52 protein-coding genes and 1 other RNA gene (2 of these 53 cut by a window edge) are annotated in these 57461 nt (G+C 70.1%); 19 read left to right on the top strand and 34 right to left on the bottom strand.

The genetic code is table 11. From position 1 onward, the window contains the following. Positions 1–1614, bottom strand: partial view of a DUF6777 domain-containing protein gene (locus U5K29_09270; GenBank protein MDZ7678731.1) — the 5' portion only. It extends 705 nt beyond the left edge of the window; the window shows 1614 of its 2319 coding nt (coding positions 1–1614); its start codon is at positions 1612–1614; its stop codon lies beyond the left edge, outside the window. 96 nt (positions 1615–1710) lie between these two features. Next, a complete protein-coding gene (locus U5K29_09265; protein MDZ7678730.1) occupies positions 1711–2124 on the bottom strand; it encodes a M67 family metallopeptidase in 414 nt (137 codons plus the stop codon). 33 nt (positions 2125–2157) lie between these two features. Between U5K29_09265 and smpB the strand changes: the two genes are divergently transcribed. Next, positions 2158–2664 carry an SsrA-binding protein SmpB gene (smpB, locus tag U5K29_09260; GenBank protein MDZ7678729.1) on the top strand — a complete coding sequence of 169 codons (507 nt, stop codon included), beginning with the start codon at positions 2158–2160 and terminating at the stop codon, positions 2662–2664. A 157-nt stretch (positions 2665–2821) separates the two neighbouring features. Here smpB and U5K29_09255 read toward each other — a convergent pair whose 3' ends face one another. After that, the gene (locus U5K29_09255) at positions 2822–4078 is read right to left on the bottom strand and encodes a DUF222 domain-containing protein (GenBank protein MDZ7678728.1); all 1257 of its coding nucleotides are present in this window, start codon (positions 4076–4078) and stop codon (positions 2822–2824) included. Positions 4079–4260: 182 nt separating this feature from the next. On the opposite strand from U5K29_09255, the gene U5K29_09250 reads away from it, so the two are divergent. After that, a complete protein-coding gene (locus tag U5K29_09250) occupies positions 4261–5331 on the top strand; it encodes a class I SAM-dependent methyltransferase (GenBank protein MDZ7678727.1) in 1071 nt (356 codons plus the stop codon). Positions 5332–5369: 38 nt separating this feature from the next. On the opposite strand, the gene U5K29_09245 is transcribed toward U5K29_09250, so the two are convergent. Beyond that, the gene (locus U5K29_09245; protein MDZ7678726.1) at positions 5370–8396 is read right to left on the bottom strand and encodes a BTAD domain-containing putative transcriptional regulator; all 3027 of its coding nucleotides are present in this window, start codon (positions 8394–8396) and stop codon (positions 5370–5372) included. A gap of 196 nt (positions 8397–8592) precedes the next feature. Between U5K29_09245 and ssrA the strand changes: the two genes are divergently transcribed. Then, positions 8593–8982: a transfer-messenger RNA gene (gene ssrA, locus U5K29_09240) on the top strand. A gap of 123 nt (positions 8983–9105) precedes the next feature. Here the strand turns inward: ssrA and U5K29_09235 are convergent. Beyond that, positions 9106–9549: a hypothetical protein gene (locus U5K29_09235; protein ID MDZ7678725.1), complete on the bottom strand. Its 444-nt coding sequence runs from the start codon at positions 9547–9549 to the stop codon at positions 9106–9108. A 70-nt stretch (positions 9550–9619) separates the two neighbouring features. Continuing rightward, complete coding sequence (locus U5K29_09230) at positions 9620–10978, bottom strand: FAD-linked oxidase C-terminal domain-containing protein (protein ID MDZ7678724.1); 1359 nt, start codon at positions 10976–10978, stop codon at positions 9620–9622. Positions 10979–11119: 141 nt separating this feature from the next. Between U5K29_09230 and U5K29_09225 the strand changes: the two genes are divergently transcribed. Together U5K29_09225 and U5K29_09220 are read left to right on the top strand one after the other, a co-directional pair. Beyond that, the gene (locus U5K29_09225; protein MDZ7678723.1) at positions 11120–11428 is read left to right on the top strand and encodes a hypothetical protein; all 309 of its coding nucleotides are present in this window, start codon (positions 11120–11122) and stop codon (positions 11426–11428) included. Positions 11429–11508: 80 nt separating this feature from the next. Further along, on the top strand, positions 11509–12351 hold the full coding sequence (locus U5K29_09220; GenBank protein MDZ7678722.1) for a hypothetical protein: 843 nt from the start codon (positions 11509–11511) through the stop codon (positions 12349–12351). Positions 12352–12370: 19 nt separating this feature from the next. On the opposite strand, the gene U5K29_09215 is transcribed toward U5K29_09220, so the two are convergent. The 3 genes from U5K29_09215 to U5K29_09205 all read right to left on the bottom strand — a co-directional run bounded on the left by U5K29_09215 (position 12371) and on the right by U5K29_09205 (position 14989). After that, on the bottom strand, positions 12371–13411 hold the full coding sequence (locus U5K29_09215) for an LLM class F420-dependent oxidoreductase (protein MDZ7678721.1): 1041 nt from the start codon (positions 13409–13411) through the stop codon (positions 12371–12373). A gap of 49 nt (positions 13412–13460) precedes the next feature. Next, entirely contained in the window at positions 13461–13982 is a 522-nt protein-coding gene (locus tag U5K29_09210; protein MDZ7678720.1) for a DoxX family protein, read from the bottom strand. A gap of 107 nt (positions 13983–14089) precedes the next feature. Then, positions 14090–14989 carry an LLM class F420-dependent oxidoreductase gene (locus tag U5K29_09205; GenBank protein MDZ7678719.1) on the bottom strand — a complete coding sequence of 300 codons (900 nt, stop codon included), beginning with the start codon at positions 14987–14989 and terminating at the stop codon, positions 14090–14092. Positions 14990–15101: 112 nt separating this feature from the next. On the opposite strand from U5K29_09205, the gene U5K29_09200 reads away from it, so the two are divergent. Continuing rightward, positions 15102–16247 carry an acyl-CoA dehydrogenase family protein gene (locus tag U5K29_09200; GenBank protein ID MDZ7678718.1) on the top strand — a complete coding sequence of 382 codons (1146 nt, stop codon included), beginning with the start codon at positions 15102–15104 and terminating at the stop codon, positions 16245–16247. A 15-nt stretch (positions 16248–16262) separates the two neighbouring features. On the opposite strand, the gene U5K29_09195 is transcribed toward U5K29_09200, so the two are convergent. After that, the gene (locus tag U5K29_09195; protein MDZ7678717.1) at positions 16263–18416 is read right to left on the bottom strand and encodes an acyl-CoA dehydrogenase; all 2154 of its coding nucleotides are present in this window, start codon (positions 18414–18416) and stop codon (positions 16263–16265) included. Between the two features lie 118 nt (positions 18417–18534). Here U5K29_09195 and U5K29_09190 point away from each other — a divergent pair, with 118 nt between their 5' ends. Next, positions 18535–21102, top strand: a complete 2568-nt coding sequence (locus tag U5K29_09190) for a winged helix-turn-helix domain-containing protein (protein MDZ7678716.1) — start codon at positions 18535–18537, stop codon at positions 21100–21102. On the opposite strand, the gene U5K29_09185 is transcribed toward U5K29_09190, so the two are convergent. Further along, positions 21072–21854 (bottom strand): methyltransferase domain-containing protein, encoded by a 783-nt coding sequence (locus U5K29_09185; protein MDZ7678715.1) that lies wholly within the window; start codon positions 21852–21854, stop codon positions 21072–21074. The genes U5K29_09190 and U5K29_09185 overlap by 31 nt on opposite strands. A gap of 172 nt (positions 21855–22026) precedes the next feature. Further along, a complete protein-coding gene (locus U5K29_09180) occupies positions 22027–22395 on the bottom strand; it encodes a hypothetical protein (GenBank protein MDZ7678714.1) in 369 nt (122 codons plus the stop codon). Between the two features lie 111 nt (positions 22396–22506). On the opposite strand from U5K29_09180, the gene U5K29_09175 reads away from it, so the two are divergent. After that, entirely contained in the window at positions 22507–22998 is a 492-nt protein-coding gene (locus tag U5K29_09175) for a DUF2505 domain-containing protein (protein MDZ7678713.1), read from the top strand. 301 nt (positions 22999–23299) lie between these two features. Here the strand turns inward: U5K29_09175 and U5K29_09170 are convergent, their stop codons facing one another. Beyond that, positions 23300–23485 carry a galactokinase family protein gene (locus tag U5K29_09170; GenBank protein ID MDZ7678712.1) on the bottom strand — a complete coding sequence of 62 codons (186 nt, stop codon included), beginning with the start codon at positions 23483–23485 and terminating at the stop codon, positions 23300–23302. A gap of 28 nt (positions 23486–23513) precedes the next feature. On the opposite strand from U5K29_09170, the gene U5K29_09165 reads away from it, so the two are divergent. Continuing rightward, entirely contained in the window at positions 23514–24512 is a 999-nt protein-coding gene (locus U5K29_09165; GenBank protein ID MDZ7678711.1) for an SDR family NAD(P)-dependent oxidoreductase, read from the top strand. Positions 24513–24524: 12 nt separating this feature from the next. Then, positions 24525–25091 carry a thioredoxin family protein gene (locus U5K29_09160; protein MDZ7678710.1) on the top strand — a complete coding sequence of 189 codons (567 nt, stop codon included), beginning with the start codon at positions 24525–24527 and terminating at the stop codon, positions 25089–25091. Positions 25092–25095: 4 nt separating this feature from the next. Here the strand turns inward: U5K29_09160 and U5K29_09155 are convergent, their stop codons facing one another. From U5K29_09155 to U5K29_09120, 8 genes are all read right to left on the bottom strand, one after another. After that, positions 25096–25971 (bottom strand): crotonase/enoyl-CoA hydratase family protein, encoded by an 876-nt coding sequence (locus U5K29_09155; protein MDZ7678709.1) that lies wholly within the window; start codon positions 25969–25971, stop codon positions 25096–25098. Positions 25972–26014: 43 nt separating this feature from the next. Continuing rightward, positions 26015–26908 carry a permease-like cell division protein FtsX gene (locus U5K29_09150; GenBank protein ID MDZ7678708.1) on the bottom strand — a complete coding sequence of 298 codons (894 nt, stop codon included), beginning with the start codon at positions 26906–26908 and terminating at the stop codon, positions 26015–26017. A gap of 7 nt (positions 26909–26915) precedes the next feature. After that, complete coding sequence (gene ftsE, locus U5K29_09145; protein MDZ7678707.1) at positions 26916–27593, bottom strand: cell division ATP-binding protein FtsE; 678 nt, start codon at positions 27591–27593, stop codon at positions 26916–26918. Between the two features lie 83 nt (positions 27594–27676). Continuing rightward, positions 27677–28786 carry a CapA family protein gene (locus tag U5K29_09140; GenBank protein ID MDZ7678706.1) on the bottom strand — a complete coding sequence of 370 codons (1110 nt, stop codon included), beginning with the start codon at positions 28784–28786 and terminating at the stop codon, positions 27677–27679. A 41-nt stretch (positions 28787–28827) separates the two neighbouring features. Then, positions 28828–29940, bottom strand: a complete 1113-nt coding sequence (gene prfB, locus U5K29_09135; protein ID MDZ7678705.1) for a peptide chain release factor 2 — start codon at positions 29938–29940, stop codon at positions 28828–28830. A gap of 3 nt (positions 29941–29943) precedes the next feature. Further along, complete coding sequence (secA, locus tag U5K29_09130) at positions 29944–32637, bottom strand: preprotein translocase subunit SecA (GenBank protein ID MDZ7678704.1); 2694 nt, start codon at positions 32635–32637, stop codon at positions 29944–29946. Positions 32638–32676: 39 nt separating this feature from the next. Next, complete coding sequence (locus U5K29_09125; protein MDZ7678703.1) at positions 32677–33348, bottom strand: response regulator transcription factor; 672 nt, start codon at positions 33346–33348, stop codon at positions 32677–32679. Beyond that, complete coding sequence (locus U5K29_09120) at positions 33338–33964, bottom strand: phosphoribosyltransferase family protein (protein MDZ7678702.1); 627 nt, start codon at positions 33962–33964, stop codon at positions 33338–33340. The genes U5K29_09125 and U5K29_09120 overlap by 11 nt, the downstream gene beginning before the upstream one ends. 70 nt (positions 33965–34034) lie before the next feature. On the opposite strand from U5K29_09120, the gene U5K29_09115 reads away from it, so the two are divergent. The 3 genes from U5K29_09115 (at position 34035) to U5K29_09105 (ending at position 35402) form a co-directional block, all read left to right on the top strand. Beyond that, the gene (locus U5K29_09115) at positions 34035–34655 is read left to right on the top strand and encodes a hypothetical protein (protein ID MDZ7678701.1); all 621 of its coding nucleotides are present in this window, start codon (positions 34035–34037) and stop codon (positions 34653–34655) included. A 97-nt stretch (positions 34656–34752) separates the two neighbouring features. After that, complete coding sequence (locus U5K29_09110; GenBank protein MDZ7678700.1) at positions 34753–34998, top strand: AbrB/MazE/SpoVT family DNA-binding domain-containing protein; 246 nt, start codon at positions 34753–34755, stop codon at positions 34996–34998. Then, positions 34995–35402 carry a type II toxin-antitoxin system VapC family toxin gene (locus U5K29_09105; protein ID MDZ7678699.1) on the top strand — a complete coding sequence of 136 codons (408 nt, stop codon included), beginning with the start codon at positions 34995–34997 and terminating at the stop codon, positions 35400–35402. The genes U5K29_09110 and U5K29_09105 overlap by 4 nt, the downstream gene beginning before the upstream one ends. A 5-nt stretch (positions 35403–35407) precedes the next feature. Here U5K29_09105 and U5K29_09100 read toward each other — a convergent pair whose 3' ends face one another. The 10 genes from U5K29_09100 to U5K29_09055 form a co-directional block, all read right to left on the bottom strand. Further along, positions 35408–36268, bottom strand: coding sequence for an SDR family NAD(P)-dependent oxidoreductase (locus U5K29_09100; GenBank protein MDZ7678698.1), 861 nt, complete (start codon positions 36266–36268; stop codon positions 35408–35410). A gap of 128 nt (positions 36269–36396) precedes the next feature. Further along, the gene (gene ahcY, locus U5K29_09095) at positions 36397–37866 is read right to left on the bottom strand and encodes an adenosylhomocysteinase (GenBank protein MDZ7678697.1); all 1470 of its coding nucleotides are present in this window, start codon (positions 37864–37866) and stop codon (positions 36397–36399) included. Between the two features lie 132 nt (positions 37867–37998). After that, the gene (locus U5K29_09090; GenBank protein ID MDZ7678696.1) at positions 37999–39030 is read right to left on the bottom strand and encodes an SIS domain-containing protein; all 1032 of its coding nucleotides are present in this window, start codon (positions 39028–39030) and stop codon (positions 37999–38001) included. Between the two features lie 7 nt (positions 39031–39037). Beyond that, positions 39038–39289, bottom strand: coding sequence for a Trm112 family protein (locus tag U5K29_09085; protein MDZ7678695.1), 252 nt, complete (start codon positions 39287–39289; stop codon positions 39038–39040). Positions 39290–39308: 19 nt separating this feature from the next. Further along, complete coding sequence (manB, locus tag U5K29_09080) at positions 39309–40676, bottom strand: phosphomannomutase/phosphoglucomutase (protein MDZ7678694.1); 1368 nt, start codon at positions 40674–40676, stop codon at positions 39309–39311. A 16-nt stretch (positions 40677–40692) separates the two neighbouring features. Continuing rightward, on the bottom strand, positions 40693–41481 hold the full coding sequence (locus U5K29_09075) for a glycosyltransferase (protein ID MDZ7678693.1): 789 nt from the start codon (positions 41479–41481) through the stop codon (positions 40693–40695). 29 nt (positions 41482–41510) lie between these two features. After that, entirely contained in the window at positions 41511–44006 is a 2496-nt protein-coding gene (locus U5K29_09070; protein ID MDZ7678692.1) for a 6-pyruvoyl-tetrahydropterin synthase-related protein, read from the bottom strand. 56 nt (positions 44007–44062) lie between these two features. Then, positions 44063–44263 carry a hypothetical protein gene (locus tag U5K29_09065; GenBank protein MDZ7678691.1) on the bottom strand — a complete coding sequence of 67 codons (201 nt, stop codon included), beginning with the start codon at positions 44261–44263 and terminating at the stop codon, positions 44063–44065. A 97-nt stretch (positions 44264–44360) separates the two neighbouring features. Beyond that, positions 44361–45257, bottom strand: coding sequence for a CPBP family intramembrane glutamic endopeptidase (locus U5K29_09060; GenBank protein MDZ7678690.1), 897 nt, complete (start codon positions 45255–45257; stop codon positions 44361–44363). A 41-nt stretch (positions 45258–45298) separates the two neighbouring features. Continuing rightward, complete coding sequence (locus U5K29_09055; protein ID MDZ7678689.1) at positions 45299–45532, bottom strand: DUF3499 family protein; 234 nt, start codon at positions 45530–45532, stop codon at positions 45299–45301. A 101-nt stretch (positions 45533–45633) separates the two neighbouring features. On the opposite strand from U5K29_09055, the gene ftsH reads away from it, so the two are divergent. Further along, entirely contained in the window at positions 45634–47745 is a 2112-nt protein-coding gene (gene ftsH, locus U5K29_09050) for an ATP-dependent zinc metalloprotease FtsH (GenBank protein ID MDZ7678688.1), read from the top strand. On the opposite strand, the gene U5K29_09045 is transcribed toward ftsH, so the two are convergent. Genes U5K29_09045 through U5K29_09035 form a run of 3 tightly spaced genes read right to left on the bottom strand, consistent with a single transcriptional unit; the run spans position 47724 to position 53025 of the window. Continuing rightward, complete coding sequence (locus tag U5K29_09045; protein ID MDZ7678687.1) at positions 47724–48230, bottom strand: thioredoxin domain-containing protein; 507 nt, start codon at positions 48228–48230, stop codon at positions 47724–47726. The genes ftsH and U5K29_09045 overlap by 22 nt on opposite strands. A gap of 50 nt (positions 48231–48280) precedes the next feature. Next, positions 48281–49801, bottom strand: a complete 1521-nt coding sequence (locus U5K29_09040; GenBank protein MDZ7678686.1) for a DUF5719 family protein — start codon at positions 49799–49801, stop codon at positions 48281–48283. Then, positions 49798–53025 carry a glycosyltransferase family 2 protein gene (locus tag U5K29_09035; GenBank protein MDZ7678685.1) on the bottom strand — a complete coding sequence of 1076 codons (3228 nt, stop codon included), beginning with the start codon at positions 53023–53025 and terminating at the stop codon, positions 49798–49800. Before U5K29_09035 ends, U5K29_09040 begins: the two co-directional genes overlap by 4 nt. A 97-nt stretch (positions 53026–53122) precedes the next feature. On the opposite strand from U5K29_09035, the gene U5K29_09030 reads away from it, so the two are divergent. From U5K29_09030 to cofD, 5 genes are all read left to right on the top strand, one after another. After that, on the top strand, positions 53123–53323 hold the full coding sequence (locus tag U5K29_09030) for a hypothetical protein (GenBank protein ID MDZ7678684.1): 201 nt from the start codon (positions 53123–53125) through the stop codon (positions 53321–53323). Positions 53324–53337: 14 nt separating this feature from the next. After that, a complete protein-coding gene (locus U5K29_09025; protein ID MDZ7678683.1) occupies positions 53338–54441 on the top strand; it encodes a glycosyltransferase family 1 protein in 1104 nt (367 codons plus the stop codon). Positions 54442–54508: 67 nt separating this feature from the next. Beyond that, positions 54509–55417, top strand: coding sequence for a GDP-mannose 4,6-dehydratase (locus U5K29_09020; GenBank protein MDZ7678682.1), 909 nt, complete (start codon positions 54509–54511; stop codon positions 55415–55417). 79 nt (positions 55418–55496) lie between these two features. Then, positions 55497–56477 carry a GDP-mannose 4,6-dehydratase gene (gene gmd, locus U5K29_09015; protein MDZ7678681.1) on the top strand — a complete coding sequence of 327 codons (981 nt, stop codon included), beginning with the start codon at positions 55497–55499 and terminating at the stop codon, positions 56475–56477. Between the two features lie 14 nt (positions 56478–56491). Further along, positions 56492–57461: the 5' portion of a 2-phospho-L-lactate transferase gene (gene cofD / locus U5K29_09010; GenBank protein ID MDZ7678680.1), read on the top strand. The gene runs 677 nt beyond the window's last position; 970 of the gene's 1647 nt are visible here — the first part of the coding sequence; its start codon is at positions 56492–56494; its stop codon lies off the right edge, out of view.

Below are 57461 nucleotides of genomic sequence, written 5' to 3'. Positions count from 1 at the left end.
ACCCTGACCGGCGTCGTCCTGCACCTCCATCTCGATCTCGAAGGTGTAGGCGGCGGGACCCTCGGTGAAGACGAGCTCGAAGGTGGTGCCGCCGTCGTGGTCGAGGACGATGCGCTCCTCGCCGCTGTCACCGGGGTTGGTGCGGAAGCTGGCGAACTCGGAGCCGTCGGCGGAGAGCTGGGTGCGGACACGGCGGACGCTGTCATCGTTGTTGGCGACCCGCAGGAACATCACCGCTCCGTCGGGGGCGTCGAAGGTGTAGCGGGCCTCGGTGCGGTCGTCCTCGATGCTGTCCTCGTACTCGCGGTTGAGCTCGATTTCGCCGTCGACCTGGCGCTCCTCGGTGGCAGGCCGGTCGACCGGCTCGCCGTCGGACTCGCCGCTGCTGCCGGCGGGCCGGTTGAACAGCTCACCGGTCTCGACATCGCGAAGGTCGAAGCTGTCGAGCTCGGAGGGAGCGTCGTCGACCACGGCGACCTCGGGCGGCTCGAAGGCGGGCCACTCGTCTCCCTCGTACTCCTCCTCGCCCTCGATCGCTTCGGGCTGACGCAGCGGCGCACCGCTGTAGCAGTTGACCCGGGGCACGCCGTGGCGGTCGACGAGCACCGCGGTGCCCCGCTGCAGGATCGACTGGCGGGGTGTGGCGTCGCCGTCGCGGAACCCGTGGTTGACCACGCGGGTGTCCGATCCCAGGTTCACCGGAGTGAGATCGTCGATGTAGGGGGCGATATCCGCCGGATCGATCTCGAGGACATCGGCCCAGGCCTGGGCCTTGTCCTCCTCGGCCGCGAGCAGACCGGCCAGCTGGCCGGCGTCACAGGAGCCCTCGTTGAGCGTGCCTCCGTAGAGGCCGGGCACCGATCCGTCGACCGAGCGGTATCCGACCTCGGTCGTCTCGTCATCGGTCTCGTCGTCGGTCTCGGGGGCACCCTCGTCGGTCTCGTCGTCGGCTCCCTCGTCCTCGTCGACGGCATCGGGCTCCTCGCCGCTGTCGTCGGCTCCGCGCTCGGCGAAGTCGAGGAGGCTGCCGCTGGGTTCTGGTGCGATGGAGGCGAAGAAGGGGTTCGAGCCCGTGGAGCCGATCGACTCGAGCGTCACCGTGCTCGCCGACGCCTCGTCGTCACTGAGCTGGGTGACGACCACGAAGGCCGCGGCGACCAGGGCGAGAACCACGACGATGCCGACGATGATCTTGGTGCTGTTTCCACCACCGCCTCCGCCGGCGGCAGGTTGTCCGCCGGTCGGTGCGGGTGGCGGTCCGGGAGGTGGGGCCGCCGGGGGTGGAGCTGCCGGTGGCGGCGCGGCCGCGGGTGGTGGTGCGGCCGGGGCAGGCGGCACCTGGGGAGCGGGGGGCACCGACGGCGCCGGTGGCGGGGCGGCTTCGGGTGCCGGCTGGTCCGGTGCCGGCTGGTCCGGTGCCGGCTGCTCGGGTGCCGGCTGCTCGGGTGCCGCCGGCTCCTGGGGAGGTGTTGCCTCCGCGGCCGGCTGGTCCTGCGCCGGCTGGTTCGGCTGGTCCTGTGCCGCCGAGCCCTGGTAGTCGGGGTGCTGCTCGGGGGCATACCACTTGTCGTCCGAGGCTTTCCACCATCCTGGCCCCTGGGGGGTGTCGCTCACTGCTGGTTCCTTCCTCCGATGGTCTACCCACGTTCGGGCATCCAAGACGGTTTGATCACCCGATGGTTACACACCGAGTCGAGCGGTTGAACCTGGTCAGCGCCGAACGGGGACGATCGCCTCCTCGGTGATCTCCTCGCCGACGATCCGGTAGCTGCGGGTGCTCGGCGCCTCGTCGCGAAGCGACACGATCACGAAGTGCCACGCCGGGTCGAGCCACTCGGCTTGGGCGACGTCGGTCGGTGACGGGTAGGCGGTGGTGTGGGTGTGGGAGTGCATCACCCCGATGAGCGCCAGGCCCTCGGCTTCGGCTGCTCGCTCGGCCTTCATCTGCTCGAGGCCGTCGATCGTGTACAGCTTGCTCGATTCGGCCGCGTTGCGCGTCGGGACGAAGCGCAGCACCTCGTCGCGCTCGGCCCGGCCCACCAACAGACCACACGCCTCGTCGGGGAGTCCGTCATAGGCATGGCCGACCATCTGGTTGATCACTGCGACCGGGACGTGGAGCATGGCGGCGAGGCTAGCGGTGAGTACCCTCGTCCCGTGCCTGCACCCGAACAGTCCACCAGGGACAAGAGCTCCGGCAAGAAGGTGGTGGCGACCAATCGCCGCGCCCGCCACGAGTACGACGTCCTCGACACCATCGAGGCTGGTCTCGTGCTGCGGGGCAGCGAGGTGAAGTCGCTGCGCGACGCAAAGGTGCAGCTGGCCGACGGGTTCGCTCGCGTCGCCAAGGGAGAGGCGTGGCTGCACCAGGTGCACATCAGCCCGTGGCTCAGCGCCGGGCTCTACGGCCGACCCGACCCCGATCGGGTACGAAAGCTGCTCCTGCACAAGTCCGAGATCGAGCGCCTGGGTTCGCGGTTGGACCAGGAGCCGAGCCTCACCCTCGTCCCGCTGTCGATCTACTTCAGCGACGGCAACGCCAAGGTCGAGCTGGGCATCGCCCGGGGCCGAAAGCAGTACGACAAGCGGCAGGTGCTCGCCAAGCGCGACGCCGACCTCGAGGCGAAGCGAGCGATGAGAGCCGGTCGCGCCCGCCGCTCCTGACCCCGTTCAGCGACGGCGGAGGATCCTCCACAGCACCACCAGCACCGCGGAGGCCCAGCATCTGGCCGCCGAAGCCGACGTCGGCAGGGGCACCGGACCCCTTGCTGGTGCCATCGATCTGGTAGACCTCGCCGAGGACGCGACTCACCGCCCACTCTCACCCAGGCGGGTCGGCTTCGCCGTCTCCATCGTCGTCTCCATCGGCGCTGCTGTCTGTCTTGCTGCCGCGGCCACTTCGTCGTCGTTTCTGGCGGGCTTTGTCGGTGCGGCGGCGGCCGGGGTGGTGTGCGGGGCAGCGGGGTTCGCCGTTGGCTTGGGTGGTGGGCCCGGCGGGCCAGGCCTCGATGTGGTGGACGTCGCAGCGTTCGGCGGGCACCTCGCAGGTGTTGTGCACGCATTGGGGTTGGCAGATCTGTACGGCTCGGCGGGTGCCACCGACAAAGAACCGTGCCTGTTCGCCGAGGTCGACCAGCCGCGACGGGGTGTCGAACACGGCCCGTTCGATGTCGGCTTCGCTCAACAGGGGCAGGACCTCACCGGGGGTGAGGACCTGGCCGGTGGAGAGCTCACACACCCGACCCGCCAGGGTGTCGTGGTCGATGTGCACGGTGATCAACGGCACCGGTTTGCGGGCACCGGCGGGGGTCGCGGCGGAACGCCGGGCCATCTCGACCAGGGCGTCGTGGCGACGTTGGGCATCGCTGCGGGCCAGATCGGCCTTGGTGGCGTCGGCCCCGAGACGGTCGCGGGCCTCGGCCCAATCGGTCTCCCACAGTTCTTGTTCGATCCGCGCCAACGCTTCGGCGAAGACGGCGTGGGCGACCGGGTCGAGATCGACCTCGAGATGGCCCATCCCGTCCAACCCAGTGGTGAGTCGGGCCCGGCGGGCCTCGTAACGGGCCCGGGCCTGGTCCTCGACCTCATCAGGCGCCGCGCACTGACACCAATAGTCGACCACCTTGGCGAAATCGTCGAAACCCAACACCTGGGCCTGGGCCACCAGCCACGCCTCGTCATCACCGGCAAACACCTCGGGGTTGATCCGCTGGGCCCGAGCCAACAACCGCACATGACGCGCCGACAACTCCCCCGCCTCGTGGGCAGCCGCGGTCCCGGGCATGTCCCGCAACGCCCGAGCCCGCCCGAACACGCCCTTGGTCTCGGCCCGATCACGACCCGCGGCCCGACCCAACCACGCCGACGCGGACTTGGACCCGTCCTCGGCCCAGACCCGCGACGCCTCCACCCGGCCCGCCACCGCCGCGGTGACCGCATCGAGCTTGGAACCCGCCCCCATCAACCCCACCAACACCTCCGCCGCCGACCCCGGATCGACCAGAGCCCAGTCGACCCCAGCCAACCCGTCGAGCACCTCCCCCAGTTGTCGCACCAGCACCGCCGGATGTTCGCTCATGCACCCCACAATACCGGCTCGAACACCTGTTCGCAACCACAACCACCGAAAAATGCTGGAAGCTATCGACATGCCTGGGTGATGAAGACCGGTGACGGGCTCGACAGCGTCGTGAGAGTGAGGTGAAAGCGCGAGGGCTGATGATCCCCGGGCACCGCAACGACGACGAGAAGGAGTCAGGCATGCACATCGATGAGGAGAAGGTCGAGCAGTTCGTGGGACAGGTCGTCGGCGACCTGGGCGCGACGGTCTCGAGCGCGCTCACCTACCTCGGACATCAGCTCGGTCTGTACCGGGCGATGGCCGAGGCCGGACCCCTGACTCCAGCAGAGCTGGCCCAGCGGACCGGCACCCACGAGCGGTACGTGCGCGAGTGGCTCGACAACCAGGCGGCTGGGGGCTACGTCGCCTACGACCCGGCCAGTGGAACCTACGAGCTGCCGCCCGAGCACGCGATGGTGCTGGCGGAGGAGAGCAGCCCGGTCCACATGGCGCCGGCGTGGAAGCAGATGGCCGCGATCTGGGCGGTGGAACCCAAGCTCGAGGCCGCGTTCCAGTCCGGCGACGGTGTGGGGTGGCACGAACACGACCCGAGGCTGTTCGGCGCCACCGAGGCGTTCTTCAAGCCCGCCTACCGGGCCAATCTCGTCGACGAGTGGATCCCGGCGCTGGACGGGATGCAGGACAAGCTGACCGCGGGCGCGCAGGTGGCCGACATCGGCTGCGGGCACGGCGCCTCCTCGATCCTGCTCGCCGAGGCCTTCCCCAACACCACCGTGGCCGGGTTCGACTACCACGATGCCTCGATCGAGGCCGCCCGCAGACGCGCCACCGAGGCCGGGCTCGATGACGATCGGGTGAGCTTCGAGGTCGCCGCGGCCGACGAGTACCCGTTGCCCGACCGCGGTGGATACGACCTCATCTGCTTCTTCGACGCGCTTCACGACTTCGGCGATCCGGTCGGGGCGGCGACCCACGCCCGCAAGACCCTCGCCGACGACGGCACGGTCATGCTCGTCGAGATCCGCTCCGAGGACCGCACCGAGGACAACCTCGGGCCCTTCGGCCGCCTCGCCTACGGCATGTCCACCTTCGTGTGCACGCCGAACTCGCTGGCCCAGGACGTCGGATACGCGCTGGGTGGCCAGGCCGGTCCCTCCGCCATCCGCGAGGTCTTCGAACGGGCCGGCTTCACGCGGTTCCGCAAGGTCGCGGAGGCACCGGTCCACCAGGTGCTCGAGGTTCGCCCGTAGGAACCTGCCGTTTGCGTGCGTCATCGGCCCCGGGGCGGTCAGGACCCGTCGACGACTCCCTCGGCCACGAGTCGGTCGATCTCGTCCAGCGCGTAGGCGACCGCCTCGTCGTCGCTCATGTTCCGACCGCGGTTCGCGGCGGCCGCGAACGCCTCTCGGCCCAGGGACTCGCGAAGTGAGCTCGCGGTCGTCTCGAGGCGCTGCGCGTCGGTGCCGAAGGCCAAGGCGCCGGTGCCAGCGGTCTCGACCGCGCCGAGGAGGACGGCAGCGGGCTCGTTCGCCGCGACGCGTTCGAGCAGGACCAGCAGGTTGCGCAGCGTGGTCCACATGTGGGCCCAGTCACCGGAGCTTCGCCAGTGGGCGATGATCTCGCTGAAGGCCGCGAGCGCCTCGCCCGGCTCACCGTGCCTCGCCTCGAGGGAGGCGATCGAGACCCGCGCCACGCCCTCGATGAAGCGGTTTCCGACCGACGCGGCGACCTCGCTCGCCTGCTCGAACGCCGCCAGGGCGGCACCGGGGTCGGCGTCGAGTCGGATCTCGCCCTCCAGGTAGCAGTAGCCGGCCCGCAGGCTCGGGGTGCGGGCTCGCTCGACGACCTGCCATCCCTCCCGCAGCTGGGCCGCGGCGTCGTCGGCCCGTCCCGTGTAGGTGGCGGCGAACACCCGGTAGAGCTGGCCGAGCGACTCGTAGTAGGCGCTGTCGACCGACCGCGCCGCTTCGACGAGTTGCGTGCCTCGCCGGTCGGTCTCGTCGAGGTGGCCTCGGTACAGGGAGATCTCGGCCAGCAGCTGCACGGCCCGCAGCACCACCCACTCGTCCGACGCCGCCGCCAGGGCCCGCTCGCCGTGTTCATGGGCCTTCCCCAGCTGGCCGCGCTGCATGCAGCCGACCCCGGCGGCCACCAGGGCGGCCCCCCACGCCGGCGACTGCGATGCGCCGGGAAGCTCGAGAGCGCGTAGCACCCATCCGTAGACCTCGTCGCGAAGTTGGTAGTAGGCGTAGTCGCACAGGAGCGCGGGCAGCCGCAGTGCCAGGTCCACCTGCCCATGGGTCCCGGCCCACGCCTGGGCGGCACGGAGATTGGCGAGCTCGACGTCGATGGCACGCATCCACTCGCCCTCTTCGGCGCCCTGCAACCCGACCATGGCGTCCTCGGCCAGCGAGGCGAAGTGCTCGGCGTGACGCCGTTGCCAGGTCGCCAGCTCCCCGCGTGCGTCGAGTCGGGCCACTCCATGGTCCCGCAGGGTCTCCAGCAACCGGTAGCGCACCCGGTGGCGCGAGCGTTCGATCGCCACCAGCGAACTGTCGACCAACTCGGCCACCCGCCCGGCGATCTCCCACTCTGCGAGCCCGTCGCCAGCACAGACCCGTTCGGCGGCATACAGCTCAAAGCCTCCGGCGAAGACCGCGAGTCGATCGAACAGTTGCTGGGCCGCCTCCGGAAGCAGTGCGTAGGACCAATCGACGACCGTCTGCAGGCTGCGGTGCCGCGGTGCGACCTCCGGGGGCTCGGCGGTGAGCAGATCGAAGCGCTGGTCGAGCCGGGCGGCGATGTCGGCGGGGCCCATCGACCGCACCCGCGCCGCAGCCAGCTCGAGCGCCAAGGGCAGGCCGTCGAGTCGCCGGCAGATCTCCACCACCGCGTCGCGATCGGTGCCGGCCAGCTCGAAAGAGGGATCGGCGGCGCTCGCCCGGTCGCAGAAGACGGCGACCGCGGCACTGTTCTCGTCCTCGCCGACGTCCAGGGGTGCGACCGGCCAGATCTGTCGACCGGCGACGCCAAGCGGCTGACGACTGGTCACCAGCACGTCCACCGCAGGGCAGGTCCGCCCGACCCGGTCGGCGAGCGCGGAGGCCCCGGCCGCGACGTGCTCACAGTTGTCGAGGACCAGCAGCAGGTGTTTCGCGCGGAGGAGCTCCACGAGGCCTTCCGCCGGACCGGCACCTTCGGTGGGTAACACGCCGAGGGCGGTGGCGACGATCTCCGCCACCGCCTCTGACCGGTCGGCTCCCGACAGGTCGCACACCCGAACCCCGTCGGCGTAGTCGTCGGCCACCTCGCGGGCGACGCGCATCGCCAGCCGGCTCTTGCCGACCCCGCCGACCCCGGTCAGCACCACGATGCGCCCGCCCCGCAGCGCGGCGGAGACGCCGCGGATGTCCTCCTCCCTACCGACGAAGCTCGTCAAGGGCTCCGGCAGCATCGCCGTGGCGGCGCTCGACGAGTGGCGGGTCGCACCGGCTCGCTCATCGGACGCGTCGGGCACGACCGGTGGCGCCGGCCATGGGAGCTCCTCGGCCTGCTGGAGGATGGCCAACTCGAGCTGGCGGAGGGGCGCCGACGGCTCCAGCCCCAGCTCGCCGACCAGTTGGTCGCGCAGGTCCCGGTAGGCGGCGAGCGCGTCCACCTGGCGCCCGTTCCGGTAGAGCGCCACCATCAGCAGGCCACGTAGATGCTCGCGCAGCGGGTTGCGGGCCACCGGCACCTCCAGCTCGGCAACCACCTCGCCGTGGCGGGCCAACCGCAGCATCGCATCGGCGCGCAGCTCCAGCGCGGCCAGGCGCAGCTCCTGTAGCCGTGTGGCCTCCGCATCGGCCTGCTCGTGGTCGAGTTCGACGAAGGGTCGTCCCCGCCACAGCGCCAGCGCGGCTCCGAGCAGCTCGACCGTCGCCTCGGGTGTGGCGGCGCCGCGGGCCTCCTCCACCAGCCGTTCGAACCGGCGGGCGTCGACCTGGTCGGGATGCACGGCCAGCGCATAGCCCGTTGGCCGGGTCACGAGGAGCTCCCGGGCCGACTCGCCGCACCACTCCTCGAGCAGGCCGCGCAGGCGGGAGACGTGGGTCTGGATCGTGCTGGACGGGTCCACCGGCTGGTCCTCGCCCCACACGATCTCCGCCAGGCGATCGGTCGCCACCGCTGAGCCCGCCTCGACCAGCAGCGCGACCAGGAGGCTCCGCTGCTTCGGGCTGTCGAGGGCGACCTCATGACCGTCGACGACGATGCTCAGGGGCCCGAGGATCCCGAACTGCACTCCAGTCTCGCTGGGGCGTGGCGGCGTGTCCATGCCCTGCCGACGCTACCCGCAGGCCCTGTGCCGCTGTCCCACCTGGCCGGTACACTGATCACGTGCCGGTTCGCCGGCAGCCCGGTTCTTCCGGGTGCCCGGTTCTTCCGGGTGCCCGCTCCTTCCGGGTGCCCGGTCTTTCCGGGTGCTACTTGACACCCGCCGCCCAGCACCGCTGGGAAGACGGGCCCGATACGGGGCTGATCGGTTTCGACGTGAAGCTCGGGACTCGGACGTGCGACCGGAGTTGCTCAGACTCCTAAAACGGGGCACCCAAACAACTGCCGAAGACGAGCAGTACGCACTCGTTGCCTGATCTGATCAGGTAGCGAAGGCGTCATAGCGACCAGAGATGGCACGCGGGGCCTGTCCATCGCAGCCTGGCAACAGAAGCGATGGAGGACAGCAGGGAGAGACCGCTGACGGCGTGAAAGAACGCTGACATCGGGGAAAGACCCGGCGGCAGGGCCCTCGTGGCCCACCTGACCCGGCAGGGTGGCAGCCGAAAAGCCACATCTCGGGAACGGTCGTAGCGCGGTCGGGAACCACTTGACGGACGAGGGTTCGATTCCCTCCAGCTCCACAAACAAATCGAAGGGGTCCTGGCGAAGTTCCAGGCCCCTTCTGGCGAAATTCGAGCCGCCCTCCGGGGTAGCTCACTCCATGAGGAGGGCGACCATTCGGTCCCGGTCGAGCGGGGCTGCGTCTGTCACGCCGCGTCTCGCCACAGAGAACCTGCGGGCAGGATGATGTTCCGGCGACGCAACGGGTCAGGCGTGGTTCGCTCCGCTTCGACCAGCATCGGGGGTGTGGCGGGTGGACTCCACCGCTCAGGAGCTGGCGGGACCGCACGAGTCCAGCGCGGTGCCGCGATGCCGGCGTCCGCAGCGACCTTCTCTGCGATCCCTGCGAGGATCTGATCGAGGACCGAACCGGTCCGCGGCGGTGGAGTAGCAATCGCCGCTTCGGTCGCGCCCGGGTGCAGGCACAGCCAGTCGATGAACGCACGCAGCATCGTCCAGTTGATCTTGGTGCCGCGACCCGTCGGGTCGTAGGCGTCAGCGAGACGCGCCAGGACCGGACTGTCACCGACAATCTGGTGGCTCGACATCTCGAGCCGCTCACCAGCGGCGGCGAGGAGACGAGTGAGCATCGTGACGGTCGGGTCGACGGCGCGGTGGACCGCCGGGTGAGCACGTCGTGGTTGGGCTCCGGCGAGCCGTTCAGAGCCACTTGCCGGGGTTGAGGATGCCCTGGGGGTCGAGCGCGGCCTTCACCCGCCGGTTCAGGTCGAGGACCTCGGGCCCGAGCTGGCCGGCCAGGTGGCGGACCTTCAGCGATCCGACCCCGTGTTCGCCGGTGATCGTGCCGCCGAGAGCGATCGCCGCGTCCATGATCTCCCCGAACGCAACCTCGGCTCGTTGCACCGCATCGAGATCGTGGGGGTCGAAGGTGACCAGTGGATGGAAGTTGCCGTCGCCGGCATGGCCGATCACGGGGATGGTCGTGTCGTTGCGCTCGGCCACCGACGCGACCGCCGCGAGCAGCTCCGGGATGCGCGTGATCGGCACGCCGACGTCCTCGATCAGCACGCTGCCCAGCCGCTCGACGCACGGGATGGCGATGCGGCGGGCCGCCATGAGCAGCTCGCCCTCGTCGGGATCGTCGGTGACCGCGACATAGGTGGCGCCGGCCCGCTCGGCGACCTCGGCCACCCGGGCAACGGTGTCGTCACCGGCGTCGGACTGCCCGAGCAGCAGCGCACCAACCGACGTGTCGAGCCCCATCGGCTTGGCCGCCTCGACCGCGGCGACCGCGGCACGATCCATGAGCTCGAGGGCCGACGGCCGCAGCGACGCCATGACCTCGCTCACCGCGTGGCCGGCATCGACCACATCGGCGAAGGTGGCGACCACCGTGGCCGAGGGTGGCGGCTGCGGGCGCAGCCGCAACGTGGCCTCGGTGATGACGCCGAGGGTCCCCTCCGAACCGACGAACAGCCGCTTCAAGTCCAGCCCGGCGACGTCTTTGATGGTGCGGCCGCCGAGACGGACGACGGTGCCGTCGGCGAGCACGACCTCGATGCCGAGCACGTAGTCGGTGGTGACGCCGTACTTCACACAGCACAGCCCACCGGCGTTGGTGGCCAGGTTGCCGCCGATGGAGCAGATCTCGAACGACGACGGGTCGGGCGGGTACCAGAGCCCCTCGGCCGCGGCCGCCTGCTTGACCTCGACGTTGAGCGCTCCCGGCTGGACGACGGCGAGCATGGCGTCGCGGTCGACCTCGATACGACGCATCCGCTCGGTGGACAAGGTGATGGACCCGTCGACCGCGGCCGACCCGCCGGACAGGCCAGTCCCCGCTCCCCGCGTGACCACCCCGACACCGAAGCGGCTGGCCAGCCCCAGCACGGTGGCGACCTCGGCCGTCGAGCCCGCCCGCACCAGCGCGAGCGGGTGTCCGGGCACGATCGTCTTGGCCCGATCGAAGCGATAGCCGTCGACGACATCGGGGTCGACGACCACCGAATCGGCGGGTAGCGCGTCGAGGAGAGCGGCGACGACGTCGGGAGCGGTCATGCGGCTGGGCCTCCGGGGCTTCGGTCCGCGGGGAACAACAGGGGGCGTGGGTGCGTTGAACTGAGGTGCACACACGGTGCCGGAGAACGAATCACAACCTACCCTGGCACGAACCCGCCGGGGACCCCCCAAGGAGACGACATGGCTGCCGCCACCGCTGCTGTCACCACCAATCGCACCGATGCCGACCACCAGCGCATCCTCGAGATCACCCGCGAGGCGCTCGTCGAGGCGGGCTCGCGGCCGATGCTGGTTCCCGGGACCGACATCGATCGGTGGGCCGACGAGCTGGCAACAGCCGCGGGCGACGACGCCCTCATGCACCTCTCGATCGACAAGCTGCGTGACACCGGACAGGCGCTGGTCGACGACCTCGCTCCTGGTGACCGGTGCGGGTCGGCCAGCAGAGTGACCGACGCGCTCCTCGACATCTACCAGATCGTGTCCTGAGCCTCCGGGGCACAGGTGTGCATGACACGCCTGAAGCAGAAGGGCCCACGACACCTTGGCGGGCGAGGCTGAGGGTCGCGTTGCCCCTGGTTGCGCTGCTCGGCGTCGGGGCAGCTGCGATCCTGGCCAAGCGCCAGGCCCCCTGGATCCCGTGGATCTACCTCGCCGCCCTCCTCGGTGGAGCGATCGCGCTGGCCTCGGTGTACTGGTGGCGCTCGGGGCCGCGCCGGTGGCGGATCGTCGGGGCGACGGGGGCGACGGCGCTCCTGCTCGCCCTGTTGCCCGTGCCGTGGCTGACGGTGCGGGGAGCCGACCCACCGGGCACGGCCTGGCGCCTCGACGGCCGCGTCACGGTCGACGGCGACACCATCGATCCGCCCGGTGAGTGGTACTGGCTGACCGTCGGCCGCCCGCCGCTGGTGGGCGAGGTGGTCAACGCCTGGGTGACCGGCGCCGACGGCCCGATCGACCTGCGCCATGGCGATGACGCCAGCCGCCCCCAGGCGAGTGAGCCGGCGGCGGTCGCGGTCGGCCTGCGAGCGGCGGGCCAGCCGCGGCTCGCCGAGGACCTGGACGTGGCCGTCGGCGGACGTCTCGCCGCCACCCCGATCGGCGACTGGTACCGGAGCCTCGCCCTCGGCCGCTCGCACGGTCTGATGGTGTCGCTGGTGACCTATGCGCACGCGTCGGGCGAGGACCTCTCCCGTGGGCGAGCGATCGCCGGCACCGGCGCGATCGAGCCCGACGGCACCGTCTCGCGGATCGGCGGCCTGCCGTCGAAGGCCCGAGCGGCGGCGACCGCGGGCGCCGACGTGCTCCTGTTCCCCGCCGAGCAGGTCGACGAGCTCGACGGATTCGACCCCGGCACCATGGAGCTGATCCCCGTGGCGAACCTCGACGACGCCATCGATGCCCTTGGGTGAGGAGACCGTGCCGGCACGATCAGGCGTCGGCCCAGGCCTTCACCTTCTCGATGACGTCGACGGGGTCGGACCCGACCGGCTGGATGGACAGCGCGGTCACACCGGACGCCTTGTAGGCCGCGACCTGGTCGCGCACGAAGCCCTCGTCGCCGACCAACGAGACCTCGCGGAGGAACTCCTCGGGGATCGCGGCTGCGGCCTCGTCCTTCTTGCCGTCGAGGTAGAGGTCCTGGATCTGCTTGGCCTCGGCCTCGTAGCCGTAGCGGCAGAACAGGTCGTTGTAGAAGTTCTTGTCGCGAGAACCCATGCCACCGACGTAGAGGGCGAGCATGGGCCGGTTGGCATCCCGCACCTTCTCGGCCATGGCCTCGTCACCGAAACCGACCGCTCCCCCGGCCACGACCTGCAGGGGGCCCAGCTCCGGGTCGCGCGTGGCGGCCCCGGCGGCGAGATCGTCGCCCCACACCTCGTGGGCCTTGGTGGGGTTGTAGAAGATCGGCAGCCAGCCGTCGGCCTTCTCCGCGGTCATGGCCACGTTCTTGGGGCCGAGCGAGGCGACATAGATGGGGATGTGCGACCGCTGGGGATGGGTGATGAGCTTCAGCGGCTTGCCCAGGCCGGTGCCCTGGTCCTCGGGCAAGGGCAGCGTGTAGGCCTTGCCGTCGTACTGCACCCGTTCGCGCTTCCAGACCATGCGGCAGATGTCGATGATCTCGCGGGTGCGGGTCAGGGGCTTGTCATAGGGGACTCCGTGAAACCCCTCGATGACCTGGGGGCCCGACGCACCCAGTCCGAGCACGGCTCGACCTCCCGAGATCTCGTCGAGACCGGCGGCGGTCATGGCCAACAGGGTCGGCGTGCGGGAGTAGATGGGCAGGATCCCCGAGGCGATCTCGATCCGCTCGGTCTTGGCGGCGAGATAGCCCATCAGTGTGGGCGCGTCGTTGCCGTAGGCCTCGGCGACCCACACCATGTCGACGCCGGCCTTCTCGAACTGGACCACCTGCTCGACCCCTTGGTGGAACCCACCGGCGTAGGCGAGCGACATGCTGAGCTTCATGGACTGTTCTCCGATCGGGGCCCGTGGTCGGTGCCGACCCTAGCGGGCGTCAGCCCTCCGCCGGGGAGTTCGGCCGCCAGAACACCGCCAGCAGCGCCGCGGCGCCACCGAGGCCGGCGATCGCGGTGATCGCCAGCCCGCTGCCACCAACGAAGAGGTCGAGGTCGGCGGCATCATCGATCGACCACCCGCCGGCGCCGAGGCCCCCGATGGCCAGGCTGATCACCGACAGGACCATCACGTACTCCCAGCCCTCGCCGGGCTTGAAGGTGAAGAAGCCGTTGCCGCGGTGGTTGATGAGCCAGGCGACGACCATGACGCCGAGGCTGCCGGCCGCGGCGAGGGAGGTGAGCAGCCCGAGCACCAGCAGCACGCCGCACACGACCTCGGTGAGGCTGGCCAACCAGGCGTGGAACTTGCCGGGGCGCATCCCGAGCGACGCGAACCAACCGGCGGTACCCGAAATCTTGCCGCCGCCGACGATGTGGTTGATGCCGTGGGCCAGCATCACCACGCCCACGACGGCTCGCAGCAGGAACAGGCACAGGTCATAGACGTCGGCGTCACTCATCAGCGGGTCAGGCTCCAGGGGGAAGGCGTGGCTCGTTCAGTTCGGCTACCGAGGGTACCCAATCGGGGGCGGGGGGCTGTCAAGGCGACGGTCGCAACGCCGCGGCCTCAGCTCGACACCAGACCCGAGCCCAGCTCGCGCAGCTGGTTCTCGGGCAGGCTCAGCCCGCCCGAGGCGAGGATCTGCACCGCGACGTGATCGGCCCCGGCGTCGTGGTGGGCCTGCACGCGATCGACCGCGGCATCCACATCACCCCAGGCGACGATGGCGTCGACGAGGCGATCGCTGCCACCGTCGGCGAAGTCGTCCTCGCCGAACCCGAAGCGGGCGAGGTTGTTGCGGTAGTTCGGGGCTCGCAGGTACACCGCCATGGCGGTGCGGGCGGTCTCCCGCGCCGAGTCGGGATCGGTGTCGAGCACGACCATCTGCTCGGGAGCGAGGATCGGCCCCTCCCCCATGGTCTCGCGGGCGAGCGCGGTGTGCTCGACCGGAACGAAGTACGGGTGCGCACCCTGCGTCGCGGAACCGGCGAGTGCGAGCATCTTGGGGCCGAGCGCGGCGAGGACCCTGGCCGGGAGCTCGGTCGGCCCGACCGCCCGGAAGACCGCGGCATCCATCTCGGCCAGATACTCGACCATCCGCGAGTAGGGCTTGGAGTAGTCGTGCTTGCGGACCCGGTCGACCAGGTGTTCGTGGCTGACGCCGAGCCCGAGGAGGAACCGGCCGGGGAACGCCTCCTCGAGCGACCGCTGGGTGTTGGCCATCGTGACCGCATCGCGGGCGTAGATGTTGGCGATGCCGGTGGCGATCTGCAGCTTCGAGGTCCGCTCGAGCAACAACGTGGCGGTGACGAACGGGTCCCGGCCGACGGTCTCGGGGATCCACATCGTGGAGAACCCGACCTCCTCGATCAGGTGGGCGAGCTCACCGGCGGCGTGCGACGACATGGCGTCGGACGCGGCGGTCCAGATGCCGACCCGTCCGAGATCGGCCTTGGTGATGGTCATGGACACACTCCTTGGGTTCGCCAGCGCTACCGGTGCACGCTAGCGATTCCTCGCTCCCCTACCCTCACAACCATGTGCTGTCGCTTCGGCCTCCACCCTCACTGAGCTACCCATGCATCGCACCCTCTTCGAACCAGAGCACGAGCAGTTCCGCACCAGCGTGCGGTCGTTCCTCGAGCGCGAGGCGATCCCCCACCTGCACCGGTGGGAGTCCGAGGGGATCGTCGACCGCCGCCTGTTCGAGGCCGCGGGAGCTGCCGGGTTCCTCGGCATCGACCTCCCGGCCGAGCTCGGAGGTGGCGGCACCCGCGACTTCCGGTTCAACCTGGTGCTCGGCGAGGAGGTGCAGCGGGCGGGCCTGGGCGGCGCGGGTCTGGGTCTCACCCTCCACAACGACATCTGCATCCCCTACTTCCGTGACCTGGCCGACGACGCGCAGCAGGCCCGCTGGGTGCCGGGGATCTGCTCGGGCGAGCTGATCACCGCCGTCGCCATGACCGAGCCCGGTATCGGATCGGACCTGGCGTCGATGCGCACCACCGCTGCCCGTGATGGCGACCACTACGTGGTGAACGGCTCGAAGACCTTCATCACCAACGGCATCAACGCCGACCTGGTCATCACCGCGGTCAAGACCGATCCCGCCGAACGCCACCGGGGCCTGTCGCTGCTGGTGATCGAGCGGGGCATGGAGGGCTTCGACCGGGGACGCAACCTGGACAAGATCGGGCTGCACTCCCAGGACACGGCCGAGCTGAGCTTCACCGACGTTGCGGTGCCGGTCGCCAACCGGCTGGGCGAGGAGGGGCAGGGGTTCGCCCTGCTGATGACCAACCTGGCCCAGGAACGGCTCTCGATCGCGGCGGCCGGGGTGGCGGCGGCACGGGCCGCGCTCGACTGGACGGTGGCCTACTGCGGCGAGCGCGAGGCGTTCGGCCAACCCATCTCGTCGTTCCAGAACACCCGGTTCGCGCTCGCGACCCTGGCCACCGAGGTCGAGATCGGCCAAGCGTTCATCGACCGCTGTGTGGAAGCGCTCGACACCGGCGACCTCACCGCCGAGGACGCGGCCATGGCCAAGTGGTGGTGCACCGAGCTGCAGGGCAAGGCCGTCGACCTCGGCGTCCAACTGCACGGCGGATACGGCTACATGACCGAGTACCCCATCGCCCGGGCCTACACCGACGCCCGGGTCACCAGGATCTACGGCGGCACCACCGAGATCATGAAGGAGATCATCGGCCGCACGCTGTGGTGATCACGGCCGCCGCCGCTACTTGAGCAACGGGTCCCGGGGCAGGCCGAGGATCCGCTCGCCGATCTGGTTGCGCTTGATCTCCGAGGTGCCCCCGGCGATCGACATACCCCGGTGCATGAGCACCATGTTCCCGGCGATCGCACCCGCACCGTCGACAAAGACAGCCTCGGGACCGAGCAGCTCGACCTGGATGGCGACCGCCTCGTGCCCGAGCTCGGACAGCACCAGCTTGGTGATGGCGCCTTCGGGTCCGGGCTCGGCGCCGGCGACCGCACGGTTGGCACTGCGGAGGTTGAGCAAGCCCATGGCCTGCTGCTGGGCGGCGTAGCGACCGATGCGAGCGGGGCCACCGAAGAGCCGGCCGGGGTTCGCGTCGAGCTGGCTCACCAGCGTCGCCGCGGGTAGCGCCATGCCGCCCTGGCCGCCGCCGATGCTGACGCTCTCGTTGCCGAGGGTGGCCCGGGCGACCGTCCACCCGCCGTCGACCGGTCCGACCACGTCGTCGTCGGCCACGAACACGTCGCTGAAGAAGACCTCGTTGAACGACGAGTTCCCGGTCGGCATCTTGATGGGTCGGACCTCGACGCCCTCGGCGTGCATGTCGATCACCATGATCGTGATGCCGTCGTGCTTGGCGACATCGGGGTTGGTGCGCACGGTGGCGAACCCGTAGGCGGCCTCGTGGGCGCCGCTGGTCCACACCTTCTGGCCGTTCACCAGCCAACCGCCGTCGACCCGCGTCGCCTTCGTCTTCACGCCGGCGGCGTCCGATCCGGCATCGGGCTCGCTGAAGAGCTGGCACCAGATCACTTCCTGGTCCAGGGCAGGCTTCACCCAGCGCGCCACCTGGTCCTCGGTCGCGTACTGGATCAGGGTGAGGATGACCCAGCCCGTGATCCCGTACTGGGGGCGCTGGATTCCGGCCTCGGCGAACTCCTGCTCGATCACGAGCTGCTCGACGGCCCCGGCGTTGCGGCCCCATGGTTCGGGCCAGTGAGGCTGGGCATAGCCGGTCTCGACCAGCTTGGCCCTCTGTTCCTCGGCGGAGAGACCCTTGATGCTGTCGGCGAAGGTGCGCACCTCGTCACGGATCGCCTCGGCCTCGGGTGGAAGCTCGACCGTCTTGGCTCGGACGACGTCGGAGCGGGTCAGGTCGGCCAGGTCGACCGCGGCTGCCTTGTGGTCGAGGAGCGCCAGGAGCGTGGTGGCGCGACGCATGTAGAGGTGGGCGTCGTGCTCGAAGGTGATGGCGATGCCACCGTGGATCTGGGTGTTGAGGTTCGCGCACAGGTCGGCGGCGGGGCCGGCGAGTGATGCGGCGGTCGCCGCGGCGTACGACAGCTGGTCGCCACCGGTGCTCGCAGCCCTGGCGGCGTCCCACACGGCGCTGGTGGCCAGCTCGGTGGCCACGGCCATGTTGGCGCAGTGGTGCTTGACCCCCTGGAACATGGCGATCGGGCGACCGAACTGGTGGCGTTCCTTGGCATAGGCCGCGGCCAGGTCGGTGCACTCGCGTGCCACACCGACCGCCTCGGCCGAGAGGACGAGCCGAGCGAGATCGACCAGCACCTGCCTGGCGCCGGGGAGCACGGTGGCAGCAACACCGTCGAGGGTGATCCGGGCCGAACGCCGGGTGGGATCGAGGTTGGGGGCGTTGTCGACGGTGACCCCGTCGCCCACCTCGACGATGGCGACGTCGTCGCCCGCGGGCACGAGCAGGACCTTGGCCAGACCGCCGCCGAGCACGGCGCTGACCTCACCCGAGGCCTTGCCGTCGGCGACGGTGACCGCGCCTCCGAGGGCGACCGCACCGGTCAGCGAGCCGTCGGCGAGCCCGGGCACCAGCTGGGACCTGGTGACGTCGTCGGCGACGGCGTCGATGACCGCGCTGGCGATGACGGTGGGCACGAACGGGCCGGGAGCAACGGCCCTGCCGAGCTCCTCGACGACAACGACCAGCTCCTCCATGCCATAGCCGGAGCCCCCATGCTCCTCGGGAAGGTGCAGGCCGAGCCAACCCACGTTGGTGATCTCGGTCCAGAGCTTGGGCAACGGCTCCTGGTCGGATTCGAGCAGGTCGCGAGCGGCCTTGCGGGCGCCGTAGCGGATCAGCAGGTCCGACGCGGTATCGGCCAGAGCGCGGTGGTCATCGGTGATGGCGATCGACATGGGATCACACTTGTCGACCAACGCCAGGGGTGCAAGCCGCTCACGTTGCGTTCCCCGGCCCCGGAGACCACCGCCTCGTACACTCGGAAGTGACCCAGACCCCGACGACCGGGCCGCCATGCGCTACCACTTCGGCCGCTTCACGATCGACACCGACACCGTCGAGCTCCTCGACGACGGCCACCCCGTCGACATGGAGCCCCAGGCGTTCGCGGTCCTGACCCACCTGATCGAGCAGCGCCACCGCGTCGTCCCCAAGGAGGAGCTGCTCGACACCGTGTGGGGAGACCGCTTCGTCACCGCGTCGGCGCTCACCACCCAGATCAAGCAGTGCCGGCGGGTGGTCGGCGACGACGGCGAGGCCCAGCGGTTCATCCGAACGGCGCACCGGGTGGGCTACCGGTTCGCCGCCGAGGTCACCGTCGAGGACCCGGACGCGGAACCGACGGGGTCGACCCCGTCCCGAACCTCCTGGTCGCCGGCCGCCCCACTCTGGAACGGGGCGAGCGGGACGTCCCTGTTCGGCCGGGAGGGCGACCTCACTCGGCTCGTCGATCGGATCACGAACCACCGCTTGGTGACGATCACCGGCACCGGCGGAGTCGGCAAGACCTCGCTGGCGACCCTCCTCCTCGACGTCGCGCCGTCGGCGCTGGGGATCACCGACCACCACCTCTGCGCGCTCGGCGCCACGCGAACGCCTCATGCACTGGCCAACGTGGTGCTGGGCGCCCTGGGCGAGGGCCAGCAGGGCGATGCCGAGCCGGCAGAGTCGATCATGCGCATCCTCGGCGACCGAGAGGCGCTGCTCGTGCTCGACTGCTGCGAGCATGTCGTCGAGGAAGCGGCCCGCTTCGCCACCGAGCTGATCCATCGCTGCCCCGGCGTGCGGGTGGTGGCGACGAGCCGCCGACCCCTCGAGGTCCCCGGCGAGTCGCTGCTGGTCCTCGAACCGCTCTCCCACCGCGATGCCGCGGCGTGCTTCCGGGCCAGGGCGGCCGATGCCGGAATGGACCTCCCTGCCGACGACCCTGCCCTCGACGAGCTCGTCGATCGCCTCGACGGCATCCCGCTGGCGATCGAGCTGGCGGCGGCCCGGACACGCCTCCTGTCGCCGGACGAGATGCTCCGGCTGCTCGACGACCGCTTCCGCCTGCTGCGAACCACCGGGCCCGACGACACCGGGAACCTCGACGATGCCGATGCCGCCCGGCACGCCTCGCTCCACCGCACCATCGCCTGGTCGTGGGACGCGCTCGACGACCACGACCGGGAGCTGCTCGCCCAGCTGAGCGTCTTCGTCGGGACCTTCTCGCTCGACGACGTCGCCGCGGTGGCGCTTCCGGGGGCCGACCCCTTCGATGTGATCGAGTCGATGGAGCGCCTGCTCAGCAACTCGCTGGTGGTCGCGACGACCGGGAGCGACGCCCGCACGCGATTCCATCTTCTGGACTCGATCCGCGAGTTCGCCGCGGCCCAGCTGGCCGACCCGGTCGGATCCAAGCACCGCCACGTGGTTCACTTCGCCGTGCTCACCGAGCGCCTCGACGCCGCCTTCCAGACCCCGGCCATCGACGAGGCGCTGCGGTCCTCCCACGCGGCGTGGCCCAACCTTCGGGCGGCGGTCGGCTATGCCCACGAGGACGGCGACACGACATCGATCCGGCGCATCGTCGCCGCCATCGGCGACTACGCCGAGCTGTTCCAGCTCTTCGAGCTCCTCAGATGGTGCGACCAGGCCGACCTGGGCGACCGACCCACCGACGGACTGGCCGCCGACGCCCTCGCGGTGTGGGCACGGATGCTGGCCCACAGGGGCGAGTGGGACCGGGCGCGGCAGCTCGCCGAGATGGCCCGGGACGCGCACGAGTCCCACGCCACCGTGCTGGCCACCATGTGGTGCGACTACTACCAGGGACACCTCGACCGCGTCGTCGCCGACGCCGGACGCCTTGCCGATCTCAGCCGCGGCGAGATCGGGATGGAGCGGGGGTTCGCCGACGGCTTCGTCGCCATCGCCGCCGCGGTTCGCCAGGAACCCGTGCTCGAGACCACCGACGTTCGACCCGACCGAGCCCAGCACGGCGTCCTCGGCGTGTTCGACTGCCTCTTCGCCGGGCTCCAGCTCTGTGCCGCCGATCCACAGCGGGCAAGTGAGCTGCTCGAGGCGGTGGTGATCGCCTCGCTGCGCCACGACTATCGCCTCCTGCTCGGGGCCGCGGCCAGCACACTGACCCAGATCACCCTGCCCGGCCAACCTCGGGAGAAAGCTGCCCGGACGTTGTGCCGGACCCTCGAGCGGTACCGGGAGCGGGGCATGTGGATGTTGATCTCCGCCGACACGATGATGGCGGCACGTCTGCTCGCCGACCACGGCGACACCGACACCGCCAGCCGGCTGTTGGGATCACGGCGCGCCACCGGCTACCGCACCGGAATCTCCGAACTCATCCGCACCCAGCTCGAAGACGAGCTCGTTCAGCGGATCGGACAACGCCGCTACGAGCAGCTCAGCGATCAGGGAGCGGCCTGGAACCCCACCCAGGCGGCCGGGGTGGCCATCGACGGCCTCCGCCGCCACCTCGTCGCCGACGATGGCTCAGAGGGTGACGGCTCGGAGGACGCCGGTGACGGCGTGGCGGAAACCCCGCCTGCTCAGGCTGGCTTGCGGGCCCGGAAGGTGTGAGCGTTGACCTGGAACTGACGGGCGCGATCCTCGCCGTTGGTGCCGCCGAAGGTGTCGGTCGGCATTCCGACCGCCACGTCGCTGAAGCCCGCCGCGGTGATCAGATCGCACCAATCGTCGACCGAGAGCGCGCCCGCGATGCAGTCGGTCCAGAGGTCGATGTCGCACCGGGCGGCATCGGGCACCTCGGCGCCGACGGCGATGTCGGCGAACTGCAGGCAGCCGCCGGGGCGAAGGATCCTGGCTGCCTCGGCGAACACCACCGCCTTGTCGGCCACGAGGTTGATGACCCCGTTGCTGATCACCACATCGGCCCACCCGGCGTCGATGGGAACGTCCTCGAGGATCCCCTCGCGGTACTCGACGTTGGTGGCATCGACCAGCCCGGCCATGCGGGTGGCCCGCTCCAGCATCTCGGGGGTCATGTCCACGCCGACGACTCGGCCCTCCGGACCAACGATCCGGCTGGCGACCAGGCAGTCGAACCCGCCGCCTGATCCCAGATCTGCCACTCGGGAGCCTTCTGGGATGGGTCCGGCGGCGAAGGGGTTGTCGACCCCGGCGAAGCTGGCGATCGTCTCGTCGGGCAACGCCGCCAGGATGTCGGACGGGTAGCCGAGCCGTTCGGCCAGGGGTCGACCGGTCTGGAAGTGGAACTCGGCATCGGGGTTGGTGGCGACGTCGCTGTACTTGCTGCGCACCGCGGTACGCAGCTCTTCCGCGTCGACGAGCAGGTCCTGGTTGGTGGTCATGGGGCTCCTCCAAGGGTTCGTCACGACCGGCTCCTTCACCGGCCTCCCGACACCGTCTCCCGAAGCAGGCCCAGAGTCATGAGGAAACCATGAGGGTTCGGTGGTTCCGAGGCCTGCACGCGCACCGGCCGGCCCCACAGGGCCGGCCGGTCGGTGGAGATCGAGGGGAGCGCTACTCCTCGGGAGGCTCTTCCATGTCGAGGTCGAGGCAGTCGAACATGGCTTCGGTGACCGCGAGGCCCAGTTCCTGTTCGAGCTCGGGATCATCGATGGACTCGAGGTCGCCGTCGCCCTCCTCGGATGCGGCAAGCACGGTTTCGGCACCGACAGCGTCGACGACGGCCTCGGCCATGCAGTCGGCGGCTTCGCGGTCCATGCCCAAGGCCTCCATCTCGCCCTCGCCCAGGAACAGGTCGCTCAGCTCACTCTTCGCTTCGGCTTCCGCGCCGCCACCACCCCCATCGTCTCCGCAGGCGATGAGTCCAAGTGCCAGGACGGGGATCGAGATGACGGCCGTGATTCGGGTACGGACTCGGCGCATGGGGGAGCTCCTTGCAGTGGGGGTCTGGCATCGTCCAGCGAACGGGTCGCCAAACGCTATTGGCCGCCGGGTTCGCGATCAAGGACCGATGCGCCGTGGGAGACTCGCCCGATGGAGCTCGCCACCCGGCACCGGTTCGCAACGGCCCCCGACCGCGTGGCAGCCGCGATGGTCGATCCCACGTTCGTTCCCGAGTTGGTGAAGATCCTCGACGTCGGAGCGGCGGAGGTGGTCGAAGCCGGCCATGACAGCACGAGCAGCTGGTTGTCCACCCGCCTCACCTACGACGGCTCGCTCGATCCCATCGCCGCGCAGGTCCTGGGGTCGAAGCATCCGAGCTGGGTGCAGACCTACCGCATCGACGCCTCGGAAGTGACAGGACAGCTCACCATCGAACCCGACCACCACGCGTCGCTCATCTCGTGCTGGGCCGACATCGCCCTCACCGCCACCGACGGGGGAAGCGAACGCAGCATCCGGGGGGAACTGAAGGTCCGCGTACCGCTCCTGGGCGGCAAGGCCGAACGGGCGTTGGTGCCCGCCATCGCAGCCCGGATCGACGCCGAGGCCGCGCTGCTCGACGGCTGGCTCACCCGGTCCTGAGCCACGCCCCGGCCGACGGCGCGACCCGCCAGATCCGCGACCATGCGCCACCATCGGGATCGGCGATCACCTCGCCGACCGCACCCGGCTCGCACAGCGCCACCACACAGCCACCCTCGCCGGGTCAGAGCCCTCCAATGCCGTCGCGGCGTCCCGGACCCGGCGGTTCTCCGATGAGACGTGGGCGGAAGCGACGGCCTCCCCCGACACGCACCGATCCCGTACCTGCCCATAGTCGGAGTCGGACAAGGCGCGCTGCTCGCCCGAGTGCACGACCACCACCTCGGCCCCGGCAGGCACCTCAACGGGCTGGAACCACCGCGGGTGCCGGGTCGAGGTCGCTGACCAGCTCGACCCGGTCGCCCCCAGGGCGGCCCTGGACGGTCACCCCCAGGTCGATGGCCATCGGCAGGACCAGACCCCCGGTGTGGTCGGTGTGGTCGCCGATGAGGTTCACCCGGCCGGGAGCGTGCGCGGTCAGGTGCATCCGGCCATTCTCGCGGCATCCTGATCAGGTGGGAACCGACCGTCATGTGGCCGATCTCGTCGACAGCGCCCTCGACACGACCGTGGTCCTGGGCTTCTCCCGGGTCGGCATCGCCACCCGCCGCTACCTCGACGAATGGTCGGGAGAGTCGACGGTCTGGGCCGCCGAGCTGCCCTCGATGTCGGGACAGACCGCCGTGGTCACCGGTGGATCGTCCGGACTCGGAAAGGCCGCCGCCACCCGGCTCGCGTCACTCGGCGCCTCGGTCTGGTTGCTGGTTCGCGACGAGGCCAAGGGCCAGGCAGCGGTGGAGGAGATCGGCGATGCCTCGGGCAACGACGATGTCAGCTTCCTGCTCGCCGACCTCGCCGATCTGTCGACGGTGCGGGACTGGGCCAGCGAGCTGTCGGCCAGCGTCGACTCGATCGACGTCCTGGTCCACAACGCCGGGCTCCTCGCCGAGGACCGGACGGTCACCGTCGACGGCATCGAGCTCACCCTGCAGGTCCACGTCGTCGCACCGTTTCTCATCACCGGCTTGCTGTTGCCCCAGCTCGCCGCGGCCGCGGGGCGCATCATCACCGTCGCCTCTGGGGGCCTCTACACCCAGCCGCTCGTCATCGACGACCTCCAGAGCGAGCACGACTACCGCGGCAGCACCGCCTACGCCCGGGCCAAGCGCGCCCAGGTCCTGATGACCGAGGAGTGGGCGACGCGGCTGGCTCCGCTGGGCATCACCGCCCACGCCATGCACCCCGGCTGGGCCGACACGCCCGGTGTCGAACGTTCGCTCCCGCGCTTTCATCAGCTCACCGCGCCGCTGTTGCGGTCACCCGACCAAGGTGCCGACACCGTGGTGTGGCTGGCGGCGACACCGACCGACCAGCTCGACAGCGGCCGGTTCTGGATGGATCGCAAGCCCCGACCCACCCACAAGGTGCCGTGGACCCGCAGCGGCGACGCCCACCGCGACCAACTGTGGGATCGCCTCATCCACCTGGCCGGCATCGACGACCCGACCCCGTAGGAGGAATCACCCATGGCTGCCACCTCGCACATGCTCGATCTCGGAACCGTCGCCCCCGACTTCGACCTGGCCGACCCCGACGACAACCGGGTCACCCGCGACGACGCCGCCGGTGAACACGGCCTGCTGGTCGCCTTCGTGTGCAACCACTGCCCGTATGTGAAGCACGTCGGGCGCGAGCTCGGACTGCTCACCCAGCGATGGATGAGCCGGGGCATCGGTGTGGTCGGCATCAACAGCAACGATCCCGAGGCCTACCCCGACGACGCCCCGGAGATGATGGCCGCGGCCGCCAGGGGCTGGGGCTGGGACTTCCCCTATCTGGTCGACGAGACCCAGCAGGTCGCCAAGGACTATCGGGCCGCGTGCACCCCCGACTTCTTCCTGTTCGACCGCGACCTGCGCCTGGTCTACCGGGGCCAGATGGACGAGAGCCGCCCCGGATCGGACGTGGCGGTGACCGGCGCCGACCTCGACGCCGCGGTCAAGGCGGTCATCGCCGGTGAGCCGGTGCCGGTCGACCAGGCACCGTCGATGGGCTGCTCCATCAAGTGGAAGCCCGGCAACGAACCGACCTAGCGCATCACTCGAAGGGTCGCTCGTCCCACCAGGGGTAGAGGTCGGGCAGGTCGGTGGCGGCCGACATCGTGAACCGGGGCGGGCGCTTCTCCAGAAACGACTCGACACCCTCACGGGCATCGGGAGAGGCACCCATGCGTTGCATGGCCCGCGAGTCGATCTTGTGGGCCTCCATGGGATGGTCGGCACCCAGCATCCTCCACATCATCTGGCGGTTGAGCGCGACCGATGCCGCCGACGTCTCGGTGGCGATCTCGACGGCGAGGTCTCGGGCTGCGCCCAGCAGCTCTTCCTCGGGATGGATCTGGTTCACCAACCCACCGCGCCGCGCCTCGTCGGCATCGAACACCCGCCCGGTGTGCACCCACTCCGACGCCTGGCCCATGCCGACCAGTCGAGGCAGGAACCAGCTCGAGCACGCCTCCATGACGACACCCCTCCGGGCGAACACGAACCCGAAGCGGGCGCTGTCGGCCGCCAGCCGGATGTCCATCGGCAGCGTCATGGTGACGCCGACCCCCACCGCCGGGCCGTTGACCGCGGCGATCACCGGCTTGGGGCTGTCGTAGATCCGCAGAGCCACGCGACCGCCACCGTCGCGCTCGGTGACCATCGGCTCGTCCGCCTCGGCACCACTCGGGCGCCGAGCGTCGGCGTCGAAGGTGTCGCCGCCGGCCCCGAGGTCGGCGCCCGCGCAGAACCCCCTGCCCCGCCCGGTCACGATCACCGCCCGCACATCGTCGTCGGCATCGATGCGGTCGAACACGTCGAGCAGCTCGTGCACCATCCGGCCGGTGAAGGCATTGAGCCGGTCGGGCCGGTCGAGGATGACCGTTGCCACCCGGTCCTCGACGTCGTAGGCGATCTGCTGGTACTCCATGGTCGCTCCCCTCCTGTGCCCGGAGCCGCTGCCTGTCGGGAGATCAGACGTCGAGGAAGCGACTCACCGCGATGCCAGAGCCGATGGCACCGACGAGCATGCCCACCACGAAGATGAACACGCTGGTGCCGACCAGCTCGCTGGTGCTGACGACGAACCCCTGCAGGACCTGGAAGCTCTCGGTGTTCTGCAGCCAGCTCTCGAAGAAGTTGTTGAGCACCACGACCGACCCCACGGCGATCGACGCGCCCACCACTCCCTGTATGAGGCCCTCGAGCATGAACGGGATGCGGATGAACCAGTTCGTGGCGCCCACCAGCTTCATGACCTCGATCTCGCGACGTCGGGCGAACATGGCCATGCGGATGGTGTTGAGGATGAGCAGCCCGGCGGCGAAGAGCAGCACCGCGGCCACGATGAGGATGGCGAACGACATCAGCCGCGACAGCTGCTGGAGGGTCTGCACCGCCTCGAAGGCGAACACCACGCGATACACACCAGGCCGGTTCTCGAACTGCTGACCGAGGGCGCGGATGGCATCGGCGTCGGGGTTGTCGGGCACCACCCGGAACGACGGCGGCAGGATCTCCGGCGACACCGCGTCGATCATCTCGGGGGTGTTCCTGAACAGCTCGACGAACTCCTCGTAGGCTTCGTCCTTGGTGACGTAGTGCCACTCGTCGACGGCGGGGCTCGATTCGAGCGCCTCACGGACCGCCTGCTCCTGGACCGGTTCGGCCTCGGGGTTGATGAAGACGATGAACTCGATGCCGCCCTCCCACCGGGCGGTGGCGTTCTGCACCCCCTGGCGGAGCAACAGCGCCGAACCGACCAGCGACAGCGACACCGCGACGGTGACCATCGATGCCAGCGTGAGGCTGATGTTGCGGAGGAGGTTGTGCCCGGTCTCGCGGGCGATGTAGTCGACCTTGGCCACGTTGTTCCTAGTCGTAGACGCCGCGCGACTGGTCGCGGACGATGCTGCCGTGTTCGAGCTCGATGACCCGGCGACGCATGGTGTCGACGATGCCGCGGTCGTGGGTGGCCATGACCACCGTGGTGCCGGTGCGGTTGATGCGGTCCAGCAGTCGCATGATGCCCACCGAAGTGGTGGGGTCGAGGTTTCCGGTGGGCTCGTCGGCCAACAGGATGAGCGGGCGGTTGACGAAGGCCCGGGCCACCGACACCCGCTGCTGCTCCCCACCGGAGAGCTCGTGGGGATAGCGGTGGGCCTTGCCCTCGAGGCCCACCAGCTCGAGGATGGCGGGCACCTGGGTCTTGATGACGTGCTTGGGCTGGCCGATGACCTCGAGGGCGAAGGCGACGTTCTCGCCGACGTTCTTGGTCATGAGCAGCTTGAAGTCCTGGAAGACGCAGCCGATGTTGCGACGCAGGTACGGGATCTTCCACGACGACAGCTGTCCGATGTCCTTGCCCGCGACGTAGATCTCGCCCTCTTCGGGGGTCTCCTCGCGGTTGAGCAGGCGGATGAAGGTGGACTTGCCCGAACCGGAGGCTCCCACCAAGAACACGAACTCACCCTTTTGGATGTCGACGCTGGCACTGCGCAGCGCGACCACGTCGTCACCGTAGGACTTGGTGACGTTCTCCAGCTTGATCACAGGGGCAGATCTCCCGGCGGGTCGGGGCTCGACGATGTTACGATCACGTTACCGCAGCGCGGACCCCTCACTGTGTCATCCCGTCAGTCGCGGTGCACAACGGCCATCGGCGCTCCCTCACGCTGGAGGCGCGAGGCCGTGCGCTCCCACGAATCGGGAGGAGCGGGCACGATCCGGTGGCCGGGAATCTCCACCTGGGTGGGCAGGAACCCGACCTCGACCACCTCGAACGGTTCCTGCGGGCCGGCCTCGAAGGCCACCTCGACCAGCACCCCGTCGCGGCGGGCAGGTTGGCCCATGTTCGACAACAGGTTCCCGACCCCGTAGGCCACCCAGGTGCCATCGACCACCTCGACCGGCTGGATGACGTGCGCGTGGTGTCCGATGATGAGATCGACATCGCCGGTACCGGCCACCGCGGCCGCCACGTCGCGCTGGTACTGGTTGGGCGCATGCACGTACTCGGCACCCCAGTGCAGGCTGACCAACACCAGGTCGGCGCCCTCGGCGCGGGCGCGAGCCGCGGCCTCGCCGATGCGCGCCGGGTCGATGAGGTTGGCCCGCCACTCCTCGCCTGCCGGGCGCCGCAACCCGTTGAAGCCGTAGGTGTAGGAGAGGTGGGCGATGCGGTGACCTCGAACCTCATAGGTGCGGATCGTGGCTGCCTCCTCGGCAGTACGGGCAGCCCCGGCATGACCGACACCCACCCGGTCGAGGTGGTCGAGCGTGGCGTCGATGCCGTCGACGCCCTGGTCGAGGGTGTGGTTGGAGGCGAAGGAGCAGCCGTCGAACCCCGCGGCGGCGATGGCGTCGGCCAGTTGGTGTGGCGCGTTGAACCGGGGGTAGCTCGCCAGCCCGGTGTTGTCGGCCGACAGAGGAACCTCCAGATGGCAGATCCCCAGGTCGGCACCACCGATGACATCGGCCACCGGCTCGAACATCGGACCGAAGTCGAACCCGTCGTCGTCGGCATAGCTGCGGGCCGACTCCCACACCGATTCGTGGATCAGGAGGTCGCCCCCGACGACCACGCTCATCCGTCGGGTCCGTTGCGACGGGTCGAGCCTGACCAGCGCCTTGGCCGGGGTGGAGGTCGCCGCGCTGATCGCGACCGATCGCTGGTGTCCGGCCAGCTGGGGGCCGGCAGCCCGGTCGGCCTCGGCGGCCGAGCACGCCGCGAGCACCGCTGCCATCACGCCCACCACGAGGGCGGGCGAGCGACAGCGGCCGGTGATCACTCGGTGTTCGCTGCGGCGCGCCGCCACCGCAGGTAGGACTCCATGAACCCGTCGAGGTCGCCGTCGAGCACGCCGTCGACGTTACCGACCTCGTGGTCGGTGCGCAGGTCTTTCACCATCTGGTAGGGGTGCAGCACATATGAGCGAATCTGGCTCCCCCAGCCCACCTCGTGCTGCTCCCCCGCGATCGCTGCCAGCTCGGCCTCGCGCTGCTCGCGCTCGCGATCGGCCAGCTTGGCGACCAGGATCTGCATCGCCCGGTCCTTGTTCTGGCGCTGGCTCCGCTCGTTCTGGCACGAGGTGACGATGCCGGTGGGGAGGTGGGTGATCCGCACCGCCGAATCGGTGACGTTCACGTGCTGGCCGCCGGCACCCGAGGACCGGAAGGTGTCGATGCGCAGGTCCTTGTCGTCGATGTCGATCTCGACCTCGCCCATCTCGATGAAGGGAACCACCGAGAACGACGCGAATGCGGTGTGGCGCCGGGCGTTGGAGTCGAACGGTGAGATCCGCACCAGACGGTGGACGCCCCGTTCGGCCTGCAACAGACCGTAGGCGTAGCGACCTTTGACGATGAAGGTTGCCACGGTGATGCCCGCCTCCTGACCCGCCTGCACCTCGTCGAGCTCGACGTCGAAGCCTCGGCGCTCGGCCCAGCGGATGTACATGCGCAGCATCATGTTGGCCCAGTCCTGGGAGTCGGTGCCGCCGGCACCGGAGTGGATCTCACAGACCGCATCCCGCTCGTCGTGCTCGCCCGAGAAGAGCGAGCGCAGCTCGAGCGCGTCGAAGCGGACCCCGAGTGCGCCCAGTGCGTCGTCGATCTCGGGCTCGAGGCTGTCGTCACCCTCCTCGCGAGCCATCTCGTAGAGGGTCTCGACCTCTTCGATCGCCTCGAGGAGCGAGTCGACCAGGCCCAGGTCGTCGTTGACGGCGGTGAGCTCGGTGGTGACCTGTCGTGCCTTGTCGGGATCGTCCCAGAGATCGGGGCGCGAGGCCTCGGTCTCGAGCTGGGGCTGGCGGGCCCGCAGCTCGGGCACCTTGAGGTACCCCTCGGCCTCGTCGAGACGGCGGCGGAGGACCACGAGCTCGTCGGTCAGGTCACGCACCGTTCACCGACCGTGGCACAGCTTGTACTTCTTGCCGCTCCCACAGGGGCAGGGTTCGTTGCGACCGGTCTTGTCCCAGTCGGATTTCACCACCGGGGTGTTGGTCTGCGGTTCGGAGGGCTTGCCGGGCTGGGCGGGCGCACCCGAACCGAGCACGCCGGTGGAGGTGCCATCGGGTGCGGAGTACTGGACGTCGCGGACCCGCGTCTCGTCCTGGGGTGCCGGGGGCTGCACCGCCACCTCGACGTGCATCACGTACTTGACGAAGTCCTGGGCGATGGCGGTCATCATCGCCCCGAACATCTCATAGCCCTCGCGCTGCCACTCCATGAGGGGGTCCTTCTGACCCATGGCCCGCAGGTTGATGCCGCTCTGCAGGTAGTCCATCTCCTGGAGGTGCTCGCGCCACTTCTGGTCGATGATGCGCAGCATGACCTGACGCTCGACCTGGCGCATGACCTCGGATCCGAGGGTCTCCTCGCGCTGTTCGTAGTAGGCGGTCGCCGCCGCCATGACGCGGTCGTAGAGCTCGTCGGTGGAGGTGGCATCGGCGAGATGATCAACGGTGAGCTCCGACGGCCAGTAGGTGGCCAGGTCGGTGACGAGCCCGTCGAGGTCCCACTCCTCGGTGAAGTCGGTGACGCAGTAGGTGCCGATCACACCGTCGATTGCTTGCGCCAGCGCTTCGAGCGTCTCGTCGCGGAGGTCTTCGCCCTCGAGAATCTGGTTGCGGCGCTGGTAGATCACCTTGCGCTGCGCGTTCATGACCTCGTCGTACTTGAGGACGTTCTTGCGGATCTCGGCGTTGCGCTGCTCGACGGTGTTCTGGGCCCGCTCGATGGCCTTGGTGACCATCTTCGCCTCGATGGGGGCGTCGTCGGGAAGCGCCCTGCCCATGACCCAGTTCATGGCCCCGGTGGCGAACAGGCGCATGAGGTCGTCTTCGAGAGACAGGTAGAACCGGCTCTCGCCGGGGTCGCCCTGGCGGCCGGCGCGACCCCGAAGCTGGTTGTCGATGCGGCGGCTCTCGTGGCGTTCGGTGCCGCACACGTAGAGCCCGCCGAGCTCGCGCACCTTCTCGCCCTCGCGCTGGGTCTCGCCCTCGAACCGGGGGAGCAGCTCGGCGATGCGGGCCTGGCCCTCGTCGATGTCGGGGTCGAGGCCTTCGGCCTGGGCTTCGCGCTTGGCCAGCAGTTCGGGGTTGCCGCCGAGCAGGATGTCGACGCCCCGACCGGCCATGTTGGTGGCGACGGTGACCCCACCGAGACGGCCGGCCTGGGCGACGATCTCGGCTTCGCGGAAGTGCTGCTTGGCGTTGAGCACCTCGTGGCGGATGCCTTGGCGGTCGAGCAGCCCGGACAGGGTCTCGGAGTGCTCGACCGACGCCGTGCCGACCAGCACCGGTTGCCCGACCCGGTAGCGCTCGGCGAGGTCGTCGACCACGGCGTTGAACTTGGCTTCCTGGGTCTTGTAGATGAGGTCGCCGAGGTCCTGGCGGATCATGGGCTTGTGGGTGGGGATGGGCACCACGTCGAGGCCGTAGGTGCCCATGAGCTCGGCCGCCTCGGTCTCGGCCGTGCCGGTCATGCCCGCGAGCTTGTCGTAGAGCCGGAAGTAGTTCTGGAAGGTGATCGTGGCGAAGGTCTGGTTCTCCTCCTTGATCTTCACGCCTTCCTTGGCCTCGACCGCCTGGTGGAGGCCCTCGGACCACCGACGTCCCTCGAGGATGCGGCCGGTGAACTCGTCGACGATCTTCACCTGGGAGTCCTGGACGATGTAGTCCTTGTCTCGCTTGTACAGCTCCTTGGCCTTGAGGGCGGCGCTGAGCTGGTGCACGAGGTTGGTGTCGACCTGGTCGTAGAGGTTGTCGATCCCGAGGGCGGCTTCGACCTTCTCGATGCCCGACTCGAGCGGCGAGACGGTGCGCTTCTCCTCGTCGACCTCGTAGTCCTCGTCGCGGGTGAGACCCCGGACGATGCTGGCGAACTGGTAGTACATCTGGGCCGCGTCGGCCAGGCGTCCCGAGATGATCAGTGGGGTACGGGCCTCGTCGATGAGGATCGAGTCGACCTCGTCGATGATGGCGTAGTTGTGGCCCCGCTGGGTCTTGCGCTCGAGCGACATCACCATGTTGTCGCGCAGGTAGTCGAAGCCGAACTCGTTGTTGGTTCCGTAGGTGATGTCGGCCGCGTACTGGGCTCGCTTGTAGGCCGGATCGTTGTGGCCGGGGACCACCAGCCCCACGTCGAGTCCCAGCCAGCGGTAGACGCGGCCCATCCACTCGCTGTGGAAGGTCGCCAGGTAGTCGTTGACGGTGACGACGTGTGCGCCCTTGCCGCTGAGCGCGTTGAGGTAGACGGGCATGGTGGAGACGAGGGTCTTGCCCTCGCCGGTCTTCATCTCGGCCACCCACCCGAAGTGCAGGGCGGCGCCTCCCATGAGCTGCACGTCGAAGTGACGCTGGCCGATGACCCTGTTGGCGCCCTCGCGAACCACCGCGAACGCCTCGATGAGCAGGTCGTCGACGGTCTCACCGTTGTCGATCCGCTGCTTGAACTCGACGGTCTTGGCCTGCAGCTCGGCGTCGGAGAGCGCCGCGGTCTCGGGTTCGAGTGCGTTGATCTCGGGCACCAGTCCCGCCAGGGCCTTGAGCTTCTTGCCCTCGCCGGCGCGGAGGATCTTGTTCAGCATTCCCATGAGGTCTCCGAGTCTACCGATGCGCCCTTGCGGTGGCGTTCAGCCCGCGTCTCCGGTGTCCTCGTCGGCGCCGGCATCGCTCCTGGCACGTCGGTGCAGGCCCTCGAGCGCTGCCCTCAGCTCGGTGCGGGCCATGGACGCGTCGACGCCAAGGGCTGTCGCGGCCGCGGGAATGTCAGCGCCCTCGGCCAGCCGGTCGAGCAGCTCGCGCTGACGATCGGACGGCGCCCACGCACCTGCGTCGTCGGGATCGGGCGGGGCGTCGCGCTGCGAGCGGCGAATGCGATCGAGCTCGAGGCGGACAGCTCGCGCCAGCGCCGGCCCGAGCACGACACCGCCCATGTGGACCGACCGGACCGCGTCGGGAAGGACCCCCATCGACTCCTCCTTGCGGAGATGGCCGACCGCTCCTGCCCGGATGGCCGCCAACAGCTCGTCGAGATCGTCGCTGACCGTCAACACCAGCACCCGCGACCACGGCCGGGCGCGACGGATGCGCTCGGTGGCCTCGATCCCGGTGCCTCCGGGCATGCGCAGGTCCATGAGCGTGACGTCGGGCGCATGATCGACGGCACGCTCGACCGCCTCGGCTCCGGTGGTGGCCTCGGCCACGACCTGCATGCCCGAGTCTTCGAGCGCGGTGACCACTGCTCGACGGAACAGGGGGTGGTCGTCGCACACCAGGACCCGAAGCGTGGCGTCATCGGTCATCGCTTCGCACGCTACCGGCTGTGGAGCCAGGGGCCGGGGTGGCCGCGGCAACGAGCCCGATCACGCGAGCGGCGCCGGCCCGACGCAGCGGGGTCGCCGCGGCAGAGAGGGTGGCGCCGGTGGTGACCACATCGTCGACCAGGACCACCACGTTGCCGGGGTGGCGGCGCACCCCGACGAAGGCCGCGACGTCTCGGTGCCGGGCCGAGGCCGACCGGCCTGTCTGGGACGACCCCGCCTGGCGGCGCAACAGGCGCCGTGCCGGGACCCGCAACCGGCGGGCCACCGCCCTGGCCAGCAGTTCGGCCTGGTCGAACCCGCGGGCGCGCCGCCGGGCGGCGGTCGTCGGTGCCCAGGTGACCACCTCGGGCCTGGCGCTTCCCGGCAGCACCGCGACCATGGCGTCGGCGAGCCAGCTCGTGGCTGCCCGCTGGTCGCGGTACTTGAGGCTGGTGATGAGGGGCCGGGCCGCGTCCTCATAGGACACCGCGGCATGGAGTGCGTCGAGCCCCGGCGGCGGGAGGAGGCGGCCGAGGGGTGCGAACAGTTCGACGCACTCGAGGCAGGGGGCACCGCCGGACCGGCGGCAGATGGGGCAGCGGGTGGTGGTCAGCACGACCCCATCCTCCCTGTGACCTGTGACAACTCGAGCGAGCCCGCCGGCACGCCGTCGCTAGCCTGCCCCGGTGGTCCACGTCCCCGTCACCACCAGCTTCATCGTTCCTCGGCGCGAGCTGGCGCTGCGTCTGCCCCGCCTGTTCCTCGGCTTGGTGCTGTGCGGGTTCGGCTTGGCGCTGATGATCAACGCCGACCTGGGGCTCAGTCCCTGGGACGTGTTGCACCAGGGCATCAGCGAACGCAGCGGGATCCCCATCGGCACCGTGGTCATCCTCGTCGGATGCTCGCTGCTGCTGATCTGGATCCCGCTGCGGGAACGACCGGGCATCGGCACCATCGCCAACGCGGTGCTCATCGGCACGACGGTCAACATCACCCTGTGGTGGCTGCCCGAGCCCTCACTGCTGTGGCAGCGGCTGGTGTTCGTCACGATCGGGGCACTGCTGTTCGGCCCCGGATCTGGCCTCTACATCGGAGCCGGCCTCGGCCCCGGGCCCCGCGACGGGCTGATGACCGGCATCGCCCGGCGTGGTCCCTCGGTGCGTCGGGTGCGGACCCTGATCGAGCTGGGTGCACTGACCACCGGCTTGGTGCTCGGCGGCACCGTGGGACTCGGCACGCTGCTGTTCGCGCTGACGGTGGGTCCCAACGTCCAGTTCTTCCTCGGACGCTGGACGCCACGACTCTGAGGTCAGCGGCCAGGTACATCCTGGCCCGGGGGTGCAGGACGTCGCGAACATCGACCAGGTCCGAAGTCCTGGCATGAATGATGGTAGAATCGGTGCCATGCGAACAACCATCGATCGCGCCGGGCGGATCGTCGTGCCCAAGGCCATCCGCGAACGACTTCGCCTGCTCGCCGGAGGCGAGGTCGACATCGTCGAGCGCGATGGGGTCATCGAGATCGTCGCCGCCCCTGCGTCGGTCGAGCTGACCGAGACCGCGGAAGGCCTGGTCGCGACCCCGATCGACTCGCTGCCGCCGCTCACCGACGACGAGCTGTTCTCCGCCCTCGACCGCACCCGCCGGTGACCGCGCTCGACACCAGCGTCTGCGTTCCTGCCCTCCTGACCTGGCACGAGCACCACGACGCCTGCCGCGAGGCAACGGTCGACGCCCGCTTGCCCACCCACGTGATCGTCGAGTCGTACTCGGTCATGACGAGACTCCCCGCGCCGCACCGGGTCGACTCCACGACTGCCGACCGGCTCCTCAATCGGTGGACCGACGACGCACTGCTGACCGCACCCGCCACACTGCAGCGGAATCTCCTCTCGTTGGTCGCGGGAGCGGGACTCGAGGGAGGGGCGGTCTATGACGCCCTGGTCGGCCTCACTGCGGCAGAGCACGGTGAGCTGCTGTTGACACGCGATCGGCGCGCGACGCGCACCTACGACCGGCTCGGCGTGGCGTACCATCTGGTCGAGGGCCGGTAGTCGGATCAGGTGGTCTCCTCGGCCATGGAGCCCTTGGGTCTGGGGTTGCGGGCGGCGACGATGTCGGCGTGGCGCTCGGCGATGCGCTCGCTCCAGTCGCTGGCGGTGAAGAGGTAGAAGCGCCGCTCGCGGATGGCGTCCACGACCAGGGCGGCCACCTCGTCCGGCGGCTGGTGACCGGCCATGAAGTCGCGGATGAGCGCCCGGATCTGCTCCTGCTCCTCGGGCTCGCCGATGAGCGGCTCGGGCACCTGCTCGGGCCGGTTCCGGTCGGACTCGGCGATGCGGGTGCTCACCCAGCCCGGGCACAGCGCGGTGATGCCCACTGGGGACCCCGCGGCCGCGAGCTCGGAGTGCACGACCTCCGACAGGGCCAGGACCGCGTGCTTGGAGGCGTGGTACGGCGCCATGCCCGAGAAGGCGGTCAGACCGGCGACCGACGCGGTGTTGACGATGTGGCCGTCGCCGTGGCTCATCAGATGGGATTGGAACACCCGGTGCCCGTGGACGACACCCATCAGGTTGACGCCGAGCACCCACTCCCAGTCCGCGGTCCGCAGTTCGTGCACCGGGGCCGACGAACCGCTGACCCCGGCGTTGTTGCACACCACGTTGACCTGCCCGAACCGGTCGAAGGCAGCGGCGCCGAGACGGTCCATCTGGCCCGCGTCGGACACGTCGGTCGGGACACCGATCGCCTCGGCACCGCCGGTGACGAGCTCGTCGACCAGCTCGTCGAGCACCGGCTCTTCGACATCGGCGAGGACGAGCCCCATCCCGTCGGTCGCGAAGCGCCGGGCCATGGCCGCGCCGATGCCGCTCGCCGCGCCGGTGATGACCGCCACCTTGCCATCGAGCTCGTGCACATGTCCCCCTCTTCGGTCGCGACCGAGACGAGAGCTGGCCGCCCTCGCCCGATCTGCTTCGCGACAGCAGTTGGCGCGCCCGTGGGCGCGTGAACCGCGGTCCTCCTTCGCCCGATACCGGATTCGATTCAGTACTTGTAGTGGTCGGGCTTGTACGGGCCGTTGACGGGAAGGCCCAGGTAGTCGGCCTGGTCCTCGCTCAGCTTGGTGAGCTTCACCCCCAGCGCACCGAGGTGCATGCGGGCGACCTTCTCGTCGAGGTGCCGGGGCAGCGTGTACACCTTCTGCTCGTAGAACTCCTGGTGACCCCAGAGCTCCATCTGGGCGATCACCTGGTTGGTGAAGCTGTTCGACATCACGAAGCTGGGATGGCCGGTGGCACAGCCCAGGTTGAGCAGTCGGCCCTCGGCGAGCACGAGCACCGAGTGCCCGTCGGGGAAGACGAACTCGTCGACCTGGGGCTTGATGTTGATGCGCTGGACGTCGGACATGCGGTTGAGGCCGGCCATGTCGATCTCGTTGTCGAAGTGGCCGATGTTGCCCACGATGGCCTGGTGCTTCATGCGGCCCATGTGCTCGGCGGTGATGATGTCCTTGTTGCCGGTGGCGCTGATGAAGATGTCGGCGGTGTCGATGACGTCTTCGAGCGTGGTGACCTCATAGCCCTCCATGGCCGCCTGCAGCGCGCAGATCGGGTCGATCTCGGTGACGATGACCCTCGCGCCCTGACCGCGGAGCGACTGGGCGCAACCCTTGCCGACGTCGCCGTAGCCGCACACCACCGCGATCTTGCCGCCGATCATGACGTCGGTGGCGCGGTTGATGCCGTCGACCAGCGAGTGACGGCACCCGTAGAGGTTGTCGAACTTGGACTTGGTGACCGAGTCGTTGACGTTGATGGCGGGGAACAGCAGCTTGCCGCCCTCCATCATCTGGTAGAGGCGGTGCACGCCGGTGGTGGTCTCCTCGGTGACGCCCTTGATGGCCTCGGCGGTGCGGTGCCACAGCTGGGAGTCCTCCTCGAGCAGACGGCCGAGCAGTCGAAGCACGACCTCGAACTCCTCGGAGTCGGCGGTGTCGGGCGAGGGCACCGCACCCGCCTTCTCGAACTCGACGCCCTTGTGGACCAGCAGCGTGGCGTCACCGCCGTCGTCGAGGATCATGTTGGGGCCACCGCCGTCGGGCCAGCGCAGGATCTGCTCGGTGCACCACCAGTACTCGTCGAGGGTCTCGCCCTTCCACGCGAAGACCGGGACGCCCTTCGGCGAGTCGGGGGTGCCGTCGAGACCGACCACTGCTGCCGCGGCGGCGTGGTCCTGGGTGGAGAAGATGTTGCACGACGCCCAGCGGACCTCGGCGCCCAGGGCGGTGAGGGTCTCGATGAGCACGGCTGTCTGCACCGTCATGTGCAACGACCCGGCGATGCGGGCACCCGCGAGGGGCTGGTCGTCGTAGAACTCGGCGCGGGTGGCCATGAGACCGGGCATCTCGTGCTCGGCGAGACGGATCTCCTTGCGGCCGAACTCGGCGAGGGAGAGGTCGGCGACCTTGTAGTCGAGTGCGCCGGCGCGGTCGACGGACAGTTCGGTGAGGGTCATGTGTGGTGGGCTCCGTTGGACGGGGTCGGGGGACCGCGCGACAAGCGCGGCGAACAGCACGTTCCGGGCCAGGCTGGGGCCCACTGACCCACTCTGCACAGCCCAGCCCCGGAAGGCCAGCCGACAGTGTAGCTACCCTGCGGTGATCCGAACCGCTTCGACCGCGGGGGCCGGACCGGGGTCGATCCCTTCTCGCCGCGCGATCTCGACCGCGGCCAGGTCGCCGATGAGCACCAGGTCGAGGAGCTGGGCCAGCGCCCCGTCGCCCTCGGCCTCGACCCTGACCTGGTCGGCCACGACCTCGAGCATGAGGTCGTCGACCCGATCGAGGCGCTCGGTGTCGTTGGGGTGCTCGTGGTCGTGACGCAGGTCGAGCTGGGTGAAGACCTGGCGGGTCAGGTCGCCGTGCTGGCCCCATCCGGCGACCTCGTTGTGGCACAGCTCGGGCACGAAGTTGGCGAACGCCGCCACCTTGGCGGTGAGGTTGAACTGCTGCTTCCAGCGCATCGCGGCCACCCGCCCGATGGGTCCGGCGCCGTAGACGACCGGCAGGGTGCGGTCGATGGTGCGGGCCACCCGTGCGGCCACATCGTCGACCGACACGAGCTGGTCGCGCCGCCGGGCGAGTTGGGCGACGGCCCGGTCGAGCCATTCGCGGCCACCGGGGAAGAAGCCCACCTGTTCGAGGGCGATGAGCCCGGCGACGGCCAGCGGGACGAACTCGAGCCGAGGTCCGACGTCGTCGGGCAACTCGATCACCGGGGTCTGCCAGGCGCTGGTGAGCTCGGCGAGATAGCCGTCGGACCTGGTGACCGACACGAGCGATGCGCCGGTCTCATAGGCCGCCTCGGTGGCCTCCACCGTCTCGTCGGTGGCGCCCGACACCGACATGGCGATGACCAGGCTGTCGGGGGCGACGAACGACGGCAGCTCGTAGCCGCGGTGCACGACCAGCGGCACCGCCATGAACGGGCCGGCCACCGCCTCGAGCAGGTCGCCGGCCAGCGCAGCCTCGCCCATGCCGATCACCACGACGTTGGACACCTGCTCGTGACGCGGCAGCCCGTCGACGGGCCCGGCGGTGTCGAGCATGCGCGCGATGCGTTCGGGACGGCCCAGCAGGGCGTCGCGCAGCCCCGTCGAGTCCGGTGCGTCGATGGTCATGGCCGCCTCACCCGTCGGAGCCGGCCGGCTCGAAGGTGGGGGCGATGCCATCGGACTCCGCCTTGGCCACCAGTCGGTCGTGCTCGGCGTCGTCGACCCCCTCGGCCTCGTCGACCAGCATGATCGGGATGTCGTCGCGGATGGCGTAGCGCCGACGCAGACGAGGGTTGTAGAGGGCGTCCTCGTCGGCGAAGTAGAGCAGTGGGCCCTTGTCCTCTGGGCAGGCGAGGATCTCGAGCAGCTTGGGGTCGAGCGCCATGGGTTGACCTTTCGCGGTGCTAGGAGGCGGTGAGCAGTGAGCGGACCTCGGCCACATGAGTGTCGCACTCGGCACGTGTGGCTGCTTCGAGGTTGAGGCGCAGCAGCGGTTCGGTGTTGGAGGGCCGGAGGTTGAACCACCAGTCGCCCAGGTCGACGGTGAGCCCGTCGAGGCGGTCCTGGGGATGATCGGTGTAGGCGGCGGCCACCTGCTCGATGACGGCGTGGGGGTCGTCGACCTCGGTGTTGATCTCGCCCGACGCGGCGTAGCGGTCGAGCGGAGCGAGCAGCTCCGAGAGGGTGGTGCCGGCCTGACCGAGCTGCTCGAGCACGACCAGGCTGGCGATGAGCCCCGAGTCGGCCCGCCAGTTGTCGCGAAAGTAGTAGTGCGCCGAGTGCTCTCCGCCGAAGGCGGCGCCGGTCTCGGCCATGAGGGACTTGATGAACGAGTGCCCGACCCGGGACCGCACCGGTTCGCCACCGTGCTCGCGCACCACCTCGGGCACCGCCTTCGAGCAGATCAGGTTGTGGATGATCTTCGAGCCGGGGTACTTCTCGAGCACTCCGATCGAGATCAGGGCGGTCGTGAGCGAGCCCGAGACCGGCTCCCCCCGCTCGTCGACGAGGAACACCCGGTCGGCGTCGCCATCGAAGGCGAGACCGACGTCGGCCCCCACCTCGAGGACGCGGGCCCGCAGGTCGGCCAGGTTCTCGATCTGGATCGGGTCGGCGGGGTGGTTGGGGAACGTGCCGTCGAGCTCGGGATACATGACCTCGAGGTCGATCGGCAATCCGGCGAACACCTCGGGCACGACCAGTCCCCCCATGCCGTTGGCGGTGTCGGCCACCACCTTCAACGGCTGCAGCGCCGCGGTGTCGATGAAGGAGTGGGCGTGGGCGACGAACTCGGCCATGAGGTCCAGCTCGGTACGGGTGCCATGCGTGGCGGCCGGCGGGGGCGGGTCGGCGGCGGTGGCCTTGATGTCGGCCAGTCCCGACTCCTGGCCGACCGGCGCCGCTCCGGCGAGGCACAGCTTGATGCCGTTGTAGCGGGCCGGGTTGTGCGACGCGGTGAACACCGCGCCGGGTGCATCGAGCGACCCGGCCGCGAAGTAGATCATGTCGGTCGACGCCAGGCCGATGTCGACCACGTCGAGTCCCTGCTCGAGCACGCCCTCGGAGAAGGCGGCCACCAGCTCCGGTCCCGACGGCCGCATGTCGCGGGCGACCAGCACCCGGTCGCGCGGCGTCGGTCCGTCGGCGACGAAGCGGGCGAAGGCCGTGCCGATCCGATGAGCGATGTCGGCGTCGAGCTGGTCGGGGTAGACGCCCCGGATGTCGTAGGCCTTGACGATCTGGTCGAGCACGGACTGCTGGGGGGACGCCATGGGCCAAACCTAAGCGCTAGGTGTCGTCGGGGACCACCCCGGCGGGCAGGGCGGCGGGGTCGAACTCGGAGTACCCACCGCGGCGCAGCCTCCACGAGATCCGCAACAGGTCGAGCACCAGCACCGCGGTGTCGCGGGTGAGCCGCACGCTCGATCCCGTCGAGTTCACGACCCGCACCGGAGATTCGAGCAGCGACAAGCGGTGACGCTCGGCCAGGGCGAAGAGCTCGACGTCGAAGGCGAACCCGTCGACGCGTGCGTCGCCGAACAACAAGGCGGCGACGTCGCGGCGGAAGGCCTTGAGGCCGCACTGGGTGTCGGCGTGATCGCCGGCGAGGACGAGGCGGACCAACAGGTTGATGGCCCGACCGCCGACGCGCCGCAGCCAGGAGGCCGGAACCTCGGCGGTGGATCCGGGGATGTGGCGGCTGCCGACGACCATGTCCCATCCCGCCTCGACCTCGGCGAGCAACGGCAGGACCTGATCGGGCGCGTACGCGAGGTCGGCATCGGTGAACACCACGGTGCGCCCCTTGGCCGCCAGTGCACCGGCGCGGACCGCAGCCCCCTTGCCCGAGTTGTGATCGAGGGTGATCACCTGGTGGGCGCCCGCCTCGGCGGCGGCAGCGCCGGTGCGGTCGGTCGACCCGTCGTCGACGACCACCAGCTCCATGCCGCCATCGAGGTCTCCGAGCACCGCCAGGATCTCGGTCACGGTCACCGCGATCACATCGCCCTCGTCGTAGGCGGGCACGACGACGCTGAGTCGGATGTCGCCCGCCGGTGGCGGTCGGCGGCTCGGCACCCCGCGCGAGCAGGGTCGTGATCGCCGGTTCACGCTCGTGGACTCACCGGATCGACCAGTGATTCGGACCCGTCCTCGTCCTCGCCTTCTTCCTCGTCCTCGCCTTCTTCCTCGCCCTCGTCCTGGTCCTCATCACGTTCTGGCTCCTCACGGGTCCAGATTGGCATGGTCAGCGGCGCGGCGCGGGCGAGCAGCACAACGAGCACGATCCCGACTCCGGTGAGACCCCACCCGGCGATCTCGACCATGCTGCGCCCGTAGTTCAACTCGACGGTGGTGTCGGTGGGGATCACCACCATGAGGTTGGGGCTGACCCGCCATGGGCCCTCGGCACCGGTGGCCCGCCAGTTGGGGAAGTACGACACCTTGACCAGCACCGGCGTGCCGGGTTCGGACACCTCGAAGCGCACCCAGTCGTCGCCCGACTCGATCTCGCTGACGTCGACCGCGGGCAGCGGACGACGGACTGCCTGGTCGGGGGTGTCACTGCGCTGCCAGCTCTCGGGCCCGTCCGACGCCAACAGCACCTCCCACCGGCTGGGGGTCTGGAACCAGTCGGCGGTGGGTGGCAGCCACTCGTGGCCGGCGTCGCCCACGTCGTCGAGCACGACCGGCTCGTGCTCGAGCGGCTCGACCAGCGGGGCCCCGTCGACCTCGAAGACCACCCACGGGCCGCTGCGGGCGATCTCGGTGAGATCGGGGTGCCCCTGGGCGGCGTTGGTGGCGAGATCGGACAGCGCCATGTAGTAGCGGACGCCCATGAGCTGGAGCTGCTGGGCACCGAGCTCGATGTCGAAGTCGCGATAGGGCATACCGCGTTGGGCGCGCGAGGGCGATTCGGACAGCGACGACTGGGCGAGGAAGTGATAGGGCGTGGTCATCGACGACTCGAAGTAGAGGCCCTCCATCGAGGCGATGCACCCGTCGGTCCACATCGGCAACAGCATGGGTGCCATGGGCGTGCCGTAGCGGTCGAGCTCGCTGCGGTTGTACTCCCACAGGGCGCGACCACAGCCGCGGCGTTCGCCGATGTTGGCCATGGTGAGCACCATGTCCCGGTACTCGGGCCACGCGTCCTTGCGCTCGTAGCCCCTGAAGTTCCACCGCGCCCAGCTGGGGATGTAGCTGCTGTCGGTGGTCTCGAACGCGAAGGGCCAGGCGGTGCCGACCACGGGCGGGACCGGCCACCGGTAGATGCCGTCGCGCTCCTGGCCGAAGGGCAGCGCGTGCAGGGGGAAGGCGACCATGGCGATGCCGACCGCGGCCGCCAGCACGGCTCCCCCGGCCGACACCCAGGCGCGCAGCTCGTTCCGGGTGGACTCGGCCACCCACCGCACCAGCTCGGCGGCGCCGAACGCAGCCAGCAGATAGGTGCACAGGTGCACGAACGGCAGGAGGCGCTCGTTCCAGAGCCGACCTTGGGGAGCGACGACGAAGCCGACGCTGCCGATCAGCGCCATGGCGATGAGGAACATGGCCGGCGCCGAGCGCCGGACGAGCGCGGCGACCACCCCGATGATGGCGACATAGGCCACCCATCTGGCCTCCTGGGGGAACACGCGGGTCAGCCAGAACCCGATCTCCTCCATCACCCCCGCATCGGTCGGCGGAAACTTCTTCTCCCACCCCATGTCGTTCATGAACCTGCGCTGCCCCCAGAACGGCAGCAGCCACCACATGGCCAACAGCGCGCCCACCGGGGCGCTCGTCGCGATCCACCCGAGTCCGGGCTTGGAGGGATACAGGGCGAGCAGCACGAAGGTGCCGACGATGGCGAAGAACAGCGGTATCACGTGGGTGAGCGCGACGAAGGCGATCACGACCGCCGCCAGTGCCCGGTAGCGCCCGGTCTGCAGGCCGTTGGCGACCAGCGCCAGGTAGACCACGGCCAGGGTGAGGCTGATGGAGAACGCGAACTCGCCGGCCAGGGTCGACGGGATGTTGCCGCCGAGGATGCTGTAGGTGCGGTCGAACAGGAAGCCCACCGAACCGACGGCGAGGAGGGCGGGTGCCGGGTGGGCGAGACCGGCGAGGCGCCCGAAGAGCCACACCGCGACCGGCAGGGTGACCACACCCGAGACCGCCACCAGCTTGAACGCGACCCCGTAGGGCAGGACGACGTCGAGCGCGACGATGGCCAGCATCGGTGGCACCATGTAGAACTGCAGCACCGGCAGTCCCGCGTACCAGTCGGGCGACCAGCCGGTGAGGCGCAGGTCGGGCAACAGGTGGTCCCGCAGGTACGCCGGAGCCCACACGTGCGCGCCCATGTCGCCACCCGCCGGTGTGGTGTCGGCGACGATCAGCCGGGGTTGGAGCTGCAGGATGGTGAAGACGACCGATCCGCCCACGATCAACCACGTGACCCAGGTGCTCACCTGGACCTGGCCCAGGCGCTCGACCAGCCGGTCGACCCGACGGTTCAGCGCGGCTGCCGCGCCGGGACGCGCGTCGTCGGCCGCCTCGGAAGGCGGCCCGTCGGCCTCGGATGACGGTTCGTGGCGCTCAGCAGGGGGCGACGACATGCGCCGCACATCGTGGCACCTGGAACCACCGGGCGGGAGTCGGTGCTCGCGGCCGGTCAGCGCGAACGGCGATGACGGCGTTCGGCGCTGGTCGCGGACAGCTCGCCCAGGGCCTCGTCGAGGGCCACGGGTTCACCGTCGTTGGCCCACTCGCGGGTGTCGCAGGTCGAGCAGGAGCGCATCGTGAGGTCGGTGCCGTCGCTGGACAGGTCGATCTCGATGATCGGCCCGCCGCAACGGGCACAGCGGGTGGACATGTTGGTCTCCTCCATCGCATCGCCCCGTCGCGCTCGCCCGAGCGACGACGCTCGCACCCGAAGCCGCGCTTCGCGTGCTCCCTGCAGCCTATGGCGTTCAGGACGTGATCAGCAGGATCGCGACGGTGGTGGCGTTGAACCCCACATGCGCCCAGATCGCCGGGCCGAGCCGGCCTGACCGCAGCGTGAGCCATCCGGCGAGCAGCCCGAACATGGCCAGGGCCGGGAACTGCAGGAGCTGGAAGTGCACCCCGGCGAACACCACGGTGGAGACGATGAGCGCCGGCCAGTCGCCGAACCGTCGCTGGACGCTGCGCAGCAGCAGCCCACGGAAGAACAGCTCTTCGACGACCGGGGCGCCCACCGCGACGATCAGCACGAGGAGCACGACATCGAGCGGTGAGGTCGCCATGTCGGTCAGTCCCCTGGCCGCTTCGGAGACGTCCTGCTCGCCGATGAAGAGGAAGAGGAACAAGTAGATGGCCGGCACCGCGAGGAGTTGGGTGCCGACACCCACGAGCAGGCCCTGGTAGAGGTCGGGGAGCCGGAACCTCCACCCGTAGTCGGCGACGACGCCGTTGCCCTTGGTCCTCGAGACCAGCAGCGTCCAGCCGCCATATCCCAGCCAGAGGAACGCCTGCAGCACGGTGAGCAACCCGAGCGAGACCTCGTCGAGCTGGAGCTCGCCGTCGCGGACGTAGCCGAGGGAGATGAGCACAACGGCCCCGCCGGCGATGGTGGCGATCTGGGCGATCAGGAGCCCCAGCAGGGCATCGCCGATCCCCCACCGGACCGGGCGGGTCACCAGTTCGTGGCGGTCGTGGCCCAGCGGGGCGAACCAGCCACGGGTCGACGAGCCATCGGGCGGCGGACGGTGCTGATCCCCCGCCGGAGGCGGCGGCAACTGGTCGGGCGACGGTGGTGGCGGCGACGACGACCGCGACGGTGGAGGTGGTGGCGGCGGAGGTGGCGGAGGTGGAGGGTGCTGGCCCACTGGGCCAGGCTAGGCGCCGCTGCGGCGAATCGAGCGCGCGGTCAGCTCGCCCTGGCCACCGGCACCCGCACCACGATCGCGTCGGCGCGCCGATCGTGGAGCATCCAGCCCCGCGGCACCGACAGCGCATCGGCGTGACGGCCACAGAGGTCGTGGGTCATCGGGTGCGGCTCGGGGGCCAGCGGATCGACCCACACGGCTTGTCCGGTGTAGTCGTAGGCGAGGGTTGCCGCAGCGGGCGCGGCGCACGTGGGTCGGGCACACGAGCGAAACATGGTGCGGAACCTAGCCCGACCGGCACGGTCGGGGTGGGATGTCACGACACCGTTCCAGTCGCGGACCCCGGATCGACGGATTGACCTCCTAACATGAGTGCATGAGCCCGAGCCCCCAGGCGCCGCCGCCACCGCCGCCACCTCCACCACCGCGCCGCCCGACCCCCGGCGGGCGCCAGGGAGGCAAGGGGGGATGGGGCCGCTGGTCGAACAGCAACCAGTCCTCCGACAGCCAGGGAAAGAGTCAGAGCCGCATGCCGCGCTGGACCATCTGGGTCCTCATCGGCGCGCTGGTGGCGGTGCTGGTCTTCCCGATGCTCGCTCCCAGCGACGACTCCGAGCACATCGAGTTCCACGAGTTCCGTGAGCAGGTCGAAGACGGCGAGATCGCCACCGTCGAGTACAACAACAACAACGGCGACATCACCGGCGAATACGTGGACGAGGAGCGCGGCGAGTTCCGCAGCACCGGCCCCATGCCGCTGTCGGACGAGGACCGCGAGCTCATCCAGGCCAACACCGAGCTCAACTTCGACACCCCCGAACCGAACCCGCTGTGGCAGTTCCTGCCCTATGTGTTCTTCTTCGGGCTCATCGTGTTGTTCTGGGTCTGGATGCTGCGCCGGGCCCAGGGCCAAATGGGTGGGGTGATGTCGGTCGGCCGTTCGAAGGCCAAGACCTACGACACCGAGCGGCCGGGCACCAAGTTCGCCGACGTCGCCGGCTACGAGGGCGTCAAGCAGGAGGTCACCGAGGTCATCGACTTCTTGAAGACCCCCCAGAAGTTCGGCGAGATCGGCGCCCGCATCCCCAAGGGCATCCTCCTCGTCGGTCCCCCCGGAACCGGCAAGACCCTCATCGCCCGGGCCGTCGCCGGCGAGGCCGGGGTTCCGTTCCTGTCGGTCACCGGTTCGGACTTCATGGAGATGTTCGTCGGTGTCGGCGCCAGCCGGGTGCGCGACCTGTTCGACTCGGCACGCAAGATGGGGCGGGCGATCATCTTCATCGACGAGCTCGACTCCATCGGACGCAAGCGCGGCGCCGGCCTCGGCGGTGGCCACGACGAGCGGGAGCAGACGCTCAACCAGATGCTGGCCGAGATGGACGGCTTCGAGCCCTCCGAGGGCATCGTCATGATGGCCGCCACGAACCGGCCCGACATCCTCGACCCCGCCTTGCTGCGCCCCGGCCGGTTCGACCGGCAGGTGGTCGTTCCGCTGCCGAGCCTCGAGGACCGCATCGCCATCCTCGGGGTCCACGTCCGACACAAGCGGATGGGCCCCGACGTCGACCTCGAGGTCATCGCCCGAGGCACGCCGGGCATGAGCGGCGCCGACCTCGCCAACCTGGTCAACGAGGCGGCGTTGTTCGCCGTGCGCTCCGGCGAGGACGCCATCCACAAGGACCACTTCGACGCCGCCCGCGACCGCATCCTGATGGGCCAGAAGCGCGACACCCTCGCGCTGTCCGACCAGGAGAAGGAGGCGATCTCCTACCACGAGGGCGGTCACGCCGTCTGCGCCGCGGTGCTTCCCCACGCCGATCCGGTCCACAAGGTGTCGATCATCCCCACCGGGGCGGCGCTGGGGGTCACCCAGCAGCTTCCCGAGGCCGAGCGTCACCTCTACCGTCAGGACTACATCGAGGAGTCGTTGGTGGTGCGGATGGGTGGCCGGGTCGCCGAGGAGCTCGTCTACGGCATCGCCTCCACCGGCGCCAACAACGATCTGGTCGGCTCCACCGAGCTGGCCCGCAAGATGGTGCGCGAATGGGGCATGAGCGAACGGGTCGGCCCCATGGCGTGGGGCTCACAGGGCGAGGTCTTCCTCGGCGAGGACCTCATGCACACCCGCGACTACTCCGACGACACCGCCCGGGTGATCGACGAAGAGGTCGAACGCATCCTGCGCGAGCAGGAGAACCGGTGCCGCGAGATCCTGCGCGAGAACCGGGCAGGGCTCGACCTGGTGGCCAAGGCGTTGATCGAGCACGAGACCATCGACGGCGACGAGGTCATCCGGCTCATCAAGGTCGGTCGCGGCGAGATCGCCGACGACGGCACCAGCCGCTCGGCCGAGGCACGCGACGTGGTGGAGCGCAGTCGCGCCAACGGTGGCGGTGACGACGACACCCCGGACGCCATCGCAGACGACGACGCCGGCGACGACACCGACGTGGCCGACGAGGTCGCTCAGGCCGAGTCCCGTCCCTGATCGGGAGTCGGCTGGGCGCCGCCAGGGTCCTGCGGCGTCTGACCGTGGTCGCAGCCGCCCGGCACCGAACCGGGCTCGCGCAGCTCGGCGACGGTGGCCCACAGGTCGGTGGCGGTGGCCGGGCCGACGAACGACGCCCGGACCACACCGCCGGCGTCGGCGATCACCACGAGCGGCACCCCGTCGATGCGGTAGCGCTGGTGCAGCTCACGGTCGGCACTGACCTCGACCTCCTGCACGACCACCTCGTCGCTCGCCAGCACCTGCACCTTCTGCCAGGTGCCCGCGCACGACGCGCACGTCGCCGAGGTGAAGACCGCGACCAACCACGGCGTGTCGGGCCGGTCGAAGTCGTCACGGTCGAGCTGGCTGGGCACCCGGTAGGTGCGCGGTTGGGTCGGGGCATCGGGCTGGCGCCGCTGGACGGCGTAGGCGATACCCCCGGCGACCGCGATCAACACCGCGGCGATGAAGAACTGCTCCATGGCATCGAGTGTGCCCGAACCGCGTCCAGGAGTCAGACCGGAGCCCGGCCTCAGCCCCCGAAGTCCATCCCCGGCGGGAGCTCGGCGTCGCCGGCGGAGGGGATGGCCACCTGCGCCAACCGGTCCAACGGATCGTGTACACGGGACGCGATCCCGGCGGCGAGGGGGTGGCTCGACTCGATCACCAGCATGGAGGTGCCGGCCCCGCTGACCCGATCGACCAGATCGTCGATGGTCATGCGACCCGAGGGCCCGATCTCGAACTCCTCGAACCCCTCGAGGGGACGCTGGGTGCCGCGGGAACGGATCGAGATGGACCCGGAGACGAGACGGTCCGGGTCGAGGTTGATCAAGGTGAGCGCCGCCGCGTCGGTCCCTCGGGTCCGCGGGTCGATGAGCAGCAACCGGCGACCGACGAGCGCGGAGCCGGACGAGGCGGTGATCCCGGGGCCTTCCGCCGAGCTGGCGACGGTGGTGACCCGCTCGGCCACCACCGCGACGTCGTTGAGCGAGCGGACGACCACCGTCGCGGTGATCGCGCCATCGACGAACCGGTCGACCAGTCGGGGCTGTTCGGTGAGGTCGACCACCTCGTAGCGGTTGGGGGCCACCGTCAGCTCGAACGGCTCCACACCACCCAGCTCACGGTCGCTGAGAAGCACCTCGACATCGACCTCGGCCGTGGCGGGACCGGGGTTGTACACCACCACCCGCTCGTTCAGGCCCTCGACGAGTCGAACCGACGGGTACACCCAGAGCGGCATCAATTCGGGTACGCCGAGATCGGTGGTGACCGCCCTCCGGGGGTCGGCGCCTTCGAGCCTCTCCTCGGTGTCGTCGAAGGTCTGGAGACGTTCGATGATCACCCGACCGGAACGGGCGGTGGCGGTGGCCGACACCTGGTCGCGACGTGCGACCTCGGCTCCGGCGTCGACCACGACGACGCTACGTCCGGGCACCACCACTCCGGTGAGCGCCTGGGGCTCCCTCGGCCCGTCGACGGTGAGGAAGCGGAAGTCGACCACGGCGTCGCCGGGATAGGGGTTGAAGAGCGCGAACAGCGAACGAGCGTCGGCGGAGGTGTCGCCCCACGCGAAGTGCCAGGTGTCCGACGAGGTGGACGCGCACGGCCCGCTGTCGGCTCCGGTCGGTCCGACCAGCTCATGGGAGACCGCCAGCTCACCGCCGTCGAGCTCGACCATGACCGCCACCGCGGGCCCCGTCGCCAGTTCGGCGACCTGCACCCGCTCGAGGCTGTTCGCCTCGACCTCGACCTCGGCGTCGACGGGATCGGCCTGGCCCGGGAAGGCGGTGAGACGGGCACGACGGTCTCGATCGGTGGGATTGGCGATGATGACGGTGTGATCGGCCGGTCCCTCCTCGCCGGCCGAACCCGCCGGGCAGTACCAGGTCGACCCCAACACGTCGGCCGACGCGACCATCGGCTCGACCCGGGACACACCGAGGTCGTCCGGCGCGGACGACGTGGGGTCGCGGTCGCGCTCGGCCACGAGGGCCGCGGCCAGGAGTCCGACCACCACCACGATGAACGGGACACGGGCGCGGGTCATCGGCTCGCCGCCTCATCGATCGGCGAGGAGATGGCGCGCCGGTGGCGGCGGGCGATCCTGCGCTCGGCACGGGTCCGGTACATGACCAGCGTGATCAGGGCGAGCACCGCCAGCTGAGCGAGCAGTACGAGGCGGTGGCCGACTGGTGTCGTCCAGGTCACCGACACGGTGCCCGAGTCCTCGACCGGGAACGTCGTCGCCCACCCGAGCCCGGGCTGGGACCCGAGCGTGGTGCCGTCGAGATCGGCGCGCCAGCCCGATCGCGGGGTGGAGCCGACCAGCACCTGTGCCGGTCCTGTGACCCGATCGGAGAAGGAGGTGCGCCCGAGTTGATCGAAGGGCCGGGAGAGGCCACCGAGCTCGAGGGTCGCGGCCTCGCGAGCGCCGTCGGGGATCGCCGGAACGTCGGAGACGGCGATGGTCTCGGCCTCCAGCGCGGAGACCGTCGGCGCCCAGGCTGCGTTTCGGTACACGGTGAGTGCGGGGTTGACGTCGATCTCGACGAGGTCGAGCTGCTCGGCGAGCACGTCGTGGAGCAGTTGGGGGTTGGGGTGTGACACCCCACCGAAGGGCACCGGCGCGCCCTGGTCGACCAGGACGAGGTAGCGCACGCCCATCGGCGCGAGGAGCCGTCCCAGGCGGTCGGTCCGCTGGGTGAGCACGAAGTCGAGCGAGCCACGCAACGGTGAGGTGGCGGGTTCGGGCGGACCGGGCCACAGATCGGCCAGGGTGGGCGTGCCCGAGATCGTGGTGGCGTAGGAGGTCAAGCCGTCGATGGGCCAGGACCCGAGGGGCAGCACCTCGGGGGCACCGAACCACACGACGCGGAACGGATCCTGCTCGACCTCGTCGTCGAGGAAGGCCAGCGCCTCGTGGTGCGATCCGCGGGGCACCATCCAGCGGCCTCCCACCGACGCCGCCACCACCGGGAGCAGGGCCAGGACGAGCGCGCCCACCGCGACCACACCGGCCAGCTGGCGCCACCCGAACACGCTGCTCCGGACATCGAACCCGAACGCGGACACTCCCAGCCCAGCCGAAAGAGCCATTGCCGCGGCGGCGGGAGCGAGGATGGCATCGACGGGAGGCAGAGGGCCCGGTACCCATCCCATGGAGGCGACCCAGACCAGCGCCCAGCACGACAGCGCCAGCGACCACGCCCGGGCCGCCCAGACCAGCCGCCACCGCCGCCCGACCAGCAGGGCGAACGCGGCCGCGACCAGCACCGCGGCGTTGAGCAGCGACGAGCCGATGGGCCCGGTGTCGAAGCGCAGGATGTGGGTGAGCGGCAGCGCGGTGGCCACCTCGGCCGACCGGCTGGCGGTCAGGGTGCTCCACGATGGGTCGGGGCTGAGCAGGTCGAACAGCCAGGGGACGTGCAAGACCCCACCCACGACCGCGGCACCGACGCCCACCACCACCATGCGGCCCAGCCCGCGCACGGTGCCGATCAGCAACGACCCGGGCACCATGCCCACCACCACGGCGAGCGGCATCAGCAGAAAGAGCGGATCGAGCAGGGCGGCGAGCGCCACCACCAGACCCAACGCCACCGCCTGGCGCCACAAGGGGGGCACGTCGTGGCGGGGTCCGACCCGGCGGCCGGGGTCGTCATCGGCGGCGCCGAACGGCGCCGCACCCGAGGACCGCAGGAGCCGCGCCAGCACCCAGGGCGCGACCGCGTAGGCGACCAACCCCCGCCAGGACCCGGTGGCGAGCGCGTCGTATCCCAGCGGCACCGCCGCGTAGGCGACGAGGGCACCGGCACTGGCGCGATGGGAGGCGAGGGGAGCGACCAGGCGCCAGACACCGACGAGCGCGAGGGGATACATGCCGAGGATGAGCACCGTGCGCAACAGACCCGTGGCGCCGAGGAACACGCCGCCGGCGACGGTGACCACCAGGCTGGCAGCGGGGGCGAACCCCTCGTAGCCGATGCCGCCTCGTCGCCAGCTCGAGAACCACTCGGACCACAGCGGGCCGAGCTGTTCGGGAAGTGGCACGAACTCGCCGATCGCGGGGATGGGCCTGGTCAACAGGTGACGGGAGCCGATGAGGAGGATGACCGCCACCAGCAGCCAGGCGAGCGCGGCGTCTCGGCGGCCGGGGCCGGTGACGCCCTCGATGAGGCGCTTGCCGAGGGTGGCGGCCGATCCGAAGGTGTCCTGATCGGTAGCGAGCTGGCCCCGCAGGAACGCGGCCACCCGGGCACTGCCGCGCACCTGCAACGACCGGACCTCGCCGTCGGGGACGAGCCGGGTCGCGGCGATCGACCGGCGCCGGTGACGCAGCGAGCCGAGGCGGCGGAGGTTCCAGGTCCACGCGGTGATGACGTCGCGCGCCTGGCCGGGGCGCCCGGTGACCAGCGCGAAGACCGCTTCGACGGCGTGGACCACCAGCAGCTGGGGAAGCACCACCGCCAAGCTCAGGAGCCGGTACGACGAGAGCATGGCCCGCATACGGTGGCGGAACTGCAGCCGGCGACGGTCGTCGACGACGCGCCGCTCGCCGAGCGCCTCGAGGTGCCGCACCCGGGCGTTGGGGGCGACCATGACCCGGGCCCCGGCGGTGTGGGCGCGCCAGCACAGGTCGAGGTCGTCGCCGAAGAAGCTGGTGTCGGGGTCGAAGCCGTCGAGCGCCCGCAGCAGATCGGCGCGCACCAGAGTGAACGCGTCGGGAACGGTGAACACGTCGCGCACGGCGTCGTGCTGTTCCTGGTCGAGCTCGTTGCGCTCGACGAGGGGGACGGGGAAGCCGAACTTGTCGGACCCCTCCCCCGCCGACAGCATGCGCCGGTCGTCGTCCCAGCGGACCACTTTGGGCCCCACGATGGCGGCGTTGGATCGGAAGGCTTCCTCGACCATCGAGCGCACGGCGCCGGGCGCGGGGGCGACGTCGTCGTGGGCGAGCACCAGGAAGGCCGGATCGCCGAGGCGGGGAAGGACGGCGTTGACGGCCCGCCCGAAGCCGCGATTGGCCTCGAGGCGGATGGTCCGGGCATCGGGAAGGACCTCGGCGACGCGGTCGGCCACCGGAACCAGGCTTGCCGCGTCGACCACCACGACCTCGAGCGAGGGGTAGTCCTGAGCACCCACCGCAGTGAGCGCCTCCTCGAACCAGGGTCCTGGTTGGTGGGCGACCATCACGAGGGTCACCAACGGTGCGGCGACCGGCTCAGGGGGCGCGCCGAGGGCAGGTTCCTGGGATTGCTCCGGAGCGCTCACGATCGCGGGAGACTACCGCGCGCTGGTCCCCTCACTTCGTCATCCATCCGTAACATGCGGCTCCCCGGTGGGACGCCCGAGCGATACCGTGAGGGCGATGGGATCCCCCGAACCCCCCGCGAGCTGGGACCAGATCGCCGAGCAGGTCGCCGCCACCGCCCGCGACGCGGCTGCGGTCGGCGTCGGCTTGGGGATCCTCGGTCTCAATCGCCTGCAGGCGCTGCGCCGCGACCTCACGGCCAAGCTCGACGAGGTGGTCAGGCCGCCCGCCGCCGACACCGACTCGTCCGAGGAGTGATCGCACGCCCACGGGTGGCAATCGATGCCACCGCACTGCTCGGTCCCCGCACCGGGGTCGGGGTGTTCACCTTCGAGCTGCTGTCCCACCTCCCCGGATGCGGGGTGGACGCGCTCGCCTACGCCACCTCGTGGCGGGGTCGGGGCCGGCTGGGCGAGGTCGTACCCCCAGGGGTGCAGGTGAGCAGCCGCCCCCAGGCCGCGCGACCGTTGCGCGAGCTGTGGCGCCGGTTCGACCGGCCGCCGATCGAGTGGTGGACCGGCGAGATCGACCTCGTGCACGGCCCCAACTACGTGGTCCCTCCGACGCGCCACGCCCCGAGTTTGGTCACCATCCACGATCTCACCTTCCACCACCACCCCGAGATGTCCACGCCCGACACCCTCCAGTACCCGGGACTCATCGCCCGGGCGCTGGGTCGCGGTGCGTGGGTGCACACCGAGTCCGAGTTCGTGGCCGGCGAGATCCGCGACCGGTACCGGGTCGACTCCGAGCGGGTGGTGGTGATCCCGCTGGGGGTGAGCGCACTGGCCGAGGCCGATCCCGCACGGGGACGCGACCTCGCCGGAGGTGAGCGCTACGTGCTGGCCCTGGGCACCGTCGAGCCCCGCAAGGACCTGCCGCTGCTCGTCGATGCCTTCGACCTCATCGCCGCCGAAGATCCCGAGATCAGGCTGGTCGTCGCCGGTCCCCACGGATGGGGTGCCGACGAGCTCACCGATCGGATCGAACGATCACCTCACCGCGACCGGGTCGTGCGCCTCGGGTGGGTCAGCGACTCCGACCGCTCGGCGCTGCTTCGGGGTGCACGGGTGCTGGCCTACCCGTCGCGCTACGAGGGCTTCGGCTTGCCGCCGCTGGAGGCCATGTCGGTGGGGACGCCGGTGGTGGCCACCGGGGTGGGTGCGCTGCCCGAGGTGCTCGGCGACGCGGCACGACTCGTCGACACCGGCGACGCCGCTGCGCTCGCCGGTGCCATCTCCGAACTGGTCGACCACGGCCCCACCCGCGACGGGCTCGTCGGACGCGGGCGACGGCGTGCGGCGCGCTACTCGTGGCAGGCGTGCGCCGAGGGCATGGCGAACCTGTACCGCCACCTCGCCGAAGCGGACCGATGACCCTGCCTACACTCGGCTCCGTGCCTGCACACGCCACGACATCCCGTCCATCTGCCATCGACCCTCGATGAGGGCGCTGGTCACCGGCTCCTCCGGGTTCGCCGGCCGCCACCTCGTCGAGCACTGCGAAGCTGCCGGCGACGCGGTCAGCGGCCTCGACCGCAGCGACGGGGTCGACATCCTCGACCCCGGCGCGGTGGCGACCGCCCTCGAGGCGGTGCGTCCCGAGATCGTGTACCACCTGGCGGGCTGGGCCGACGTCGGCGCGTCGTGGAAGAACCCACGCGCCACCTTCGAGGCCAACGCCGTCGGGACCCTCCACCTGCTCGACGCAGCGCGAGCGGCGGGCACCCGCCGGGTCATCGTCGTCGGATCGGCCGACGTGTACGGCACCGTCACCGAGGACGAGCTGCCACTCACCGAAGACCAACCGGTCCGACCCACCAGTCCCTACGCGGCCAGCAAGCTCGCCGCCGAAGCCCTGGCCCAGCAGGCCTGGCTGGGGTACGGGCTCGAGACCATCATCGTCCGGGCGTTCAACCACCTCGGCCCGCGCCAGAGCCCGCAGTTCGTCGCACCGGGGCTGGCCGACCGGGTGGTCCGCAACGAGCGCGAGCAGCTCGACGAGCTCGAGGTCGGCAATCTCACACCTCGCCGCGACTTCACCGACGTGCGCGACGTGGTGAGGGCATACCGCATGCTGGCCCTCGGGGGGACGCCCGGCGAGGTGTACCACGTGTGCTCGGGCCGCGACGTGTCGATCGGCGAGTTGGCCGAACGTCTCATCGCGCTGGCCCAACGTCCCATGACCCTGGTGTCCGACCCCGATCTGCAGCGTCCGGTCGACCTACCGGTGCTGCGGGGCGACGCCTCGAAGCTGTCCGCCGCCACCGGTTGGGAACCACGCTTCGAGCTGGACGGGACCCTGGCCGACCTGCTCGCCGAGGCGCGCGAACGCGTATCGCCCGCGCGCTGAACGGTCACGCGGCGACCGCCCCGCCACCAGCGGCAGACGGTTCGCCTCGGCCCCGGATCGTCGGTGCTAGACAGGCGGGATGACCAAGCGCGCACTCATCACCGGCATCACCGGCCAGGACGGCTCCTATCTGGCCGAGCTCCTGCTCGACAAGGGCTACGAGGTCATCGGCATGGTCCGGCGGTCGAGCACGGTGAACTTCGAGCGGATCGCCCACATCCAGGACCGGGTCACCCTCGTGTCCGGCGACCTGCTCGACGAGGTGTCGCTCATCCACATCCTGCGGGAACACCGTCCCCACGAGGTGTACAACCTGGCTGCCCAGTCGTTCGTGCAGACCTCGTTCGGCCAGCCGGTGCTCACCGGTGAGATCACCGGCCTCGGCGTGACCCGGATCCTCGATGCCATCCGCATCGTCGACCCCGAGATCCGCTTCTACCAGGCCAGCACCAGCGAGATGTTCGGCAAGGTGCAGGAGGTCCCCCAGAGCGAGGCCACCCCCTTCTACCCCCGCAGTCCCTACGGCGTCGCCAAGCTCTACGGGCACTGGATCACGGTGAACTACCGCGAGAGCTACCAGATCCACGCCAGCTCCGGGATCCTGTTCAACCACGAGAGCCCCCGCCGCGGACACGAGTTCGTGACCCGCAAGATCACCAACACCGTCGCCCAGATCAAGCTCGGTCAGACCACGGAGCTGCGCTTGGGCAACCTCGACGCCCAGCGCGACTGGGGGTTCGCCCGCGACTACGTCGAGGCCATGTACCTGATGGTTCAGACCGACGAACCCGACGACTTCGTCATCGCCACCGGCCGTACCCACACCGTACGGGAGTTCTGCCGCATCGCCTTCGAGCACGTCGGCCTCGACTACGAGGACCACGTGGCGGTCGACCAGAAGTTCTTCCGTCCCGCCGAGGTCGAACTGCTGATCGGCGACCCGGGCAAGGCCCGCGAGCAGCTGGGTTGGGCGGCCACGACCTCGTTCGAGGAGCTGGTGACGATGATGGTCGATGCCGACATGGACCTGCTCTCGGGCCGTCTCCGCCCGCTGGCTTGACCGGAGCCGGACCGATGCAGATCGCGGTGCTGGCCGGTGGGGTGGGCGCGGCGCGCCTGCTCGCCGGCATCGTCCAGGTCGTCGACCCGGGCGAGGTGGCCGTCATCGCCAACGTTGGCGACGATCTGGTGATCCACGGGCTGCACGTGAGCCCCGACATCGACACGGTCATCTACACCGTCGCCGGCGCCATCGATCCCGAGCGCGGGTGGGGGCTGGCCGGCGAGACCTGGCAGGCGATGGATGGCCTCCGGCGCTATGACGGCATCGACTGGTTCAACCTGGGCGATCGCGATCTCGGCACCCACCTGTTCCGGACCCAGCGGCTGAGCGAGGGTGCCTCGCTGTCGGAGGTCACCTCCGAGATCGCGGCGGCGTGGGGTCTGGGGTTCCGGGTGCTACCGGTCACCGAGGGACCGCTGCGCACGATGGTCACGGTGGTCGACGAGGGCGAGATCGGCTTCCAGGAGTACTTCGTGCGCCGCCGCCACGACGTGGCGGTCACCGGTGTCCGCTTCGACGGGGCCGAGTCGTGTGCACCGTCGCCCGGGGTGCTCGAGGCACTGGCGAACGCCGATGTGATCGTGATCGCGCCATCCAATCCCATCGTCTCGATCGGGCCGCTGCTGGCGGTGGCGGGGCTTCGTGAGGCGCTGGCCGCCCGGCGCGACGACGTGGTGGCGGTGTCGCCCATCGTCGCCGGTGCGGCGCTGAAGGGCCCCGCCGACCGGATGATGACCGAGCTGGGACACGACGCCTCGGTCGCCGGGGTCGCCCGGCTCTACCGCGACCTGGCCGCCACCCTCGTGGTCGACGAGGCCGACGCCGACGCCGCTCCCCTCGTCGAGGCCGAGGGCGTGCGCTGCGTGACCCGTCCCACGATCATGAGCCGGCCGGGGGTCGCATCCGGACCTGGCGCGCACCGTGCTGGGGTTGGAGGATCGATGACCGGGCTCGAGGTCTTCGGCATCGACGGCGTGCCCG

This window comes from Acidimicrobiales bacterium (assembly GCA_034521975.1).
Lineage (GTDB): Bacteria > Actinomycetota > Acidimicrobiia > Acidimicrobiales > SKKL01 > SKKL01.
The sequence above is the reverse complement of the archived record's forward strand: the minus strand, read 5'-3'. Positions and strand labels throughout refer to the sequence as shown.

What these genes read in the sequence shown, in the direction of transcription:
- U5K29_09205 (MDZ7678719.1), bottom strand. Translation starts at nt 14,989, where the DNA reads ATGACCATCACCAAGGCCGATCTCGGACGGGTCGGCATCTGGACCGCC.
- U5K29_09030 (MDZ7678684.1), top strand. Translation starts at nt 53,123, where the DNA reads ATGGGATCCCCCGAACCCCCCGCGAGCTGGGACCAGATCGCCGAGCAG.
- U5K29_09250 (MDZ7678727.1), top strand. Translation starts at nt 4,261, where the DNA reads ATGCACATCGATGAGGAGAAGGTCGAGCAGTTCGTGGGACAGGTCGTC.
- U5K29_09040 (MDZ7678686.1), bottom strand. Translation starts at nt 49,801, where the DNA reads ATGACCCGCGCCCGTGTCCCGTTCATCGTGGTGGTGGTCGGACTCCTG.
- U5K29_09125 (MDZ7678703.1), bottom strand. Translation starts at nt 33,348, where the DNA reads ATGACCGATGACGCCACGCTTCGGGTCCTGGTGTGCGACGACCACCCC.
- U5K29_09020 (MDZ7678682.1), top strand. Translation starts at nt 54,509, where the DNA reads ATGAGGGCGCTGGTCACCGGCTCCTCCGGGTTCGCCGGCCGCCACCTC.
- U5K29_09070 (MDZ7678692.1), bottom strand. Translation starts at nt 44,006, where the DNA reads ATGTCGTCGCCCCCTGCTGAGCGCCACGAACCGTCATCCGAGGCCGAC.
- U5K29_09180 (MDZ7678714.1), bottom strand. Translation starts at nt 22,395, where the DNA reads ATGCGCCGAGTCCGTACCCGAATCACGGCCGTCATCTCGATCCCCGTC.
- U5K29_09225 (MDZ7678723.1), top strand. Translation starts at nt 11,120, where the DNA reads ATGGCTGCCGCCACCGCTGCTGTCACCACCAATCGCACCGATGCCGAC.
- U5K29_09215 (MDZ7678721.1), bottom strand. Translation starts at nt 13,411, where the DNA reads ATGAAGCTCAGCATGTCGCTCGCCTACGCCGGTGGGTTCCACCAAGGG.
- U5K29_09045 (MDZ7678687.1), bottom strand. Translation starts at nt 48,230, where the DNA reads ATGGAGCAGTTCTTCATCGCCGCGGTGTTGATCGCGGTCGCCGGGGGT.
- U5K29_09155 (MDZ7678709.1), bottom strand. Translation starts at nt 25,971, where the DNA reads ATGGAGTACCAGCAGATCGCCTACGACGTCGAGGACCGGGTGGCAACG.
- ftsH (MDZ7678688.1), top strand. Translation starts at nt 45,634, where the DNA reads ATGAGCCCGAGCCCCCAGGCGCCGCCGCCACCGCCGCCACCTCCACCA.
- U5K29_09195 (MDZ7678717.1), bottom strand. Translation starts at nt 18,416, where the DNA reads ATGTCGATCGCCATCACCGATGACCACCGCGCTCTGGCCGATACCGCG.
- U5K29_09235 (MDZ7678725.1), bottom strand. Translation starts at nt 9,549, where the DNA reads ATGCTCACTCGTCTCCTCGCCGCCGCTGGTGAGCGGCTCGAGATGTCG.
- U5K29_09140 (MDZ7678706.1), bottom strand. Translation starts at nt 28,786, where the DNA reads ATGGCAGCGGTGCTCGCGGCGTGCTCGGCCGCCGAGGCCGACCGGGCT.
- U5K29_09265 (MDZ7678730.1), bottom strand. Translation starts at nt 2,124, where the DNA reads ATGCTCCACGTCCCGGTCGCAGTGATCAACCAGATGGTCGGCCATGCC.
- manB (MDZ7678694.1), bottom strand. Translation starts at nt 40,676, where the DNA reads ATGGCGTCCCCCCAGCAGTCCGTGCTCGACCAGATCGTCAAGGCCTAC.
- U5K29_09090 (MDZ7678696.1), bottom strand. Translation starts at nt 39,030, where the DNA reads ATGACCATCGACGCACCGGACTCGACGGGGCTGCGCGACGCCCTGCTG.
- U5K29_09110 (MDZ7678700.1), top strand. Translation starts at nt 34,753, where the DNA reads ATGCGAACAACCATCGATCGCGCCGGGCGGATCGTCGTGCCCAAGGCC.
- U5K29_09255 (MDZ7678728.1), bottom strand. Translation starts at nt 4,078, where the DNA reads ATGAGCGAACATCCGGCGGTGCTGGTGCGACAACTGGGGGAGGTGCTC.
- U5K29_09160 (MDZ7678710.1), top strand. Translation starts at nt 24,525, where the DNA reads ATGGCTGCCACCTCGCACATGCTCGATCTCGGAACCGTCGCCCCCGAC.
- U5K29_09200 (MDZ7678718.1), top strand. Translation starts at nt 15,102, where the DNA reads ATGCATCGCACCCTCTTCGAACCAGAGCACGAGCAGTTCCGCACCAGC.
- gmd (MDZ7678681.1), top strand. Translation starts at nt 55,497, where the DNA reads ATGACCAAGCGCGCACTCATCACCGGCATCACCGGCCAGGACGGCTCC.
- U5K29_09170 (MDZ7678712.1), bottom strand. Translation starts at nt 23,485, where the DNA reads ATGCACCTGACCGCGCACGCTCCCGGCCGGGTGAACCTCATCGGCGAC.
- ahcY (MDZ7678697.1), bottom strand. Translation starts at nt 37,866, where the DNA reads ATGACCCTCACCGAACTGTCCGTCGACCGCGCCGGCGCACTCGACTAC.
- U5K29_09210 (MDZ7678720.1), bottom strand. Translation starts at nt 13,982, where the DNA reads ATGAGTGACGCCGACGTCTATGACCTGTGCCTGTTCCTGCTGCGAGCC.
- U5K29_09055 (MDZ7678689.1), bottom strand. Translation starts at nt 45,532, where the DNA reads ATGTTTCGCTCGTGTGCCCGACCCACGTGCGCCGCGCCCGCTGCGGCA.
- U5K29_09245 (MDZ7678726.1), bottom strand. Translation starts at nt 8,396, where the DNA reads ATGGACACGCCGCCACGCCCCAGCGAGACTGGAGTGCAGTTCGGGATC.
- secA (MDZ7678704.1), bottom strand. Translation starts at nt 32,637, where the DNA reads ATGGGAATGCTGAACAAGATCCTCCGCGCCGGCGAGGGCAAGAAGCTC.
- U5K29_09085 (MDZ7678695.1), bottom strand. Translation starts at nt 39,289, where the DNA reads ATGGCGCTCGACCCCAAGCTGCTCGAGATCCTCGCCTGCCCAGAGGAC.
- U5K29_09065 (MDZ7678691.1), bottom strand. Translation starts at nt 44,263, where the DNA reads ATGTCCACCCGCTGTGCCCGTTGCGGCGGGCCGATCATCGAGATCGAC.
- U5K29_09230 (MDZ7678724.1), bottom strand. Translation starts at nt 10,978, where the DNA reads ATGACCGCTCCCGACGTCGTCGCCGCTCTCCTCGACGCGCTACCCGCC.
- U5K29_09185 (MDZ7678715.1), bottom strand. Translation starts at nt 21,854, where the DNA reads ATGACCACCAACCAGGACCTGCTCGTCGACGCGGAAGAGCTGCGTACC.
- U5K29_09190 (MDZ7678716.1), top strand. Translation starts at nt 18,535, where the DNA reads ATGCGCTACCACTTCGGCCGCTTCACGATCGACACCGACACCGTCGAG.
- U5K29_09175 (MDZ7678713.1), top strand. Translation starts at nt 22,507, where the DNA reads ATGGAGCTCGCCACCCGGCACCGGTTCGCAACGGCCCCCGACCGCGTG.